The organism is Psychrobacter sp. CAL346-MNA-CIBAN-0220 (assembly GCF_040309805.1).
Taxonomy (GTDB): domain Bacteria; phylum Pseudomonadota; class Gammaproteobacteria; order Pseudomonadales; family Moraxellaceae; genus Psychrobacter.
In genome coordinates this window covers 55,788-113,458 of sequence record NZ_JBEOPF010000006.1, presented here as the reverse complement: position 1 = coordinate 113,458, position 57,671 = coordinate 55,788, and the positions used below count along the sequence as shown (strand labels likewise).

Annotated in this window: 53 protein-coding genes, 2 tRNA genes and 1 pseudogene (2 of these 56 cut by a window edge); 40 read left to right on the top strand and 16 right to left on the bottom strand. The window is 42.7% G+C overall.

Translation table 11 applies throughout. From position 1 onward, the window contains the following. A protein-coding gene (gene dapC, locus AAEY88_RS11690) for a succinyldiaminopimelate transaminase (protein ID WP_350562574.1) crosses the window boundary here: on the bottom strand, nucleotides 1-324 show its 5' end (the start). Its footprint begins 903 nt before the window's first position; only the first 324 of its 1,227 coding nucleotides appear in the window; the start codon lies at nucleotides 322-324; its stop codon lies beyond the left edge, outside the window. A 359-nt stretch (nucleotides 325-683) separates the two neighbouring features. On the opposite strand from dapC, the gene AAEY88_RS11685 reads away from it, so the two are divergent. Continuing rightward, nucleotides 684-1,310, top strand: coding sequence for a hypothetical protein (locus AAEY88_RS11685; RefSeq protein WP_350562572.1), 627 nt, complete (start codon nucleotides 684-686; stop codon nucleotides 1,308-1,310). Nucleotides 1,311-1,334: 24 nt separating this feature from the next. Here AAEY88_RS11685 and glnD read toward each other — a convergent pair whose 3' ends face one another. Beyond that, entirely contained in the window at nucleotides 1,335-4,082 is a 2,748-nt protein-coding gene (gene glnD, locus AAEY88_RS11680) for a [protein-PII] uridylyltransferase (RefSeq protein ID WP_350562570.1), read from the bottom strand. Between the two features lie 68 nt (nucleotides 4,083-4,150). Continuing rightward, complete coding sequence (map, locus tag AAEY88_RS11675) at nucleotides 4,151-4,942, bottom strand: type I methionyl aminopeptidase (protein ID WP_407074458.1); 792 nt, start codon at nucleotides 4,940-4,942, stop codon at nucleotides 4,151-4,153. 639 nt (nucleotides 4,943-5,581) lie between these two features. Between map and AAEY88_RS11670 the strand changes: the two genes are divergently transcribed. From AAEY88_RS11670 to AAEY88_RS11640, 7 genes are all read left to right on the top strand, one after another. Next, nucleotides 5,582-6,070 (top strand): META domain-containing protein, encoded by a 489-nt coding sequence (locus AAEY88_RS11670; protein WP_350562566.1) that lies wholly within the window; start codon nucleotides 5,582-5,584, stop codon nucleotides 6,068-6,070. Between the two features lie 253 nt (nucleotides 6,071-6,323). Further along, nucleotides 6,324-7,295 (top strand): Xaa-Pro aminopeptidase, encoded by a 972-nt coding sequence (locus tag AAEY88_RS11665; RefSeq protein WP_350562564.1) that lies wholly within the window; start codon nucleotides 6,324-6,326, stop codon nucleotides 7,293-7,295. A 77-nt stretch (nucleotides 7,296-7,372) separates the two neighbouring features. Then, nucleotides 7,373-7,534: a DUF2256 domain-containing protein gene (locus AAEY88_RS11660; RefSeq protein ID WP_350562562.1), complete on the top strand. Its 162-nt coding sequence runs from the start codon at nucleotides 7,373-7,375 to the stop codon at nucleotides 7,532-7,534. A 64-nt stretch (nucleotides 7,535-7,598) separates the two neighbouring features. Further along, nucleotides 7,599-7,742 (top strand): DUF2256 domain-containing protein, encoded by a 144-nt coding sequence (locus tag AAEY88_RS11655; RefSeq protein ID WP_350562560.1) that lies wholly within the window; start codon nucleotides 7,599-7,601, stop codon nucleotides 7,740-7,742. Between the two features lie 128 nt (nucleotides 7,743-7,870). Continuing rightward, on the top strand, nucleotides 7,871-8,521 hold the full coding sequence (locus AAEY88_RS11650; protein ID WP_350562559.1) for a class I SAM-dependent methyltransferase: 651 nt from the start codon (nucleotides 7,871-7,873) through the stop codon (nucleotides 8,519-8,521). 274 nt (nucleotides 8,522-8,795) lie between these two features. Continuing rightward, a complete protein-coding gene (locus tag AAEY88_RS11645) occupies nucleotides 8,796-9,221 on the top strand; it encodes an Abi family protein (protein WP_350562557.1) in 426 nt (141 codons plus the stop codon). Beyond that, the gene (locus AAEY88_RS11640; protein WP_350562555.1) at nucleotides 9,172-9,591 is read left to right on the top strand and encodes an Abi family protein; all 420 of its coding nucleotides are present in this window, start codon (nucleotides 9,172-9,174) and stop codon (nucleotides 9,589-9,591) included. Before AAEY88_RS11645 ends, AAEY88_RS11640 begins: the two co-directional genes overlap by 50 nt. A gap of 330 nt (nucleotides 9,592-9,921) precedes the next feature. Here AAEY88_RS11640 and AAEY88_RS11635 read toward each other — a convergent pair. The 3 genes and pseudogenes from AAEY88_RS11635 to metH form a co-directional block, all read right to left on the bottom strand. Beyond that, nucleotides 9,922-10,017: pseudogene (locus tag AAEY88_RS11635) on the bottom strand (vitamin B12 dependent-methionine synthase activation domain-containing protein); the annotation flags it as partial. Nucleotides 10,018-10,019: 2 nt separating this feature from the next. Continuing rightward, the gene (locus AAEY88_RS11630) at nucleotides 10,020-10,949 is read right to left on the bottom strand and encodes a bile acid:sodium symporter family protein (protein WP_350562553.1); all 930 of its coding nucleotides are present in this window, start codon (nucleotides 10,947-10,949) and stop codon (nucleotides 10,020-10,022) included. A gap of 141 nt (nucleotides 10,950-11,090) precedes the next feature. Then, complete coding sequence (metH, locus tag AAEY88_RS11625; RefSeq protein WP_407074456.1) at nucleotides 11,091-14,915, bottom strand: methionine synthase; 3,825 nt, start codon at nucleotides 14,913-14,915, stop codon at nucleotides 11,091-11,093. A gap of 532 nt (nucleotides 14,916-15,447) precedes the next feature. On the opposite strand from metH, the gene AAEY88_RS11620 reads away from it, so the two are divergent. Further along, a complete protein-coding gene (locus tag AAEY88_RS11620) occupies nucleotides 15,448-16,002 on the top strand; it encodes a fasciclin domain-containing protein (RefSeq protein ID WP_350562551.1) in 555 nt (184 codons plus the stop codon). 659 nt (nucleotides 16,003-16,661) lie between these two features. Then, complete coding sequence (locus tag AAEY88_RS11615) at nucleotides 16,662-17,276, top strand: fasciclin domain-containing protein (protein WP_350562549.1); 615 nt, start codon at nucleotides 16,662-16,664, stop codon at nucleotides 17,274-17,276. Between the two features lie 404 nt (nucleotides 17,277-17,680). Here AAEY88_RS11615 and AAEY88_RS11610 read toward each other — a convergent pair whose 3' ends face one another. Then, on the bottom strand, nucleotides 17,681-19,243 hold the full coding sequence (locus tag AAEY88_RS11610) for an alanine/glycine:cation symporter family protein (protein ID WP_350562547.1): 1,563 nt from the start codon (nucleotides 19,241-19,243) through the stop codon (nucleotides 17,681-17,683). 714 nt (nucleotides 19,244-19,957) lie between these two features. Between AAEY88_RS11610 and AAEY88_RS11605 the strand changes: the two genes are divergently transcribed. The 3 genes from AAEY88_RS11605 (at nucleotide 19,958) to AAEY88_RS11595 (ending at nucleotide 22,475) form a co-directional block, all read left to right on the top strand. Beyond that, a complete protein-coding gene (locus tag AAEY88_RS11605) occupies nucleotides 19,958-20,590 on the top strand; it encodes a LemA family protein (RefSeq protein ID WP_350562545.1) in 633 nt (210 codons plus the stop codon). An 82-nt stretch (nucleotides 20,591-20,672) separates the two neighbouring features. Next, nucleotides 20,673-21,821 (top strand): TPM domain-containing protein, encoded by a 1,149-nt coding sequence (locus AAEY88_RS11600; RefSeq protein ID WP_350562543.1) that lies wholly within the window; start codon nucleotides 20,673-20,675, stop codon nucleotides 21,819-21,821. A 123-nt stretch (nucleotides 21,822-21,944) separates the two neighbouring features. After that, nucleotides 21,945-22,475 carry a TPM domain-containing protein gene (locus AAEY88_RS11595; protein ID WP_350562541.1) on the top strand — a complete coding sequence of 177 codons (531 nt, stop codon included), beginning with the start codon at nucleotides 21,945-21,947 and terminating at the stop codon, nucleotides 22,473-22,475. A gap of 59 nt (nucleotides 22,476-22,534) precedes the next feature. Here the strand turns inward: AAEY88_RS11595 and AAEY88_RS11590 are convergent, their stop codons facing one another. Further along, complete coding sequence (locus AAEY88_RS11590; RefSeq protein ID WP_350562539.1) at nucleotides 22,535-23,359, bottom strand: NAD-dependent deacylase; 825 nt, start codon at nucleotides 23,357-23,359, stop codon at nucleotides 22,535-22,537. Nucleotides 23,360-23,394: 35 nt separating this feature from the next. Here AAEY88_RS11590 and AAEY88_RS11585 point away from each other — a divergent pair, with 35 nt between their 5' ends. Continuing rightward, nucleotides 23,395-23,754 (top strand): hypothetical protein, encoded by a 360-nt coding sequence (locus AAEY88_RS11585; RefSeq protein WP_350562537.1) that lies wholly within the window; start codon nucleotides 23,395-23,397, stop codon nucleotides 23,752-23,754. 725 nt (nucleotides 23,755-24,479) lie between these two features. Here the strand turns inward: AAEY88_RS11585 and AAEY88_RS11580 are convergent. Continuing rightward, a tRNA-Arg gene (locus AAEY88_RS11580) sits at nucleotides 24,480-24,556 on the bottom strand. 381 nt (nucleotides 24,557-24,937) lie between these two features. Between AAEY88_RS11580 and AAEY88_RS11575 the strand changes: the two genes are divergently transcribed. The 4 genes from AAEY88_RS11575 (at nucleotide 24,938) to queF (ending at nucleotide 28,810) form a co-directional block, all read left to right on the top strand. Then, nucleotides 24,938-25,567, top strand: a complete 630-nt coding sequence (locus AAEY88_RS11575) for a c-type cytochrome (protein WP_350562535.1) — start codon at nucleotides 24,938-24,940, stop codon at nucleotides 25,565-25,567. 351 nt (nucleotides 25,568-25,918) lie between these two features. Continuing rightward, the gene (locus AAEY88_RS11570; protein ID WP_350562533.1) at nucleotides 25,919-26,881 is read left to right on the top strand and encodes an ABC transporter ATP-binding protein; all 963 of its coding nucleotides are present in this window, start codon (nucleotides 25,919-25,921) and stop codon (nucleotides 26,879-26,881) included. 32 nt (nucleotides 26,882-26,913) lie between these two features. Beyond that, a complete protein-coding gene (locus AAEY88_RS11565; protein ID WP_350562626.1) occupies nucleotides 26,914-27,687 on the top strand; it encodes an ABC transporter permease in 774 nt (257 codons plus the stop codon). Nucleotides 27,688-27,952: 265 nt separating this feature from the next. Next, on the top strand, nucleotides 27,953-28,810 hold the full coding sequence (gene queF / locus AAEY88_RS11560; RefSeq protein WP_350562531.1) for an NADPH-dependent 7-cyano-7-deazaguanine reductase QueF: 858 nt from the start codon (nucleotides 27,953-27,955) through the stop codon (nucleotides 28,808-28,810). Nucleotides 28,811-28,932: 122 nt separating this feature from the next. On the opposite strand, the gene AAEY88_RS11555 is transcribed toward queF, so the two are convergent. Beyond that, nucleotides 28,933-30,651, bottom strand: coding sequence for a proline--tRNA ligase (locus AAEY88_RS11555; RefSeq protein ID WP_350562529.1), 1,719 nt, complete (start codon nucleotides 30,649-30,651; stop codon nucleotides 28,933-28,935). Between the two features lie 518 nt (nucleotides 30,652-31,169). Here AAEY88_RS11555 and AAEY88_RS11550 point away from each other — a divergent pair. Together AAEY88_RS11550 and AAEY88_RS11545 are read left to right on the top strand one after the other, a co-directional pair. Continuing rightward, on the top strand, nucleotides 31,170-31,940 hold the full coding sequence (locus AAEY88_RS11550; RefSeq protein ID WP_350562527.1) for a DUF4230 domain-containing protein: 771 nt from the start codon (nucleotides 31,170-31,172) through the stop codon (nucleotides 31,938-31,940). A gap of 168 nt (nucleotides 31,941-32,108) precedes the next feature. After that, nucleotides 32,109-32,321 carry a hypothetical protein gene (locus AAEY88_RS11545; RefSeq protein ID WP_350562525.1) on the top strand — a complete coding sequence of 71 codons (213 nt, stop codon included), beginning with the start codon at nucleotides 32,109-32,111 and terminating at the stop codon, nucleotides 32,319-32,321. A 10-nt stretch (nucleotides 32,322-32,331) separates the two neighbouring features. On the opposite strand, the gene AAEY88_RS11540 is transcribed toward AAEY88_RS11545, so the two are convergent. Beyond that, the gene (locus tag AAEY88_RS11540; RefSeq protein ID WP_350562523.1) at nucleotides 32,332-34,008 is read right to left on the bottom strand and encodes an FAD-binding domain-containing protein; all 1,677 of its coding nucleotides are present in this window, start codon (nucleotides 34,006-34,008) and stop codon (nucleotides 32,332-32,334) included. A gap of 261 nt (nucleotides 34,009-34,269) precedes the next feature. Between AAEY88_RS11540 and AAEY88_RS11535 the strand changes: the two genes are divergently transcribed. From AAEY88_RS11535 to AAEY88_RS11505, 7 genes are all read left to right on the top strand, one after another. Further along, a complete protein-coding gene (locus AAEY88_RS11535; RefSeq protein WP_350562521.1) occupies nucleotides 34,270-34,974 on the top strand; it encodes a phosphoribosylanthranilate isomerase in 705 nt (234 codons plus the stop codon). Between the two features lie 242 nt (nucleotides 34,975-35,216). Then, nucleotides 35,217-36,419, top strand: coding sequence for a tryptophan synthase subunit beta (trpB, locus tag AAEY88_RS11530; RefSeq protein WP_350562624.1), 1,203 nt, complete (start codon nucleotides 35,217-35,219; stop codon nucleotides 36,417-36,419). 363 nt (nucleotides 36,420-36,782) lie between these two features. Then, nucleotides 36,783-37,607 carry a tryptophan synthase subunit alpha gene (trpA, locus tag AAEY88_RS11525; RefSeq protein WP_350562519.1) on the top strand — a complete coding sequence of 275 codons (825 nt, stop codon included), beginning with the start codon at nucleotides 36,783-36,785 and terminating at the stop codon, nucleotides 37,605-37,607. A 339-nt stretch (nucleotides 37,608-37,946) separates the two neighbouring features. After that, nucleotides 37,947-38,900, top strand: a complete 954-nt coding sequence (gene accD, locus AAEY88_RS11520) for an acetyl-CoA carboxylase, carboxyltransferase subunit beta (protein ID WP_350562622.1) — start codon at nucleotides 37,947-37,949, stop codon at nucleotides 38,898-38,900. Between the two features lie 191 nt (nucleotides 38,901-39,091). Next, complete coding sequence (locus tag AAEY88_RS11515; RefSeq protein ID WP_350562517.1) at nucleotides 39,092-40,465, top strand: folylpolyglutamate synthase/dihydrofolate synthase family protein; 1,374 nt, start codon at nucleotides 39,092-39,094, stop codon at nucleotides 40,463-40,465. Nucleotides 40,466-40,701: 236 nt separating this feature from the next. Next, complete coding sequence (locus tag AAEY88_RS11510) at nucleotides 40,702-41,970, top strand: LysM peptidoglycan-binding domain-containing protein (protein ID WP_350562515.1); 1,269 nt, start codon at nucleotides 40,702-40,704, stop codon at nucleotides 41,968-41,970. Between the two features lie 298 nt (nucleotides 41,971-42,268). Further along, nucleotides 42,269-42,823, top strand: coding sequence for a DUF2726 domain-containing protein (locus AAEY88_RS11505; protein ID WP_350562513.1), 555 nt, complete (start codon nucleotides 42,269-42,271; stop codon nucleotides 42,821-42,823). A 14-nt stretch (nucleotides 42,824-42,837) separates the two neighbouring features. Here AAEY88_RS11505 and AAEY88_RS11500 read toward each other — a convergent pair whose 3' ends face one another. Further along, complete coding sequence (locus AAEY88_RS11500; protein ID WP_350562511.1) at nucleotides 42,838-44,001, bottom strand: DUF1853 family protein; 1,164 nt, start codon at nucleotides 43,999-44,001, stop codon at nucleotides 42,838-42,840. A gap of 182 nt (nucleotides 44,002-44,183) precedes the next feature. Between AAEY88_RS11500 and AAEY88_RS11495 the strand changes: the two genes are divergently transcribed. After that, nucleotides 44,184-44,486: a monooxygenase gene (locus tag AAEY88_RS11495; RefSeq protein WP_350562509.1), complete on the top strand. Its 303-nt coding sequence runs from the start codon at nucleotides 44,184-44,186 to the stop codon at nucleotides 44,484-44,486. Between the two features lie 195 nt (nucleotides 44,487-44,681). Here AAEY88_RS11495 and AAEY88_RS11490 read toward each other — a convergent pair. The 4 genes from AAEY88_RS11490 to gatC form a co-directional block, all read right to left on the bottom strand. After that, nucleotides 44,682-44,758, bottom strand: a tRNA-Pro gene (locus AAEY88_RS11490). A gap of 111 nt (nucleotides 44,759-44,869) precedes the next feature. Next, complete coding sequence (gatB, locus tag AAEY88_RS11485; RefSeq protein WP_350562620.1) at nucleotides 44,870-46,336, bottom strand: Asp-tRNA(Asn)/Glu-tRNA(Gln) amidotransferase subunit GatB; 1,467 nt, start codon at nucleotides 46,334-46,336, stop codon at nucleotides 44,870-44,872. An 80-nt stretch (nucleotides 46,337-46,416) separates the two neighbouring features. Then, nucleotides 46,417-47,913, bottom strand: coding sequence for an Asp-tRNA(Asn)/Glu-tRNA(Gln) amidotransferase subunit GatA (gene gatA, locus AAEY88_RS11480; RefSeq protein ID WP_350562507.1), 1,497 nt, complete (start codon nucleotides 47,911-47,913; stop codon nucleotides 46,417-46,419). 91 nt (nucleotides 47,914-48,004) lie between these two features. Then, a complete protein-coding gene (gene gatC / locus AAEY88_RS11475) occupies nucleotides 48,005-48,319 on the bottom strand; it encodes an Asp-tRNA(Asn)/Glu-tRNA(Gln) amidotransferase subunit GatC (protein ID WP_350562505.1) in 315 nt (104 codons plus the stop codon). Nucleotides 48,320-48,859: 540 nt separating this feature from the next. Here gatC and AAEY88_RS11470 point away from each other — a divergent pair. The 12 genes from AAEY88_RS11470 to rplV form a co-directional block, all read left to right on the top strand. After that, nucleotides 48,860-49,912, top strand: coding sequence for a rod shape-determining protein (locus AAEY88_RS11470; RefSeq protein ID WP_407074457.1), 1,053 nt, complete (start codon nucleotides 48,860-48,862; stop codon nucleotides 49,910-49,912). A gap of 65 nt (nucleotides 49,913-49,977) precedes the next feature. Further along, entirely contained in the window at nucleotides 49,978-50,826 is an 849-nt protein-coding gene (gene mreC / locus AAEY88_RS11465) for a rod shape-determining protein MreC (protein WP_350562501.1), read from the top strand. Between the two features lie 167 nt (nucleotides 50,827-50,993). Next, the gene (gene mreD / locus AAEY88_RS11460; RefSeq protein ID WP_350562499.1) at nucleotides 50,994-51,491 is read left to right on the top strand and encodes a rod shape-determining protein MreD; all 498 of its coding nucleotides are present in this window, start codon (nucleotides 50,994-50,996) and stop codon (nucleotides 51,489-51,491) included. Nucleotides 51,492-51,506: 15 nt separating this feature from the next. Next, entirely contained in the window at nucleotides 51,507-52,190 is a 684-nt protein-coding gene (locus tag AAEY88_RS11455) for a Maf family protein (protein ID WP_350562497.1), read from the top strand. A gap of 176 nt (nucleotides 52,191-52,366) precedes the next feature. After that, entirely contained in the window at nucleotides 52,367-53,980 is a 1,614-nt protein-coding gene (locus AAEY88_RS11450) for an Rne/Rng family ribonuclease (protein ID WP_350562495.1), read from the top strand. Nucleotides 53,981-54,381: 401 nt separating this feature from the next. Beyond that, the gene (gene rpsJ, locus AAEY88_RS11445) at nucleotides 54,382-54,693 is read left to right on the top strand and encodes a 30S ribosomal protein S10 (RefSeq protein WP_010196670.1); all 312 of its coding nucleotides are present in this window, start codon (nucleotides 54,382-54,384) and stop codon (nucleotides 54,691-54,693) included. A 49-nt stretch (nucleotides 54,694-54,742) separates the two neighbouring features. Continuing rightward, entirely contained in the window at nucleotides 54,743-55,381 is a 639-nt protein-coding gene (gene rplC / locus AAEY88_RS11440) for a 50S ribosomal protein L3 (RefSeq protein ID WP_350562493.1), read from the top strand. Between the two features lie 14 nt (nucleotides 55,382-55,395). Next, nucleotides 55,396-55,998 (top strand): 50S ribosomal protein L4, encoded by a 603-nt coding sequence (rplD, locus tag AAEY88_RS11435; RefSeq protein WP_350562491.1) that lies wholly within the window; start codon nucleotides 55,396-55,398, stop codon nucleotides 55,996-55,998. Continuing rightward, complete coding sequence (gene rplW / locus AAEY88_RS11430) at nucleotides 55,995-56,345, top strand: 50S ribosomal protein L23 (RefSeq protein WP_350562489.1); 351 nt, start codon at nucleotides 55,995-55,997, stop codon at nucleotides 56,343-56,345. Before rplD ends, rplW begins: the two co-directional genes overlap by 4 nt. Nucleotides 56,346-56,356: 11 nt before the next feature. Beyond that, complete coding sequence (rplB, locus tag AAEY88_RS11425) at nucleotides 56,357-57,184, top strand: 50S ribosomal protein L2 (protein ID WP_350562487.1); 828 nt, start codon at nucleotides 56,357-56,359, stop codon at nucleotides 57,182-57,184. Nucleotides 57,185-57,196: 12 nt separating this feature from the next. After that, nucleotides 57,197-57,472, top strand: a complete 276-nt coding sequence (gene rpsS, locus AAEY88_RS11420; RefSeq protein ID WP_021813372.1) for a 30S ribosomal protein S19 — start codon at nucleotides 57,197-57,199, stop codon at nucleotides 57,470-57,472. A gap of 10 nt (nucleotides 57,473-57,482) precedes the next feature. After that, nucleotides 57,483-57,671, top strand: partial view of a 50S ribosomal protein L22 gene (rplV, locus tag AAEY88_RS11415; protein WP_201556517.1) — the 5' portion only. 141 nt of this gene lie beyond the right edge of the window; the window shows 189 of its 330 coding nt (coding positions 1-189); the start codon lies at nucleotides 57,483-57,485; the stop codon falls past the right edge of the window.

Sequence of the window (57,671 nt, the reverse complement as noted above, 5' to 3'; positions counted from 1 at the left end):
TTGCACAAAGCTAAAAATCGCCTCACGCGTGCCCATCACTGGCAATACTTCAGTATTGGCGTCGACATGGTGCAAGAAAAACCGCTTCTCAAGCCAATGCGCAATAGTTTGCCGTAGATCAAAGGAGCCGTTAGTAGTGGGATAGCGACATAATTTATCTAAGTTCTCTCTCAGTACGTCCAAAACGAATGCTGGCGGGGTATGTTTTGGTTCACCAATACCAAGCTTAATTTCAGAATAAGTAGATGCTGGCGTACTGGTGGCAAGTAAGGATGCCATCTTAGCGAAAGGGTAAGGATGCAGCTGGTTCAAGTTGTTATTCATAAGTAGGGTAACTATAATAAGTAACTGTTAGGAGAAATGAGTAAATATAATAAACAGAAGATAGTAATATTATAACGAAAAATTACATTTAAGTAGTGTAGCGCTGCTCTTATTTCTTTTTTTTCTTATGTTCAAGGCAATATCCTCATTATAACCTGAACGTCTATAGGTTAAAAAATACTGATAAACAGATTCTTAACTCTAGGTTGATGTTAGGAAAAGGTGACAAAGCAATCTAGCTGGATTCTGATAAGCTTTACACTCACTTCTTAATGGTAGGATCATCTAATTCATAGCTTGTAACTAATAATAGTAAACGCAATAACCGTCGCGGGTTGTTGTAAGGATAATCGATTAATATGCCTAATTTTTCTAACGATAATGTTCACTATTCTGGATTTTGTGAACCGCTTAAACGGTGTGAGCAGCAGTGGTGGCAAGCGCGCCAGCGACTCATAACTCTCAGGGAACGCCAAATGTTTTGGTTTGGAGATAACAGTCTAATTATGTGGCTGATGTGGCAACTGGTCAGCTATGTGGTAGCGGCGATCGCAATGATGTTGCTGAGTAAGCTGCTCACTATGCAGCTACTGTTATGGCAATATATGATCGTATTTGGGATACAGACGCTGTTCTTCTTCATCATGTTAGCCTCCAAAGGTAGGCTTGCCAATTATATCCAAAGTAATATTAATAAAGAGGAAATGGCAGGTGAGCAAGCTCTTAATGAGATGACTATTTTAGCAACGGATAGTATTTTTCCTGATATTCATGCCAGTGCGCCCATTTCTTTGCGGCATATTTACGAGCGCTATGAGACCGAGCTTCGTCTGGCCAGTCTGCAATGCTTATTGCAAAAAGAGATCAACGCCGGACGCCTGATTTTAGGACAACATCAGCTGGAGGCGCAGGTTCTACCGCCAGAGCTTGCCGATGATGAGCTGACCGCGCATGCCAGCGAGATGATATATAAAAGCGTGATCTAAAACCTTTATTTTAAACAGATCTACTTAAGTATGACCAGCCTCAGTATGAATCTTATCAGAAGTTATGCTGAGACTGGCAGTGAGCGCCGCCTTTAGTGTCTCAAGCTTATCGGCTGAAAGCGGTTGATCTTTTTGATCACTAATATAGAACATATCTTCTGCACGCTCGCCTAAAGTGGTGATGCGTGCCGCATGAACCTCAATCTCTTGCTGCAAAAATACCTGTCCTACTCGCGCTAATAATCCTGGCTGATCAAGCGTTTGCAAACTCATAATATGTTGATCTGAGGCATCATTAAACTCAAAACTAATAGTAGTGGTGACTTCGAAATGCTTTAGCTGGCGCGGGATACGTTTTTGTGTCAATTTGGGAACAGTAGGGTTTTTAAAGGCGTCAATCAGGCGTTGTTTAAGCTCTTGCTGACTGTCTTCATCAACCAGTAAGGTACCACTACGATCCAGCAGGACATAAGAATCCAAGGCAAAGTCGCGGGTGGCCGTTATAATACGAGCATCCAAAACATCTAAATTCATTTGATCAAATACGGCCATAGTTACGGCAAATAAATTGGTCTGATCTTGGGTATAAACAAAAACTTGTACGGCATCAAGCGCCAGTTCTCGGTGCTCACGCAGCACCACTAAAGGCGGACTATCAGCATTAGAGGCATGTCCAATCGGTGGGTGGTTTAGAATAGACTCGGTATGCCATAAGATATCCTCTGCAATTTCACGCAAAAAATACTCATCGCCCAAATCATCCCACAACCTCAATACCTCATCACGATTCATATGTTGATTGTCAACATTATCCAGCATTGTAAGCGCTTGCTTACGAGTGGCACTGATCATATCTTGACGGTTGGTTGGCGCATCGATATCAGCTCGTAATATGCGTCGCGTTTGTGAGTACAACTGCTTCATAAGGGATGCCCGCCAGCTGTTCCAAAGCTGTGGATTGGTCGCATTCATATCGGCGACTGTTAACACGTATAAGTGATTAAGATGGGTGACATTGCCCGTTAAATCAGCAAAATGGGTCACTACCTCAGGGTCAGCAATGTCCTTTTTTTGCGCAGTCATCGACATCAGTAAATGATAGCGCGTCAACCAACCAACCAAACGTGCGTCCGCTTTACTCATACCATGGGTTAAACAAAACTCAATCGCTTCAGTCTCACCAATCTCACTATGATTACCACCGCGACCCTTAGCAATATCGTGGAACATCGCTGCCAATACGATGATTTCTTTACGCTCAATACGTTGAAAAATAGAACTGACCAGCGGAAAGTCTTGATAAAAACGCTCATCGGTAAAGCGGTGCAAAATTCGAATCAGAAATAAGATATGCGCATCAACGGTATAGCGATGGAATAAGTCGTACTGCATCATACCGGTAACTTGCGCAAAAGCTGGAATATAATTACCCAACACCCCGTAGCGGTTCATCGCACGCAGGCGGTGAAACAGATAATTTTGTTCTTTTAAATTATCTAAGAAGAGTGCTTGGTGCTCAGGATTATCACGATAAGCTTGGTCGATACCACGAGCCGCAATCTTGAGTGCGCGTAGGGTACGAGTGCGCACTTTTTTGATACCGTACTGACCCATCAATAAAAACATCTCTAAAATTGCTTCAGGATGCTGAGCAAACATTCGATGATGGGCCATGGCGATCTGGTCGCCGATTTGATTAAATCGGGCGTTAATAGGGCGTTTTATTGGCCGTTCATTATCGGGTAACTGGGGCTCTATGATGGTCTCAAAATAGTGATTAATTAACATCTCAGATAGCGTTGATATTTGCATCGCACAACGATAATAATCACGCATAAAGCGCTCGACTGCGGCATTAGGTTGATCATCGGGCTGCGACTCGTAGCCCATCCGCTGGGCAATATCGCGTTGGTAATCAAATAACAGCCTGTTTTCATTGCGTCCGGTTAGCTCATGCAGATAATGACGTATTTGCCATAAATAACTCTCTGCAAAGCTTAACTCATCAAACTCTTTTTCAGTCAAAAAGTCTTGTTGTACTAAGTCATAGAGTTTACCCACACGGAAGTAGCGCTTAGTGACCCAGCCAATAATATGGATATCACGCAGACCGCCAGGAGCAGTCTTGATATTAGGCTCAAGATTATACTCTGTAGCATTATGCTGCAGATAACGTGACTTCGCTTCAGCAATTTTTACCTCATAAAAATCCCGCTGTGACCATAGCTGATTAACAATATCATTGGGCACACTTTGTAGTTCCTCATTACCAGTCAATAGCCTGGCCTCAAGCAAAGTACTGGCAACGGTATGATCAGGCGCCGCATCCAAGCAGTCTCTGACACTGCGTACTGCTAGTGCTGGCTCGAGACCAATATCCCATAGCAGCGCTACCAAACTATCAATCCTTTTAATAATATCTGCCGCAATATTATCGGAGGACAGCAATAAAATATCGATATCTGAATGTAATGAGAGCTCACCACGGCCGTAACCACCAGTCGCGAATAATGCCAAATCAGTTTGATCCAGCTCGAACCAATCAAACAAGGCGATGAGTAAGCTATCAATCGCGCAGGCACGCGATGCCACTAATTGACGAATATTGACGCCACGCTCAAGCGCACGGCTAATATCGTCATTAATTTGGGTCAGCCACTCTGGAATACCCAGTAGTGATTTTTCGGTGATAGACGCTTCTTTCTGTACGTTTTCTGCAGGCAGGGACGGCAGTGGTGTAAGATAAATAGAGGCGACATCGCAGCTAAACATGAGCGTTATCCAATTGATAGTTTAAAATGAGAACAATAAAAAGACCGCCTAAGCGATCTTTCGTTTTATTACTGGGTTAAAAAACTTAAATCTTCTTCAGGGCGGGTAGTAAACACCTCACAGCCGTTGTCAGTTACGACCATTGTGTGCTCCCATTGCGCGGACAGCTTACGGTCTTTAGTGATAGCCGTCCATTCATCCGGCAAGATTTTAGTCTGCCACGTGCCTTGGTTAATCATGGGCTCAATAGTAAAGGTCATACCCGTTTTCAGCTCAAAACCTGTCCCTTTTTTGCCATAATGCATAACTTGGGGCTCATGGTGAAATTCGTCACTGATGCCGTGACCACAGAATTCGCGCACAATACTAAAGCGCTCAGGCTCCACTACTTCTTGAATGGCCGCGCCGATATCACCTAAACGTACACCGTCTTTGACCACCTTCATACCCGCATAAAGAGCATCCTGTGCTACTTTACAGATACGATGCGCCATAATGGAACCATTACCGACAATCCACATTTTAGAGGTATCGCCATAATAGCCATCTTTGATCACCGTCACGTCAATATTGATAATATCGCCGTCTTTAAGTAATTTGTTCTCAGTTGGGATACCGTGACAGACCACGTGATTGACTGAGGTGCAGATTGATTTCGGGAAGCCATTATAATTAAGCGGGGCAGGAATAGCGTGTTGCACATCGACAATAAAATCGTGGGCAATTTGGTTTAGCGCTTCGGTGCTGACACCAACTTTGACATGCTCATCAAGCATGACTAGCAAATCGCTGGCAAGTTTACCGGCTATACGCATTTTTTCTATGGCTTCTGGGGATTGGATAAGGGATTTTTTAGTCATCATGGTTGTACTTATAGTTATGTTATTAATGTGGGTAAATTATACCATAAATGGATCAGTGACGGTTTTGACTACTTTTACTCTTGTCAAGGAATTGTAATTAATTATCAATAGCATTTTGCAAATAGTTCTTTGACACTACCATTTAAACCTTACGATTATTTATCGATAACAGACCCTCTATAGCAAGTATGCGTGGTTAAGCTGACATGATTAGATGAAATAAAACAATAATAAAGCATAACTAAATAACAGGTAAGTGTACAACTAGCAAGGGTCAGTAGCAAAACGCCTATAGGCTGGAACAAACCTTCACCTAAGCCTATACATAACACTGCATGACAGTCGGATACTTGAACGGCATAATAATCACCCTTAATAGATGAGTTATTAAGCCATCAAACAGAACAACAGATATAAATAAAAATAACAAGTCGTTTTACTGCTAGATAAAAAGTTACTAACCAATATAAATCCTAATAACTACAGATAGCGCAGCAACAATATAGGTATATAATGCGCTAAATAAATAAGGACACACTTATTTATTTTATCAGGACAATAATCGCGAAAAACTTTGAGGGAAACCTCTTAAGAGTATATATATAATAAATTAATTTAACCTTTGTAGGAGTTTATATGAAAAACATGACTAAAGTAATGATGGCAGGCGTCTTAGCAGTAGGTACATTAGCCGCTGGTTGCCAAACCACGCCAAGCGTTACTGCGCCAGTAACTCAGCCCATAACCACAAATGCGTTGCAAGCCTATAACTGGCAGCTTATCGATGCTAAACGCACTAATGGCGCTAAAGTTACTCAGCTATTCTTTGATCCAGCAAAGCCTTTAATCCTAAGCTTTATGAATGTGAATGGTAATGATCGCGTTACCTTTATGAATACTTGTAACAATATGGGCGCTGAATACAGTGTTGTAAATGGCAATGTTCAGCTTAACAACGTTCTTAGCACTATGATGGCATGCCCTGAACCACAAGCCAGCTTCGATACAGCGACCATGGCAACAGTACAAGGTAAATACAGCTTGAGCAAAAATGCTAATAATGTGCCTGTTTTAACCATTACCAATGCCAGCCAAGTAGCACACTTCAAAGCGGTATCTAAGTAATTCGTTTACTTAAAATGTTTTAAAGCTATCGATAATAGAATTCTACTGTTTATTAAAAAATAATAGATAGCTATAATCAGTAAAAAAAGCCTCACTATGCTGTAGTGGGGCTTTTTTTTCACTATTTTTTGGAAGTCTTTATCTAAGATTTAGTGATATATTCTGTCACACTGCTTATAACACGCAATACCTGTCCTTTATAATTAATCATTTTTATAGTCGTCTTTTGCATCAATTAACTGAGTTCTATTTTATGCTTACCTCTACTATCAACCAGCTTTCTGTCAGCAAAGGCGTTACTATTATTATGCTTGGTGCGGCTATTAATATTTTGAGCGCCTGTAGTACTTTGCCAATGGCTAGCAATACCATTGGCAATTCACTCACAGCGCAGATGCCAACCAGTGACCGTCTTGGGCGCATTGCCTATGTGGAGGAGCAGGGCTTTGGTGCTACAAAGATATCTTCGCTATACAGTATCCGTCCTGATGGTAACGATAGGCAATTAATCGAGCAGCTAAATGGCTATATCTATTCGCCGGCATGGTCAGCGGATGGGCAGTTATTGGCTTACAGTAAGCAAGCACTGCGCGAGCAACCGAAGATTTATATTTATAATCGCCGTAAACAAACCCGTAAGCTGGTAGTAAATGCTAACGGTAGTAATTTATCAGCTTCATTTTCACCCGATGGTCAAAAATTACTGTATAGCTCAACAGTTGGCGGTAATGCCGATATTTATGAGCTGCATTTAAGCAAGGGCACGACCACTCAAATTACTATGCTACCGAGTACCGAAGTGCAGCCAAGCTACGCGCCTGATGGTAAAAGCTTCGTTTATGTCAGTGACAAAACCCAAGCTGGCCGTCCGCGTATCTACCGCTATAATTTTGCGACCAGTAGCATTTCTCAAATAGCTACCGCAGGATACGCCGCCAGTCCGCAGCTGAGCCTTGATAGTCAGCGTATGGCCTATCTAAATGGTCGCCAAGCGGCGGTTATGACATTAGCCACTGGACAAGTAATCAACCTAGCAGAAACGGGTCTTGATGAGCCAGCACGTTTATCACCAAGTGGCAGTTATGCTGTCTATCCAACGCGAAATATGCAGGGCAGTACTCAAAGTGGTGGTAGTCTAGTCATACGGTCACTGTCTGGTGGCATAAGTTATACTATCAGTAGTAAGGCGGGTGAAGTAGTGCGGTCACCAATATGGGGACGTTAACTTTTAAGTTTTGAAATTCGTATTAAGTAACTTATGTATTAAAAAACTTATGTATTAAACAATTTAATGAGAAAAGTATGGCGCACAAAAAAAAGAATGTCCGGAAAAAAGAATGTCCTGTTTGCCAACGAGAGTTTAGCTGGAGTAAAAAGTTGGATAAAAATTGGGATAGTATGGTCTATTGTTCAGACAAGTGTCGTCGGGTTAAGAAGTATGAGGGTTTAGACCATCAGAAATAATATTTAGAAAGAAGGCTAGAGACGTCCAAGTCTGGCTTAGTGAGTTAACCGCGCAAGGAAGACGATGGCACATAAAAAAGTAAACCTACCGCAAAAAATCTGCCCCGTCTGCCAGCGGCCATTTAGCTGGCGTAAGAAGTGGGAAAAAGATTGGGAGCAGGTGATTTATTGTTCTGAGCGATGTCGGCGGGTGAAAAAAGGCGACTAAAATACAAAGACGCTACTCTTCCTCAGGTTTAGAGATTAGATATACAGCTACATGACAAATGCCATCATTAACAAAGACTCAATATCACAAAAAGAATCAGTATCACAAATAATGTTACAGGGACAATAATGACCTCAAAACTGACAAGTATCAAAAGAGTCTATGATAATAAAGTTTTACCTGTGTTAATAGATAAGGCCTGTACATTAGAAAGTGTTAGCAAACAAAGAGAGCTTGTAGTACCAAAGGCCAGTGGCGTAGTTCTAGAAATTGGTGTTGGCAGTGGGCTTAATGCTGAATTTTATAACAAACAGAGCGTCAAACGAGTAATAGGGGTTGACCCGCACATCCATCCATTGGCACAAGAAAGGTTTGATACAGCAGGTATTGAATTGGTTTCTAAGCCGTTGTCTGCTGAGACGCTACCCCTTGAAGATAATAGCGTTGATAGTGTGGTGATGACTTTTACCTTATGTTCTATACCCAATCCTATCCAAGCGTTAAGTGAGATTAAAAGAGTGCTGAAACCTTGTGGTAAGTTGTATTATGCGGAGCACGGCTTAGCGCCGAAGCCCAAATTGGTGGGTAAAATACAACAAATCATCACCCCTGTATGGAAGACGGTATCAGGAGGTTGTCATCTTGATAGGGATATTGAAAAGCTTATAGCACAAGCTGGTTTTGAGGTGTTGGGTAAACAAGGATTTACTCAAGGGGTCAATATCGTTGGTTATCACTATTGGGGGGAGGCGACTGTTGCTATTAATAAGTCGATATAAGCTCGACTCTCTATTTAAATTCAAGCTATTTAAATTTAATTTTGGCAGAGGTGGTAGGTTGTCTAAACTATCAGGATAGATATTCTGGCGCATAAAAAAAGAATGTCATGTCTGCCACTGAGAGTTTAGCTGGCGCAAAACGTGGGAGAAGGATTGGTAGCTGATTGTTTATGGTTCTGAGAAGTGTTGGCGGAGGAAGGGTGAGGGTTGAGTAAAAATAATTACTCAATAACTTTATAAAGCTTAGTTTATTTTATTCACTACAGGTCTTGATATGGCATCTCATATAAACACAAAACGTACCCTCAAAAACTGGCAAAACTTTGATCAGCAGCTGAACATCTTACAGGATAGCGGGCTTATTATTGAAAATTTTGAACGATCAATACATTACCTATCTTGTATTGGCTATTACCGTCTAAGTGGCTATTGGTATCCATTCCGCAAGTCAATTAGTCACAAAGAACGAGATGATTTATTTATAGCAAGAACGTGTTTCAATAATGTTTTAGATATTTATCAATTTGATAAAAAGCTGAGATTGATTTGTCTAGATGCATTAGAGCGCATTGAGATGGCTATCAGAACTGAGGTTTCTCATCCTTTGGGACGCTCTGATCCACAAGCTCATTTGTATAAAAGGTTTTTAGATGGCGATTTTACAAAATACTATAAACGTTTCAGTAAATCAAAAGCATGATATTTGGTTAGAGCATTGTAATCAACAAATAAAGCGTTCAAAGGCACAGAAACAGCCAGCAATTCAACATCATTTACAGCATTATGATGGCATACCGATATGGGTAGCGGTGGAGGTGCTGGATTTTGGTTCTATATCTAAGCTTTATTCAGGACTTACATATAAGCATCGTCAGCAGATTGCAGACAAATATAAAATTAGTGAAAATGTATTTTCAAGCTGGATACATGCTCTAAACATTGTTCGAAACGTTTGTGCTCATTATTCTAGATTATCGAATACTAATATTTCTAAGCCCGCAAAAAAATCGAGTGGAATCTGTAGTTGGCATTATTTAGATAGAAAAAAATATTTTTCTATCTACGCTTAATAAAATATTTATTAAAGACTATCAGTCCACGTGCAGAATGGGATAAGCGAATTGAGTTACTGCTCCAAGAATTTCCTTTAGTAACTAATGGCGCTATTTCAATTAAAGACATGGGTTTTGAGAGTTGGTCAGACTGGAATTTCTAAAATATCAAATAAAAGAAGACCGCCACATTTCTTATTGAGACATGCTCAAAAAGTAGAGGTGGCGGTACTGTTACGACTAACATAGCCAAAGTTATAATCGTAAACAAGATTATTTTGACAAATAAGCCACGATGTCATGTTTTTAAAAATTTGGATTCAACCACTTCTCAGCAATTTTCATATCCTAGCCTTTACGCTCAGCATAACTCTCTACCTGATCCATACTAATCTTACCCACGTTGAAGTAGACACTTTCAGGATGCGAGTAATATAAATTATTGCTTACTTAGCATCTCTTTTGGCAAAAATATTCGCCACTAATGCACCACTAAAGTTATGCCACACGCTAAAGATTGCACTTGGAAGGGCTGCAACAGGGTTGAAGTAAGTAGCGGCGAGCGCAGCCCCAAGGCCAGAGTTCTGCATGCCCACTTCAATCATGATGGCACGCCGTTGTATTTCAGTAAAACCTAAGAATAGGGCGAGCAGATATCCTAAGCTATAACCGATTAAGTTATGTAAAGCGACAACGACAAAGACCAGAGCACCACTATCTAGGATAGTGGCTTTAGAGACAGCAACTACCGCGGCTATAATAATTGAAATACCCAATACTGAAATCATGGGCAGCACACTGATAGCAGATTCAATTTTATTGCCAAGAAATTTATGCACTACGATACCCAATAAAATAGGTAAGATAACTATCTTAGTAATGGTAATCATCATACTGAGCAGATCGATATCAATCAATTGACCGGCAAAGATTTCTAATAGAATTGGAGTCAAGAATGGCGCAAGCAAAGTAGATATAGAGGTGATAGCCACACTTAAAGCCACATCGCCTTTAGCTAAGAAGGTAATAACGTTACTAGAAGTACCGCCAGGGCAACAACCAACCAAAATAACCCCGACGGCTATTAACGGATCAAGCTGAAATATCACCGTCAATAAGTAGGCTATCAACGGCATAAGGGTAAATTGTGCCAACAAACCTATCAACACAGGTTTTGGTCGTTTTACAATTTCTAAAAAGTCTGTGGTCTTAAGCGTCATACCCATACCAAACATAATAATGCCTAATATCGGAACGATAAGAAATGCCAAAGATGCAAAGAATTCAGGAAAGAGAAACCCTACAACGGCACTAAGTAATGCCCAAATGGCAAAGGTTTTTCCAACCCAGCTAGAAAGTGCCGCAATTTGATTCACAATGCTTCTCGAAAAATAATAAAGTAGTCAATAAGTTAACATGTATCTTCATTGCAAATTATAAAAATATTCTCTTGTCTGCTGAACAATAAGTTCTCATATTGCTACAAACTAACTGAACCTAGTAGCTTAAAAAATATCCTACAAATTCGGATTCAACCACTTCTCAGCAGTTTTCATATCCCAACCTTTACGCTCAGCGTAGCTCTCTAACTGATCAGTGCTAATTTTACCCACATTAAAGTAGACACTTTCAGGATGCGAGTAATAGAATCCGCTAACTGATGAGGCAGGCCACATCGCATAGCTTTCGGTCAATGTGGTACCAATAGCGTCAACCGTGCCCAGCCATTCAAACAATTTACCTTTTTCAGTATGTTCAGGGCAGGCAGGATAGCCAGGAGCAGGGCGGATACCGACATATTTTTCTTTGAGCATTTCATCTTGGCTCAGGGTTTCTTCCGGCTGATAACCCCAATACTGTTTACGAATCAACTCATGTAGATGTTCAGCAAAGGCTTCAGCCAAGCGGTCAGACAAGGCTTGCACCATGATAGCGTTATAGTCATCGCCATTGGTCTTATATTCTTCAGCGAGCGCTTCTGTACCCACCATTGAGACCGTAAAGCCACCAAGATAATCCGTATGCGCGTCCGATGGCGAGATGAAATCTGCCAAGCTAAAGTTAGGCTTGCCGCTGGCCTTGTCGCTTTGTTGGCGCAAATGCTCGAATTGATAAGTTGGCGTACCGCCTTGTTGGGGGTCGTTATCATAGACAGTAACCGTATCAGCACCGGTGCGCCGCGCAGGCATGAGTTTAAACACCCCCTTAGCAATGATTAACTTCTCATCAATCATTTTTTTGAGCATATCTTCTGCATTACCAAATAAGTCGCGCGCGGCTTCACCGACTACCTCATCTTGCAGAATTTTGGGATATTTACCCGCCAGCCCCCAAGAAATAAAGAACGGCGTCCAGTCAATATAAGGCAGTAAATTGGTTATGGGATAATCGTCAAGTATGACTTGGCCTTGCTGGTTAGGAGTAGGCGGCACATAGTTGTCCCAATCATCCTTAAAGCCAATTTTGATTGATTCCGCATACGATATTTTGGCGGCTTTAGGTTGGCGTTTGGCTAAGCGCTCACGTACTTTAATATATTCTGCGCGGGTTTCATCAATCAAGGCTTGGCGGTTTTCTTTGGACAGCAGCTTAGTGACCACGCCGACTGCGCGTGAGGCATCAGACACATAGATGACACCGTTGTTTTGATATTGGGGTTCAACTTTGACTGCAGTATGCGCTTTGGATGTGGTCGCGCCGCCAATCATCAAGGGCAAGGTTATGCCGCGCTCTTGCATTTGTTTGGCGACATAGACCATCTCATCGAGGCTAGGAGTAATCAAGCCTGATAGCCCGATAATATCGACTTTTTCAGCAAGCGCGGTATCGAGGATTTTTTCACAAGGTACCATTACGCCCATATCGACGATGTCATAGCCATTACAGCCGAGCACCACGCCGACGATGTTTTTACCGATATCATGCACGTCGCCTTTGACCGTCGCCATCAGAATTCTACCTTTGGTTTCTCCTGCGACTTTTCCGGCTTCGATGTAGGGGTTGAGCCATGCGACCGACTGTTTCATGACCCGTGCGGACTTCACCACTTGCGGTAAGAACATCTTACCCGCACCAAATAAATCACCAACGATGTTCATGCCATCCATTAGTGGCCCTTCGATAACTTCGAGCGGAAGTGGATATTTTAGGCGCGCCTCTTCGGTATCTGCTTCGATAAAGGTGGTAATACCTTTCACTAAGGCATGAGCAATACGCTCTTCAACCGTGCCTTCACGCCACGTTAAATCAACGGTGCTGTCTTTTTTCTTACCACCAAAGCTATAATTTTCAGCGACGGTCATCAACCGTTCAGTAGCATCTTGTCCCGTCTCGCCTTGGTTGTGGTTGAACATCACATCTTCGATGGCATCGCGTGCTTCTTTAGGGATGTCATCATATAGCTCAAGCATCGCAGGGTTAACGATACCCATGGTTAGGCCGTTTTGTATCGCGTGATAGAGAAACACTGAGTTAATGGCTTCACGGATAGGATTACCACGGAAGCTGAACGAGACGTTAGAGACGCCACCCGATACCATCGCATTGGGCAAGTTATCAGTAATCCAGCGTGTGGCATTGATAAAATCCGCGCCATAGTTGTTATGGTCGGTGATGCCAGTGGCAACCGCAAAAATGTTGGGGTCAAAGATGATATCTTCTGACGGAAAGCCGACTTCATTGACCAATACCTCATAGCTGCGTTGACAGATGCCAGTTTTTCGCTCGTAGGTATCGGCCTGCCCATCTTCATCAAAGGCCATCACGATGACCGCTGCCCCGTAACGCATACAGAGACGAGCGCGTTCGACGAACTCATCATGACCTTCTTTTAAGGAGATGGAGTTAACGATTGACTTGCCTTGGATACGCTTCAGACCTTCTTCGATAATATCCCATTTAGAGGAATCAATCATCAAGGGCACCCGGCTAATATCGGGCTCACCTGAAACCAAATTAACGAAATGAATCATCGCCTGTTTAGAGTCGAGCATGCCCTCGTCCATATTGATATCGACAACTTGCGCACCGCCCTCGACTTGATCACGAGCGACATCAAGCGCTTCGGTATAGGCTTCGGTTTTAATCAAACGCAAGAATTTCTTGGAACCAGTAACGTTGGTACGCTCACCGACGTTAACGAACAAGCTTGCAGGGGTGATGTTAAACGGCTCAAGTCCTGATAAGCGGCAGGCAGGCGGAATCTCAGGAATCACACGCGGCGGGAATTTAGCCACCATATTGGCAATTTGGCGGATATGCTCAGGTGTGGTACCACAGCAGCCGCCAACGATATTCAAAATACCCGCTTTGGCAAAACCTTCGAGTAGAGCAGTGGTTTCTTTAGGAGTTTCGTCGTACTCACCAAACTCATTGGGCAAGCCCGCATTTGGATGTGCAGAGACATACATGTTAGCAATATTGGATAGCGTTTGAATATGTGGTCTGAGTGCATCAGCGCCTAGCGCACAGTTAAAGCCAACAGAGAGTGGTTTGGCATGACGGACTGAGTTATAAAACGCCTCAGCCGTTTGCCCTGAAAGCGTGCGACCCGACGCATCGGTAATCGTACCGGATATCATAATCGGCAGCTCAAAACCGATGTCATCAAATACACCGGTTACCGCAAAGATTGCTGCTTTGGCGTTCAAGGTATCAAAAATAGTTTCGATTAGGATAATATCAACGCCGCCTTCCATCAGCGCCAGCGTTGACTCGCGATAATTCAGTACCAATTCATCAAAGGTGATGTTACGAAAAGCGGGGTCATTGACATCCGGTGATAGCGAACAAGTACGTGATGTTGGGCCTAACACTCCAGCAACAAAGCGTGGCTTTTCTGGCGTCTTAGCGGTGAATTCATCAGCCGCTTCACGGGCAATCCTTGCCGCAGACTTATTCAGTTCAGGCACCAGATATTGCATATCATAGTCTGACATTGACAGGCGTGTGCCATTAAAACTGTTGGTCTCAATAATGTCCGCACCAGCCTCGAGGTGGGCAAGATGAATCTCTTTCACCATATGTGGTTGCGAAAGCACCAATAAATCATTATTACCTCGAACATCTTGGCTGATATTGGCAAAACGCTCGCCACGGTAATCTGCTTCCTCAAGTTTATAGTTTTGAATATGAGTTCCCATCGCGCCATCTAGCATTAAGATTCGTGATGCCATTTGTTCAGTGATGCGCTCACGGGCAGTGAGCTGCTGCGCCTTATGAGGGAAAATCGCTGGCGGCGTCAATATAAAATCATTGGGATTGGCGTTTGGATTGCCATTGTCTACAGCTAGCGTAGTAGAAGATACGGTTGTATCAGCCTGAGAAGCGTTTATCGAGGTCATAGGAACACTACTTATATGTCAATATTATTGAGATAGGATAGGAAGGGAAAAGGTTGAAAATATTAAAAAGAAAAAGGGTTAAATTCTTAGTATTTTAGCATGAAAATCGCAGCGCTCGCGGGCATGTCCTTATTCATCATTAGCAATACAAAACTTCTGCCGCACTGGTCCACCTAATGAATAGCCATATTATTAACAGGTGACTCAAAATTTTTTGTATACGTGAATAGATATCATTCAATCTAATAAGGGGACAAAACTTTAATTTTAAACATTAAAGTTCAAGTTTTTGTTTAAAAAATAGGCAGAAATTACATGTACATCACAAAAAATAGCGTAATTGCAAATTGTTAATTTCATTTTATATGTTAATTTGAGTTTAGAAGAATGGGTCGTTCGTAAGATTGACTTATAAATCTGTAGTCGTAGAGTTTTGGCTAATAGTCAGCATTATGCCTACCGGGCTTCGAAGGACAATACGTAAATCGGTAAGAAAATAATTAGGATATATTTCATTATTAAGGAAAGCATTATGAAAATTACCAAAATTGCAGCTATCGGCGCCCTTGCTATTTCAATCGCCGGACTGAGTGCCTGTAATAATATGATGCCACAAAAAGACGCGGCAATGAAAGCACCAATGCACAGTCAATCCATGGCCAAAATGAATGTAGTACAGCTTGCCCAAAGTAATCCTGACTTCTCAGTATTGGTAGAAGCGGTACAAGCTGCTGGTCTTGCTGGTGCGCTATCTAACCCTAGTGCTCATTACACTGTTTTTGCGCCAACCAACGCCGCCTTTATGCAAGTTTTGCAAGAAACCGGCATGACTAAAGCGCAATTGTTCGCTAATAAACCACTATTGACTAAAATATTGGGTTACCATGTGATTAGTGGTGATATGGCAATGTATGCTAAAGACGTTAAGCCAGGCAACGTTATGACGCTGAGCAAAGATACGCTTGTAGTCACTCCTCAAGGTAAACTGATGGATGAAAGTGGTCGTACTGCCAACATCTTAAAAACTGATATGGCTGCTACTAATGGCGTGGTACACGTAATTGATAGAGTGTTGTTACCTAAATAGGTGTTAATTGACAGCTGAAAAGATATGCTCATATGTCTTGATTCAGCAAAGCTAATTGCTAGGCTGCCAATATTAGATATCATCAATATTGGCATTATTAATATTATGTTTATCATCAACATTTAACGGACAATCGACTACCAAAAAATACCTTCGTTTATTTTCAAAGAATTTTATTGATCAAAGGTAAACGATTTTTTGAGACTTGATTGAGCTTTTTTCTTTAGAATCTTAATGCGTTAATCAAAACTTTCCAAAGAGAGTAATATTAACTTCGATGATAAAAATAGATCGCTGATGCTATATATCATTGCTCAAACAGGGTTAATCTGATATAACAGCGGTCAACACACAAGCAAACAACAGTGTGGTACATTTATTTAATAAAGTATTACTATCTAAGTAAGCTTTAGTTAGAAACTAGTAAGTTATCTTCGGATTTCTTGATATAATGAAACCGAGATTAGAGTTGGGTAATATCTATGATGGGCTATCTGCTAAGTTACCGATACTGAAAACTATCTTTATAGATATTATCAGTATTAGGCTAATTATCAGCTTTTAGCAATGAACCAATTACTGACAACTACTTTCACTTATCGCTAAGAATTTTTACTTATCAATCCACTTATTCAACTACCACCAACAAGGATATACCTATGCTAAAAAATGCTTTATTACCTTTAGTAATCGCCATGGCCGCATTATCACTAGCAGCCTGTAGTGACAAAGAAGCAGCTGCTCCAGCTGAAACTGATACTACAGCTGCGGTTGAAACTGAGGCTATGCCTGAAGTTACACCTGAAGCAGAAGTTGCAGCTGCAGTAGATCCTATGGCTGATACTACTGCGACGCAAAGTATTGCTGAAATTGCTGCTGGCAATGAAAATCTAACGATCTTAACAGCTGCACTAAAAGCCGCTGGGCTTGATACCATGATGATGGATGCAGGAACATACACTGTATTTGCTCCAACTGATGATGCATTTGCTGCTGTATTGACCAAACTAAATGTAACTAAAGAAGAGCTATTAGCCAATACAGATTTGCTAAAAAGCGTTCTTCCGTATCATGTAGTTCCTATGGTCGTTAAAGCTGCTGATATTCCTTATGACAAACCTATCGAGACTGTTAACGGTCAGATGATCACTATTAGTGATGCTAACGTTATCACTGATGCTAGCGGTAACACTGCTAATATCACTGGTACAGATATGATGGCGACTAACGGTGTGGTTCACGTTATTGATGCAGTATTATTACCAAAATCATAATATCTAATCAATATTAGTCTATATTAATTGTAAAAAGCTCAGCCACTAGTGCTGGGCTTTTTTGTGGGCTAAGTAGACGTGTTTTTAACTCTGTACAGGTAAGTCTATATGAGTTCACTACAGCATTGTCTTCACTTGAGTTACCTACTGTGATGAGCCAGCTACCATTTTTTCTTAGGGTCGCTATAGCATTAACAATATCTAAACTATTATATTCAACTCTATTCAAAGTTTCTTGATCAAAAGTATTCCAGTTAGAGGGTTTAATGAATATCCATTTTAAGTATCAAGATTATAAGGTAATGGGTGTCCCACAAAAAAGCCCGTGACCATAGCCACGGGCTTTTTGTAATTGGACTTATTTACTCAAGTGCTATTATTAGTTTAGCTCACTTTAAAGTCTATTATTTAAGGTCTTCATCTAATAAATCTTTATTTAGTGGATCTTTAGCTAATCTTCGCTGCTCTTCTAGATGACGCTCTTCCCAATATGGCGCGTTTTTGATACCGAATTTTGCTGGATCAAAACTATAACGTTTCACGCCAGCTTTGCGTTGTGCTTCGTAGTCTTTGAGCATGGTTAGCGTTGGACGGGCCACAATGAAGATGACCAAGATACCAACAATATTGAGCCAAGCCATGAGGCCAACACCAATATCACCAATAGCCCAAACATAGCCTGCTGAGTTAAGACCACCATAGGCAACCATAACCATAATTAAGACTTTAGCTAAGAAAAGACCTGTTTTATGAGCACCGCGACCTATAAAGCGTGTTAAGTAAGTAACGTTAACTTCAGCAATATAGTAGTAAGCCAAAATCGTAGTAAAGGCAAAGAAGAATACAGCGATTGCGATAAAGACATTACCAAAAGTACCGTATACTGATTCCATTGCCATTTGTGTAAAGGCTGGTGCATTGATTTCAGTAGTGGCGGCTACATTTTGGACAATGAACTGACCGTCTGGTAACGTACCTTGAATGTTATACATGCCAGTAGATAAAATCATAAATGCAGTAGCAGAACAAACCAGTAACGTATCAACGTAGACTGAGAATGCTTGCACTAGACCTTGCTGTGATGGATGCTCAACTTCAGCAGCAGCAGCAGCGTGAGGGCCAGTACCTTGTCCGGCTTCGTTAGAGTAAATACCACGTTTCACACCCCAACCAATTGCCGCACCAAAACCTGCTTGTGCAGTAAAGGCATCACCAACGATCATACCAAATACATCTGGGATCAAACTGAAGTTGCTGAACATGATGATTAAGGCTAAGGCAATATAACCGACTGCCATAAATGGTACTGCGTATTCGGTAAAAGTTGCAATACGTTTAATACCACCGAAGATGATGATACCTAAGACTACTAAAATGATGCCTAAGCCGACTAGACGCATAGAGCCGACTTCTAATCCTGCAACATTCATTATGGTTCCTTCACCCATGACTTGGGCAAAGGCACTAATAACGCCATTCGCCTGTACACCAGGTAAGAACATACCACATGATAAAATAGAAGCGATTGCGAAAAGTATACCGTACCATTTCTGACCGAGCGCTCGCTCAAAGTAATAAGCAGGGCCACCACGATATTCGCCAGTAATAACATCTTTTTCTTTATAAATCTGTGCCAATGTTGATTCAACATAAGCGGTAGAAGCACCTAAGAATGCCACAACCCACATCCAAAATACCGCACCTGGACCACCGAAGCCGATAGCCGCAGCTACCCCAGCGATGTTACCCATACCCACACGCCCGGCAAGCGATACCGCAAGTGCCTGAAATGATGAAATACCATCTGTACTGGACTTACCTGTGAAGAGTAATTTTATCATTTCGCCGAATAGACGCACTTGCACGAAACGCGTCATGATGGAATAAAACAAACCTGCGCCTAAGCATAAGTAAATTAGGGCTGGGCTCCAAATAATTCCGTTTACTAAACTGACTAAACCTTCCATATGTATTCCTCAAACAATCTCAAAGCGGTGATATTTAGCGTTAATAGTTCTAGTGAAAATAACTGTATCAAAACGAACAGTAACGCCATCTTAACCACTGAGGATGGATTGTAGTTGTCTGTATTTATCCGCTTGGCTTATCATTAACGCCTGAGCTGTTAACATGAGCGTAGCTGCGGTCGCAATTCCTTTTGCTATCCTGATTGTCGCCTTATGATTATGACATGACACCGTAAGAATAGGTAAATAACAAATAGACCAGCGGATAAAACAGGCGGTTATGTTATTTAATTTTCGATATTTAATAAATCGTGTACCAATTGTACACGAACCATACAATTACGTAACTGCAATTTGCCATAGTTTTGCATGAATTACTAGAATTTTATTTGTCCGCTAGTGGTTATATTTGTATTAATGAATATTGTTTAAGACACATAGAAAGTGTCAGAGTACCTTATAGCCGCCTTTTGCAGCAAATTTTGCTGATTGCTAATAAAGCAATATTTTGAATAGGCTGATCAACTGCATAAAAAATAAACAGAGATAAGAGTATTTTTAAAGCTTTGCGGTTGCTTTTTGGTAACGATGAATTGTAAAAACCCAATTATATCGCCATCATTAGCAATATATCTTTGAGCTATCACCTCGACTAAACGATCAACTATCGTATGTTGAGTTATATATAGTTATCTATTATTAGGAAGCACACATATGACGCATAAATCTATCTTAAAACCCATGTTACTATCAGCGATATTAGCAACATCAACAGTTGGTTTGACAGGGTGTGGCTACAACAATCTACAGTCACAAGATGAGCAAGTTACTGCTTCATGGTCAGAGGTGGTTAACCAATATCAGCGCCGTACGGATTTAGTGCCTAACTTGGTAAAAGTCGTGCAACAGTACGCTGATCAAGAGCAAGAGGTTTTTACCCAAGTTGCAGCCGCGCGTGCACGTGCAGGTAGTATCACCATAACACCGGAAGTGCTTAATGATCCGCAAGCCATGGAGCGTTATGCTGAAGCACAAGCACAGATGGGCGGCGCCTTATCACGGTTGATGGCAGTGTCTGAGCGTTATCCTGAGCTAAAGTCTGATGCCTTATTCCAAGACTTACAGGCGCAGTTAGAAGGGACAGAAAACCGCATCACGGTCGCGCGTAATCGCTATATTCAAGAAGTACAAAGCTATAATACGACTGTACGCCAGTTCCCAACTAATATCACGGCCAAGGTATTTGGTATGCAAGTCAAACCGAATTTTACCGTGGCTAACGAAGACGCTATTTCTACTGCCCCAAGCGTTGATTTCGGGGATGACAATGCAGCGCCTGCCCAATAAAGTTTAAGGTAGAAAGTAAAAAAGTCTAACGATAATAAAAAGACAATTCAGCACGAGTGTCACTCGAGGTGGTATAGATCAAATGAATAACTCCAGAGCAATCGTATCCGCATTATTATTCACGCTAAGCACTGCCAGTGCGACGTCGCTGTATGCTGCGCCGAACGAAGTTGCTGCCGCTGAAAACACATCGAGTATGCAAAACCGTAGCGTTGAGGACTTAGTCGCTCTTGCAAAAGCTGGCCAAGCCAATGAGGCTATTAATGAGACAGTGCTGGGCAATGATGCCTTAAACCCTAATGCTGCTGATAGCGATACGCCCAATGATGGTGTAACTGAGTCTCAGGCAAAGACCACCACCTTGCCATCGGTGCAGTCAAGTACTGCTAGTATTGATGCAGATAAGCTGATATTGAATGAACCGGTCGTTGATCAAGCAAATATCTTAACGCCACAGCAAAAACAGCGCTTAACCGAACAGCTAAATGGCATTTATCGACAGGGTTTGGCGCAGGCAGCGGTAGTGATTGTTCCCACTACCAATGGCTTACCGATATTTGATTACGCTCTGCAAGTGGCGGATAAATGGCAGCTGGGTAATAAAGACATTGATGATGGTTTACTGATTGTGTTGGCCGTCAATGATCGTGATATCTATATTCTAACCGGTTACGGACTCGAAGGCGTGATGCCAGATTCGGCGGTCAACCGCATTATACGTGAGGACATCACCCCTTATTTTAAAAAAAATGACTATGCCACTGGCCTATCTGCAGGTATTAGTAGTTTAGAGGCACGCCTGAATGCTGATCCTGAAGTGCTGGCACGTGCAGACGAACAAGCTGCCGCGCGTAGTACTCAGAAAGCCTCGGATGAAAGCCCTTCATCGATAGCGTTATTCATTATTGCTATGATTTTTGGTAGCTTTATCACCCGTATTTTTGGGCGCGTATTCGGCTCAGTTTTGACCGCTGGTGGCTTTTTTGCAGGTTCCTTAGCATTGGGGGGCGGCTTTTTTATGACCATCATCATGGCTATATTCTTATGGATGTTCCTGATTTCGCGCGGTTCAGGCGGCGGACGTGGTGGACGCGGCGGCGGTGGTGGCATGGTATTCCTACCGGGCTTAGGTGGCGGTAGTAGCGGTGGCGGCGGTGGTGGTTTTGGCGGCGGCGGCTTCGGTGGTGGCGGTGGTGGTTTCGGCGGCGGCGGCGCTGGTGGTTCATGGTAGATTAGCTGCAAAATGACTTTTAAGACCAAATTTGATAATACCGTTTTTATAAATTTAATAAAACAGAAAGTTTAGCGCTCATCAGCCAATTATTGGCAACAGCGCACTTGAGGACATAATATAATGGCACAAAACAACTTACCTTCATCACAGGCAAGTTTTGCCCGCTGGTGGCGTCAAGTCTTGTTTGTCCCTATGCTGTATAGCAAATGGCTGACAGCAGAGACCAAAGCACGTTTGACAAAGAAGGTTACCGAGGCAGAGCGCGGTCATCGTGGTGAGGTGTTTTTAGTCATAGAAAACCATTTGCCTATCCAAGAGGCCTATCATATTAATTGCCGCGCACGTGCTATTGATTTATTCAGTGAGTATCGGGTGTGGGATACTGAAGAAAATACGGGCGTGTTAGTGTATGTCAATATCTGTGAGAAAAGTTTAGATATTATTGCCGATCGCGGTATCAGTACGCATGTTAGTCCAACCGTATGGCGGGCGATGTGTGACAAAGCAGTGGCAGGTATTGCTAACCGAAAGACAGAAGAGAGTTTGACTGACTTATTAGATGAGATAGGGCAGTTACTAAGTCAATATTATTATCTTGAAGATAATCCAGCAGGGAATGAGCTGTCTGATACAGTAGTATTTCTAAAATAGCTGGTATGAAATAAGTTTTTTCAAAAATGCCTTTCAAATCGTTTTATAACAGGAAATAGCTAACGTTGTAATAGACCATCAATTTGTTTGAGCAATAGTGGCATTACTATCCCTGCTTTTTCGGCTAATGTGATATCAACGACCGTATTAGGTGTAGGGTTGGGATTTATCTCAATAATCTTTGCGCCATTTTGCCTAGCCAGCTGGGCAAGACCGGCAGCCGGATAAACCAGACTTGAGGTGCCAATACTAATGAACACTTCACAATTGGCTGCTGCACTTTCTGCCGTTTGCCATGCCTGTACGGGTAATACTTCACCGAACCAGACAATATCTGGCCGCATGTATCCTCCGCAATGGGTGCACTTTATTAGCTTATCATCGTCGCTAGCTATAGAGTTTAAACGTTGCGACTGACCAGTAGATTGAGTGTCTAAAGGGCTATTATAAAGTACGTCACATTGACTACAACGATTGCGCCACAGATGACCATGTAGATGGGTTGCCGTACTCCCAGCTTGCTCGTGCAGGTCATCAACGTTTTGAGTAATCAACGTTAAGTGTTGTTTATATACTTCAGTATCTTGTTGCCATTGTGCAAGTGCATAATGTGCCGAATTAGGCATTTTATTATGTACCAACTGCCTGCGCCACTGATACCATGACCATACCAGCTGCGGATCACGTGCAAAAGCGGTACAAGTCGCTAAATCTTCAGCGCGGTATTGCTCCCACAGACCCGTTTGCTTGTCACGAAAAGTAGGGATGCCACTTTCTGCTGAAATTCCTGCTCCAGTTAAAACACAAATACGTGATGATGCGGCTAATAATTTTGCAGCATGATGCACTTCAACTACTAACTTTGGTGACAGTTCTGCTAACATGACTTGATCCCTGCTGATAATGGATGCATACCTCTATGATAGACGGAATTTGGTGGCTTGTTATATTGCTAGCAGTCGTCGCTGTGCTGTGGTTATTGGCACATCTTCGCGGTACTAAAGCAGACAATAATGCTAAGACTTCGGGAAAACAAAAACCCCCTAACGACGCTTTAAAAAAGACAGCAACTTTAGTTAAAAAACATTTTCCGGACTACCGCGTAATTTGTAGAGCCAACCATTTGCTCATTACTAAACTGGGCAAAAAAGTAGCAATGATTACTATAGATAAGAAAATTGCTGCCGGTCAGCGTCACTTAGGAGAGTTACCTATTATTAATTATCATCGCACACCCAGTCGCGCCCAGTTGTGGGAGGATTTGCAAGCTGCAGAATAGAGCTGAAAAGTGCCTCAACAATTAATTATATAATGAGGCCTAGAACGGATCTAATATAGGAAAGATACGAAGTTATATCGTGGTTTTGGCATAGAGTTAAATGTCATTGAACTCTATAAGAAAGAGTATAAGATACAATTATCTAGATTTAGCAATGAGCATTCATATAATTATAAGATTAAATCATTACTTAAAATACCAAAAAACCAGAGTAAAAGATTTATAACGATAAGAGGTACGCTGATCGATAGATGTGTTTCAAATGAGGTATTAGTGGCTGTAAAAAATGTGTTCAAAATAACTAGGCCAAGCTTAGTAGCTGCTTAGACCTATAGAAACTCTCATTTAGAATTATTTTTATTTTCGCGTTAGTATAAGCCAAATGATTACTGCACACCAAAACACTGCTGCAACTGACAATGCAGCTATATAAAAAACATTCATTATTCCTCTCAATTGCGAATCGCTCAACGTAAACGTTAAAGGTCCGCTACACTGTTAGCTCTTCACAAAAATTCACAAATGGGGTATAGGATAGCAGAATTACCTATTCAATTTTAGATATTTGCTTTATCTTTTGTATTAGGATTTAAATATCGACTTTTTTGTTTTATATGGCACGAGTAGCAAAAGACATGATAGTTCTGCTATCACCTTTATACTATAATTTATTGTGTAGAATAAAAGGTAGGAGGTATTGCTAGATAAGGGGGTATTTCGATGATTGGTGCGCTCGGCGGGAATCGAACCCACGACCCTCGGCTTCGGAGACCGATACTCTATCCAACTGAGCTACGAGCGCATGATGTGACGGCTTAAAACGATACTGATAAGCCCTACTTTATTTTAATGTATCAATGATCGTACTTTAAAGAGCATCGAGAAATAAAGACCGCCTAGTCTAACAAATAAAAGCCCAAAAGCCAATATACAACGCCTGCTATTAGCATTTTTTAAGAAAAAACAAGATAGTCCGTAAACAGGCATGGCAATCTAACCGTCTTTTCCCTTATAATGTTAGGGAGAATTTACATTGATAATCACCGATTACAAGTGTGCCCGCGAGCCTGATGCCTGTTTGCTATTGATGACAATGTTATCAAAGGAGGACATACAGAGTGTTCACGTTGAGCCCGCCGCTTGTATATGTAATAAGAGAACGTGACGAATGAGAAAAGTAGTTATGTTATCGGCAGCTGCCATTCTAGGAATCGCTAGTATCGCGGTGAGCCAAGCTGAAGATATCGCAGATACCCCTGTAACCATCTCTGACGTAGCAGAAGCTCAGGACGTTGTTGCTAACGCGCCTGAAGTGCTTGGCGACGATGTACAGGCTGCTGCTGACACCACCACAGCTCCAGACGATGCAGCGCCCGTTGAAGAAGCAGTGCAAGCTGCCGTTGCTCCCGCTGACGAAGAGCCCATCCCCAAAGATACGCCACAAGTTCAAAAGCTGGTTGCACTATATCCGAACCTGATCGCGCGTATTCAGCCAGTTGGCCGCGTATGCTTTGAGGAAGGTGAGATTTGTGATGTTACAGCGCGCTCGTCTGGCCCGTCAGCTGGTGACGGACCTCGTGAGGGTGTCGCAGTATATAATGCGGTATGTCATACTTGTCACGCATCAGGCTTACTTGGCTCCCCAATGCTGGGTGATGCGGGTGCTTGGGGTCCACGTATTGCAAAAGGTGCAGATACCTTATATACGCATGCTATTAATGGCTTTAATGCCATGCCAGCCAAAGGCGGCGCTGATATTCCTGACGAAGAGGTACAAAATGCAGTGGATTATATGATAGGCGAAGCCAGCTAATTTATAATAATTTGCTAGAAATCATACGTTATTAGTAAACTCGTAGGTTTTGAGCGGGTATTTTAGTACTTTGGCTGTTCTGGTACGTGAATTATCAAAACACAGTGAAAGTCGTTTTTTATAACGACTCTATCTGATGTTTACCCTAGCGTACCAGCGTTTAAAGCATCTATTTCATTAAATGAGATAGATGCTTTTTTGTTTTTATTTATTGTAGTTTTCCTAATAGATAGGTTACTAATATGATGCTAACAACGCTACACAGTTGAAATTTGCCATCAGCAACCTCACTTTAAGGCATTAGGTTATCTATTATATAAACCAATTTATCAAACCAATATAGAGGTATTCATGTCTGAAGTACCAGCGCTTGCTATCAAAAATTTATCCAAAACTTATGGCAACGGCTTTTCGGCGTTAAAAGAAGTCAGCTTAACGGTGCCACAAGGTGGATTTTTTGCACTACTCGGGCCAAACGGTGCTGGTAAGTCAACGATGATTGGTATTATCAGCTCGCTGTTTAAACCGACCAATGGCAGTGTGCATATTTTTGGCGCTGACCTATTAGCCAATCCTTCAGTTGCCAAGCAGTATTTAGGCGTGGTGCCACAAGAGTTTAATTTTAACCAGTTTGAAAAAGTAGAAGATATTTTAATTACTCAAGCTGGCTACTTCGGTATATCTGCTAAAGAGTCAAAACCACGTGCTGAGCGCTTGCTTAAGGCATTAGGTCTGTGGGATAAGCGCAATAATATGTCACGGGAGCTGTCAGGTGGTATGAAGCGCCGCTTGATGATTGCACGCGCGCTGATTCATAAGCCTAAGCTTTTAATCCTTGATGAGCCCACTGCTGGGGTTGATATTGAATTGCGCCGCTCGATGTGGGAATTCATGCAGCAAATTAATATTGAAGAAAACACTACTATTATCCTCACCACTCACTATTTAGAGGAGGCTGAGCAGCTGTGTAAACGCATTGCAATTTTAGATCATGGCGAAATTCGCATCAATACTGAAATGAAAGACTTACTGGCGCAGTTGTCGGTTGAGACCTTTGTGTTAGATTTGACTCAACCGCTCACCCATCCTTTAGTCATTGATAAGGTAACAGAGATTGTCCAGCCTGATGAGCTGACTGTGGAAGTGACCCTGAGTAAAGGTGAGACTCTCAATTGTGTCTTTGAGCAGCTCACTGAGCTTAATATCGAGGTGGCCAGCATGCGTAACAAGTCTAACCGCCTAGAAGAGTTATTTATGCGATTAGTAGACAAAAATGTTCAGAGTGAGGACAGTATGAAAGAGGCAGGATTATGAAACAGGAAATCATTATAGATCCTAATGAGACGATGTCTTCAAGTAAAAAGTGGATTGCTTTTCGTACTATATTAGTCAAAGAGATCCGTCGAATACTGCGTATTTGGCCGCAGACCCTGTTGCCACCGGTTATTACGATGGCTTTATACTTTGTCATTTTTGGTAAAATGATTGGCTCACGGGTGGGGGAGATGGGCGGCGTACCGTACATGCAGTTTATCGTCCCGGGTCTCATCATGATGGCAGTGATTACCAATAGTTATTCTAATGTGGTATCAAGCTTTTTTAGTGCTAAATTTACCGCCAGTATCGAAGAGCTGTTAGTGTCTCCAGTTTCCAAACACGCCATATTAATGGGTTACATCGGTGGTGGTATTTTTCGCGGTCTGATTATTGCTATTATTGTCTCTATCGTCGCGCTATTCTTTACTCATCTGGGTATCGAGCATTTATTTGTCACTATATTTACGGTGCTTGGAACCTCTATTTTATTTTCATTAGGTGGTTTTATTAATGCGGCCTATGCCCGCTCATTCGATGACATCACTATTATTCCAAGCTTCGTACTGACCCCACTGACCTTCTTGGGCGGGGTGTTTTATTCGATGGAGAACTTATCCACATTTTGGTACAACATCTCACTACTGAATCCTATCGTTTATATGGTCAATGCTTTTCGTTACGGTATCCTTGGTTATTCTGATGTTAATGTTTGGTATTCAATGGCAGCGATCTTTATATTTTGCGTGGTGTTTTATGTCATCTCCTATCGTCTGTTGAGTGATGGCTCACGTATTCGCTTGTAGATAAATATTGACCTAACTAAAAAGTTATAGAGAGCAGCGTTGATAATAAATAACAACTAAATAAATAACAGTAACTAATAATATTAATAAAAATTAGGCATGGTGAATACTAAATAAAATAGATACGGGTCATAAACTCACAAGATTGGCAAAATTTTCTCGCTTGTTGGGCTGCTGCGCCACTCCAGAGGCTTCGAAACTTTCCCACAGCCATGTTTACTGTATCGGTTTTAGAGTAGGCCAACTATATTATGAGGAAGTACAAATGAGCATTCATGGTATTTTAGGTGAGCAAACCACCGATTATCCTACTGAATATAGCCCGCAAACGTTATATCCTATCGCCCGTAGTATGGGACGTGACGTTATTGGTTGGCAGACAGATAAGTTGACAGTTGGGGTAGATTGGTGGCATGCGTTTGAAATCTCATGGCTCAATCCGCAAGGTATCTCACAGGTGGCACTGGCGCGTTTTAGTATTCCGGCAAGCTCGCCTTATATTGTTGAGTCTAAATCGTTGAAATTGTATTTAAACAGTATTAACTTTACCGAGTTTTCGAGCTGGGAAGAAGTACGAACGCTGATTGCTAAAGATTTATCAAGTTGCGTACAAGCCGACGTAACATTTGAGTTAATTGGTTTAGACGATACCGAATCAGGATTACTGATTACGCAACCGGAGGGCATTTGTATTGATAATGCCTTAGCCAATAGTACGGACAAAGTGGCGTTAACGGTCCATCCAGACGCCTCATTGCTTGCAGCATCTATGATAGAAACAGAGCAAAATGAAGGTCAGTCTTATACCTTTTATTCTAATCTACTGCGTAGCAATTGTCCGGTGACCAATCAGCCGGATTGGGGCACTTTAGCGGTCACTATGAGCAGCAAGCAATTGGTTAATTACGCCAATATGCTGCGTTATATTTTAAGCTTTCGTCAGCATAATGGTTTTCATGAGCAATGCGTGGAGCAAATATTTGCCGATTTGAGCCGATATTATCAGCCTAGCGCGCTGATGGTACGCGCATGGTATACGCGTCGTGGTGGTATTGATATCAATCCTTGCCGCGTCAGTGAGCTTTCTTTGTTGCCAGCACCAAGCCGCTTGATTCGCCAGTAGCCATTAACGTCTATAAAATACATTAGTGTTAACGCAGCAAGTTTGCAGATACAGAAAAGCGCCTATTAATAGGCGCTTTTTTATTGGATAAGGAGTGTTTATTAAATGACGTACTGATTAAGCTATTTACCGCTCACTTTTGCCAAAACTTCTTCACGATTTAACATTAGCTTTTCATTATCACGGCGATTGATGTACTCATATTTGTCTTCGGCAAGGTTACGATCAGAGACCACGATACGATGTGGGATACCAATTAATTCAAGATCTGCAAACTTAACCCCAGGGCGCTCGTTACGATCATCTAGTAAGACGTTGATACCCAGTGCTTTTAGTTCATCATATAGCGCTGACGCCGTTTGCATGACGGTCTCTTCTTTCGATTTCATCGGTACGATAGCCACTTCAAATGGCGCGAGAGAATCGGTAACGTCTGGCGTTAGCGGCCACATGATGCCAGCTTCATCATAATTTTGTTCGATAGCGGCGGCAATAATACGACTAACGCCAATACCGTAACAGCCCATCAACAAGGTAACGGGCTTACCGTCTTCGCCTGAAACCTTGCAGTTCAGCGCTTGCGAGTATTTATCACCCAGCTGGAAGATATGACCGACTTCGATACCACGTTTGATTTGTAGCGTGCCTTTACCATCAGGAGACGGATCACCTTCTTGAACATTACGAACGTCGACGATGCGTGTGATGCGAGTATCACGTACCCAGTTTATACCCGTAGTGTGCTTATTAATTTCATTGGCACCAGAGACAAAATCAGACAATGTCGCTGCCGCACGATCAACAAAAACCGGCATATTTAAGTCAACGCCAATGTAGCCTTTATGTAGACCAGCCGCTTTTAACTCTTCATCAGATGCCATGGTAAGCGGGACGTTGGCTTCTTCTATTTTCTCCGCTTTAATAGTGTTTAGTTTATGATCACCACGCAGGACAATAGCGATAAGCTGCGGGTCGCCAGTAACCGTATGACCATGTACGATAAGCGTTTTAACGGTGGTTGAGAGCGGAATACCTAAGTGTTCAGCGACTATTTTACAGGTAGTCATGTTTTCTGTTAAGACATCTTTACGTGGCATTTTTGGTAGTCGACGTTCAGCGGTACTGACCGATTCGGCAAGCTCAACGTTTGCGGCATAATCAGAAGAATCTGAGAAGGCAATATCATCTTCGCCACTATCGGCTAAAACATGAAACTCATGCGAAGCAAAGCCCCCAATAGACCCTGTATCAGCTTGTACTGCCCGAAAATCAAGACCCAAACGGGTAAAGATACGCGTGTAAGCATCAAACATATCATCATATGTTTTTGCTAATGACGCTTGATTAACATGAAACGAGTAGGCGTCTTTCATGGTGAATTCACGGGCACGCATCACGCCAAAACGCGGGCGAATCTCATCACGGAACTTACCTTGAATTTGAAAGAAGGTAATCGGCAATTGCTTATAACTGCGTAACTCACCTTGCGCTAAATTGGTAATGACCTCTTCGTGAGTTGGACCCAATACAAAGTCGCGATTATGACGGTCTTTAAAGCGTAATAGCTCAGGACCATAGTCATCAAATCGGCCTGTGGTCTGCCAAAGCTCAGCTGGCTGAGTCATGGGCATCAGCACTTCTTGAGCACCAATATTCTGCATCTCTTCGCGAACGATACGTTCGACCTTTTGTAAGACGCGCAGCCCCATGGGCAACCAAATATATAATCCAGAAGCGATTTTACGAATAAGACCGGCTCGCACCATTAATTGGCTTGAGGCGATATCGGCATCACTTGGGGTCTCTTTTAACGTGGCAAACAAAAACTGACTGGCTTTCATAAATAAAGCATAACCTTATCAACGATAAAATAAAAAATAAATAGTAGAAGGTTAAGCGTTTTTGATGGTTTGATGGCCATCTTAAGCTTACCTTTATAGCTACTGCTTATAGCCACAACAACAATGGAATGAACCGTAATAAAGGTATTAATACTTAACCTGTTTAACAGTTGCAAGCCTAACAAATAAATTTTTGTCGATATTTTATCGATACAATCGGACTATGTTAGGTAAACTTCGTCTAAGACGCAATGACTTTTTGTCTTTTCCGCTGTAATGGTATATAAATCAGCAAATTGTGTTAAAAATAACAGGCTATAACACAGTTTTTACAGTTATCTACTGTAGATAACTCACATGCTTTTATAAACTGTTCTACAAGCAATTATGTAGAAGACTGGTAGTCATTACTTGGCTTCATATTGAAAATCAACATTTAGGCAGCGGTATTTATTTATCAGTCATAATGGTTTTGTAATTATTATGGGTAATAACAATAAAATAATGAGGTAGCGCATATGACCACTCCTGACCAGCGGCCTCCTGCTGATTCTAGCGGTATCATTAGCAAAAGTCCTAAATCAAAACAGCCGTTTGCTATGACACCGTGGATATTATTAATAATAAGCTTTGCCGCATTAGCCTTTGCTGTGTATACCATTCAAAACCGTGTAGAAGAACAGCCTATTGAAACCATCACTCGTGACGGTGTGGTGACCCAGATTCAACAGCTTAACCGCTTACAAACCGTAGTTTTTAGCGTGGATACTGTAATTACCAGCCAACGTCCGGGCAGTTGGATGAAGCTGTGGCAAGACCAACAAAAGGGTTTGTTTATTGCTCGCGGACGTGTGCAGGCGGGTATTGACTTAAGCGCACTGACACCTGAGATGGTGCAGGTAGTACAGCCCGCTGATCCGCTTAATACTAATGCGTCTGAAAGTGCTGCGCAATCTGTTAATGCGGATACATCGATTTCTATCATGCCGCAGATTAATATTACCCTACCGCCATCAGAGATATTTTCGGTTTATTTAGATGATATTGAAATCTATGATTGGCAAACGGGAGCTTTTGGCATGATGCAGGTCGATCCCAAAATTCTAGCCCAAGCGCAAAGTATGGCCAAAAAAGAAGTATTAGAGCGTGCCTGTCGTGGCGATGTGATGAATATGGCGCTACAAAATGCCCAGACTCAATTGCAGCAGTTGTTTTCTCTAACAGGCGCAGTGGTTACGGTCACTACTCAAGGTGCAGGAGCTTGTCAGATGCCAGTCAATAAGGCATAGGTAAGTTTACTAAGACCATAGACTGGATAATCATATGGTAGCCTAGCAGTATATATTTGAAACCACTTAAATTAACGTCATCTTTATTGTATAGTAGAACTTATCCATTATTCATCATAATCTTATGAATTTTATCGGTGAGATAACACTATATAAGAGGTGGAATATATGACAACTCCCAATAATAAACCGTCTTCTGACTCTGAGCGTCAGCTTAATAAGCGTCCCAAACCGAAAGAGTCTCTTTCGTTTGCCACATGGGTACTGTTAATTATAAGCTTTACCTTATTAGCCTATGCTATCTACACGATTCAAACTCGTGTACTAGAAGCACCAGCTGAAACTAGCAAGCTTGGAAGTAATGTGACTCAAATGCAGTAGGTAAAATACATCACTGTTTTTTAAACTCAGCAATGACTCGTTGCCGTGCTGCTTTGTGCTCTACTATCGGTGTGGGATAATCGGTTTTAACAAATTTGCCGCCTTTGCCTAATACTGCACGAATTTTGTCCTCTGAGTGTAAGATGCTGGTGGGAATGTCTTTAAGCTCAGGTAGCCAGGTCTTAATAAATGTCGCATCAGGGTCGTGAGTTTTGGCTTGGCTAAATGGGTTCATAATCCGAAAATAAGGCGCGGAATCTGTACCTGTCGATGCACTCCATTGCCAGCCGCCATTATTAGAGGCAAAGTCGCCATCTATTAGCTGCTGCATAAAGTAACGCTCACCCCAACGCCAATCAATTAGCAAATCCTTGGTCAGAAACATAGCAGTGACCATACGTAAGCGATTATGCATAAAGCCGGTGGCATTGAGACAGCGCATCGCTGCATCTACTAAAGGCACCCCGGTCATACCAAAACACCATGCCGCAAAGTCGTCATTGTCATACGACCAATTGATACTGGCATCTACCTCATCTTTATAGGCCTGATGGCGAATCAGCTTTGGCTTGTCCGCAAGCACATGACGATAAAAGTCTCGCCATGCCAGCTCACTAATCCAGCGATTAATGTCTTTATTGTCACCTTGCTCGCTATGATTGCTGCCTTCATCTGCCTGTGTACTTGGCGCATTATTAAGTGCTCTAAGCGCTTGCAAATAACAATATCTGGCACTAATGGTACCGATAGTCAGATAAGCAGAAAGTTGGCTGGTTGCATGCAGGCTCGGCACATCGCGGCTTACATCATAGTTAGCAATATCTTTAGCAATAAACTGATCTAAACGATGACCGGCGGCGATTTCACCAGCGGGATAGGCAGCACGAGCATGGGTAAGTTGTGTTTCACTATCAAGGTGAGTTAGTGGCTGAGGTATTTGGATATTTTGTAATAACTTTTGATAATTTTCGACTAATTTTTTGCTTAATATTTCTATATTTTCAGCAGTATTAGCACTGGCTTTTGAGGACTTCAAATCAACTGGTTTATTGTTTGTGTTAACAGTATTCACGGTGTTAAACGCTTGTGCCTCGTGAGTTTCAACTAAACTAACATCCAAAGTATGCCGCCATTTTTTATAAAATGGGGTAAACACCTGGTACATGCTATCGTCGTTAGTGGTAATACTTTGCGGCGGTAAGATACATTGATCATGCCAACGAATAAATTCAATATTATTTACCGCGAGCTGCTCGGTTAATTGTATATCTCGGGCAATCTCATTACCTTCATATTCATGGTTGGCCATGACGCAGCTAATCTGTTGTTTTTCGCAGAGCTCGCTAATAGCATCAACACAGTCAGAAAATTGTGAGCAGACATAAATTGTTAAGGTAATATTTAATTGCTTAAGTAGGTCTTGACTAAGCTTGGGTAGAGTACGCGCGATATGGTCTACTTGCGTCAATGAATCATCATGAGTGTGCCACTGCTCAAGAGTGAAAAAGAACACAGCTGATACCTGTATATCCTCAGAACATGCCTTACCTGATTGCTCTGATTGCGCGCGCGCGCACAGTGCCGCCAATGCAGTATTGTCATGAAGGCGCAGATCACGGCGAAACCACATTAGGTAATGGGGCTGGCGAGGAGCAGCCTCGTCAGTTGATGGCGCGGTCATAGGCATTAGCGTATCCTTTTTTTAATCATAAACAAAACTATGAATAAAAGTATGCTAGGATAAGTTTTTGGATGCAATTCATTTGGCATTCTATTAACAAATTCTATTCATAAATTGTCCTCACATCTGATCAGTCAATGCCATCGTTATGAGCGCCTTTATTGTTTATAACAATAAAGGCGCTCATAACGCTTTTAATGTTTGATAGGCACTTACTACTTTATAGGCGCTTACTGTTTACTCGGAACATACGATTGGGATTATAAAATGCACGTGAAGTTTTGTGGTTTCACCCAACTTGCTGATATTCATACTGCTGCCCAATTGGGTGTTGATGCGGTAGGCTTGGTATTTTATCCGCCAAGTCCACGTGCAGTGACCCAAACGCAAGCGCAAATACTCAGTGCGGCGTTGCCCGCGTTTGTCAGTGTGGTCGCTTTGGTGGTTAATATGCCTCGCGAACCGCTGATTGAACTTGCTGATAATGTGGCTTTTGATATCATCCAATTTCATGGTGACGAAAGTCCTGAGCAGTGTCAGCAATTGGCTGCTGCCGTTAATAAGCGCTGGATAAAAGCCTTACGCGTTAATGCTGAGCAAGAAACGCCTAGCAGCGTACACACGCAAATAGAGCAATTTGCCGTGGCGGGCGCCAGCAGTATTTTACTTGATGCCTATCATCAACATAAATATGGCGGTACCGGTGCGCGCTTCGATTGGAGTCTAATTCCAACCAATAGCGCATTGCCAATTATTTTAGCTGGCGGCCTTGATGCGCAAAACATTGCTGCAACGCGCGATTTGCCCATTTACGGCGTCGATGTCAGCGGTGGTATTGAGCATGATAAAGGCAAAAAAGACAGCGCGAAAATGCGCGCCTTTATGAAAGCGGTCAAACGTGACCGATGGCAAAACGATACGCTAAGCGAACCCCTCAGTCATTCAGAAACAGCAGGTAAAGCTCTACGCTAAAACAGGCTGATAAGTATTGAGTATACCCCTTACAAATACTTAGTATTACCAATACCTAATATTATTAATGCTTAGCAATAGTTTATCTGCTTGTTTCAAACGTTATCTTTTCTTCGTCATCATTCTAAAAAGATATCTTAAAAATACCCCTTACCCTAGTAGGAATTATCATGAGTCATGTTGCTAATAAAGCTCCATCTGCCACAGTACAATCTATCAATACTTTAACCAATCCAACCGACGTGCAAGACTTTAATCAGTATCCTGATGCGCGTGGACATTTTGGTATTCATGGTGGCCGCTTTGTCTCCGAAACCTTAATGGCCGCCCTTGAGGAGCTGGAAACACTCTACACCAAGGTTAAAGCTGATCCGGGATTTTGGGCAGAGTACCATGATGACTTGGTCAATTATGTCGGGCGCCCAACCCCGCTATATCACGCCAAGCGCTTGAGTGATGAGATTGGTGGCGCACAGATTTACTTTAAACGTGAAGATCTTAATCATACCGGTGCGCATAAGGTTAATAATGCCATTGGGCAGGCACTCCTTGCTAAAATGTGTGGCAAAAAGCGTATCATTGCGGAGACTGGAGCCGGTCAACATGGTGTTGCTACGGCGACTATCGCTGCGCGTTTAGGCCTTGAGTGCATCGTTTATATGGGTGCCGATGATGTTGAGCGCCAAAAAATGAACGTCTATCGTATGCGCTTGTTGGGGGCGACTGTTGTTCCAGTAACTTCTGGCTCACGAACCCTTAAAGACGCGATGAACGAGGCAATGCGTGACTGGGTCACTAATGTCGACAGCACTTACTATATTATTGGAACTGTTGCAGGACCTCATCCTTATCCGCTACTTGTGCGTGATTTTCAGGCGATTATTGGTAAAGAAACCCGCATTCAGCATTTAGAAAAAACCGGTAAATTACCTGATGCGTTGGTCGCTTGTGTCGGCGGTGGCTCGAACGCTATTGGACTGTTCTTTGACTTCCTAAATGATACTGACGTTAAAATGTATGGGGTTGAAGCCACTGGTGACGGTATCGAAACCGGTCGTCACTCAGCACCACTTGCAGCAGGTCGCGTCGGTGTATTACATGGTAACCGTACTTATCTAATGGCAGATGATGACGGTCAAATCCAAGAAACCCATTCTATTTCAGCGGGACTCGATTACCCAGGCGTTGGCCCTGAGCATAGCTTCTTAAAAGACATGAAGCGTGTTGAATATGTTGGCTGTACGGACAAAGAAGCGCTAGAAGGCTTTCATGAAGTCACTCGTAAAGAAGGCATCATTCCAGCGCTTGAGACCGCACATGCCGTCTCCTATGCACTCAAACTTGCTAAGACCATGACGCCAGATCAGACTATCGTTGTCAATATGTCCGGTCGTGGTGATAAAGATTTGCATTCAGTCATGAAGGCGGAAGGGATTGAGATGTAGTAGCGCTTAGAGTTAAAGTTAACAGCAGGTTTTCCTAAGGCCCTTTACTAGAATTAGTAGAGGGTATTAAGAAGGTTTTTTTGATGATACGACAGCTTTTATATAGTCAATCACTCAGCATTTTTTAGGCGCTATCTTTTGAAGAGTTAGAAGTAGAACATTATGGCAAAAGCCACTTTATCTATGGCAAAAAAGTAGATTAAATGCCGCTTATCATCACCCAATTAGACGATGAATTGATGACTCAAATTGATACTATTATAAAAGCCGCTAATGCTGATTTCGATAAGTCCGTTAAATAGATGTGTGCATTACGTGATTCAATAACTAAAAACTAAATTTAAAATAATTCTAGAGACCACTATGACCCGAATTGAAACCACTTTTGAAACCTTAAAAGCGCAAAGCAAAAAAGCCCTAATACCTTATATTATGGCGGGCGATCCTAATCCTCATACTACCGTAGACTTGCTACATGATTTGGTTAAGCATGGCGCGGATATGATTGAGATTGGCTTACCGTTCTCAGACCCAATGGCTGATGGTCCAACCGTCGCATTAGCAGCTGAGCGTGCTTTGGCGGCGGGTACCAGCACCCGTGATGCGCTAAAGATGGTCGCTGAATTTCGTAAGCAAGACACCCAGACCCCAATTATTTTGATGGGTTACCTTAATCCAGTGGAAATCATTGGTTATGATAACTTTGTCGCTTTATGTGAGCAGTCAGGAGTCGATGGGGTGTTGATGGTTGATCTACCGCCAGCAGAAGCGGGTAGCTTTACCCAGCATCTGACTGAGCATGCGATGAATGAGATTTTCTTGTTATCGCCAACTACTTTGCCTGAGCGTCGTCAGCAAGTATTGACCCATTGCGGCGGTTATATTTATTATGTGTCGTTGAAAGGCGTGACTGGCTCAGCAACTCTCGATACCGATGATGTGGCGACTCAGGTACAAGCGATTAAGGCGGAGACTAATCTGCCGGTTTGCGTTGGGTTTGGTATTCGTGATGCTGCCTCCGCCAAAGCGATTGGCGCTCATGCGGACGGTATTATTGTCGGTAGTGCGTTGGTGCAGAATTTTGCCGAATTAGATGCGGCTGATGTAAATGCTGTCGCTAATGCTCAGCAACAAATTATGGTAAAAATGGACGAGTTGCGCGAAGCTTTAGATAGCTTAAGTGCGTAATTTAATACATGAGCAGCAAAGAAAGTCGCCTCAAAGTTAATATATATGGTAAATGGCAAATTAATAAAGGCAAACCAGTGGCTCTGAGAGTCTGGGCGCAGCGAAGCCAATGGTTCTTCATTAAGTTGCGTTGATAAATAACCATTATGGCGACAACATAACGACAACGTTGAATGACTTTGCTAATTTTAGTTTACGTGTGTAAACTAATATAATGTATAAATTGTTACAATTACGCGCAAGCGTGCCTCATAACTGCTCATGTTATGACTGTATTCCACTCCCAATCTAACACTCAGCGACAAGTATATGAGCAAACTTGCCGATAAGACCACGACGATGGCGAACAATATGACTGATACCCTACAAACACCTAATACTTCGAATAATAACGCTGCCAATCCTACTGCAAATACCAATCTAGCAGGTCATTCATGGTTTGGCCGCCCTGTACCTGGTGTTAAGCAGCAACTAACCGCACCATTGACTGCAGTAGAGACCGAACCATCAACGGAATGTACTAGCTGCCATTCGATGATTACCAATACGGCGCTTATTTTTAACTGTTATGTCTGCCCACATTGTGATCACCACTTACCAATGACGGCGCGTGAGCGCTTACAATGGTTTTTAGACCAAGTAGATGGCGAGCTTGGTCAAGAGTTTGTTGCTAAAGACCCACTAGGATTTGTCGATAGCAAGCCTTATCCTCAGCGCATGAAAGAGGCGCAGACTAAAACTGGTGAAACCGAAGCGCTGATCGTCATGTATGGTAAGCTGCGTAACCTTGAAGTGGTTGCTTGTGCCTTTGACTTTCGCTTTATGGGTGGATCGATGGGCTCAGTGGTTGGCGATCGCTTTGTACAAGCCGCTGAAAAAGCGCTAGAAGACAAAATTCCATTGGTTTGTTTTGCGGCATCTGGTGGTGCGCGAATGCAAGAAGGTATCCTGTCATTAATGCAAATGGCACGTACTGCTGCCGCTGTAGAACGCTTACGATTAGCTGGCGTCCCTTATATCGTGGTGTTGACCAATCCAGTTTATGGGGGTGTTACCGCCTCACTTGCTATGCTAGGTGATATTCATTTAGCAGAACCTAAAGCGATGATCGGCTTTGCTGGTAAGCGCGTCATCGAACAAACGGTTCGCGAAACGTTGGAAGAGCCTTTCCAGCGTGCTGAATTCTTATTAGAGCATGGTGTCGTTGATGAAGTGGTGCATCGTCATCAGCTGATTGATACTATTTATCGTCTGCTGGCCAAGCTATGTGGTCAACCAAATGTTGATGCTTAACTTTAATTTAATTATTATTTGATCCAAACTATAAGCTTACCTAATAGCATTTACCGTACATCTACGGTAAATGCTATTTTTGGTTTTTAGGTTAAGATTTTAGGTAACGCTTTTTGACTTCGGTTTTACGCGAGCTTGTTATACACTGGCTTACGTTTTAATTTCGCGTCTTTTTAACATAGGTTTCGTCCATGTCTGCCTCTTTATCTTCTAACACTATTGATCCTGATAGCCCTAATAGTCATGCCAGCCTAACCGAATGGCTGGATTATATGCAGCAAATACATGTGTCAGCGATAGATATGGGACTATCGCGAGTGTTGCCAGTGGCTGAGTATTTAGGAGTAGTGCAATCGGCGAAAGAAGATGCTTATGTATTCACCGTTGCAGGTACTAATGGCAAAGGCTCGACCACCGCTGTTATCAGTGCAATGTGTCAAGCAGCAGGTTATAAGACTGCCCTATATCAGTCACCGCATTTGAGCTGTTTTAATGAGCGTGTGCGTATTAATGGTGAGATGGTCAGTGACCAGACTTTGATTGATGCTTTTAATAAAGTAGAAGCTGCACGATTACAATGTGATTTAACGTTATCATTTTTTGAGATGACCACATTGGCAGCGTTATTGATATTTTCTGAAGCTGATTGTGATGTGTGGGTATTAGAAGTAGGGCTGGGTGGTCGCTTAGATGTAGTCAATATCATTGACCCTGATATGGCCGTGATTACTAATATTGGTATCGATCATGTCGATTGGTTAGGGGACAACGTTGAAGACATTGGCGCTGAAAAGGCTGGCATCTTACGTGATGGCATTACCCTAATCTATGGTGCTACTGAGATGCCCGATAGTGTGCAACAGCTTATCCATACGCATGACGCCACCTGCTATCAAGTCGGGCAAGATTTTAGTTATCGTACTGATAATTCGCAGAACTGGCAGTATAGCAATGCCGCTGTCACTCTACAGCTGCCGCGTCCAGCGTTGTCATTGATAAATACTGCTAATGCTTTGTCAGCGGTACTGGCAGGTCCGCTTAATGTTGATATGGCCGCTATTGAGCACGCATTAAAAACAGTAAAATTAGCAGGGCGTTTTGATTATCGTAATCTTGAAGATCGTTATTGGCTATTTGATGTGGCACATAATGAGCACGGGGTTGAATTTTTATTGGCACAGCTGTTACCCCTTTGGCAGCAGCATCTTGACACTCAATCGAGCAAACAAATCAACAGTCAAACTGACATAGAACCTGCGACTATCAAGATATTATTCTCAATGCTTGGCGATAAAGATATTGATATGGTCGTGCGGCGGTTAACCGATGCTAACTTACCGATTACCGACTGGTTTATCGCAGAAATTGATTATCCACGTGCTGCGAATGTTGTACAGTTACAAAGCGTGTTAGCCACTTATGTTGAGCATGCTAAGATACATGCATCTGCTGATTTAGCACAAGCGACGCGGGCAGCGATTAGCGCCAGTCAGCCGCAAGATTTGATTGTAGTCTGTGGCTCTTTCCATACTATTGGTGAAGCACTGGCTACTCTAAAGGTATAATAGAACTTATCTTTAAATAGCTAATTCTTATAGATAATTTTAGCAACAGTGCGATAGCAGACAGCACGAAAAATATGTTTTATAATCAAAGCGCTTTGATAGAAACGATATAGCTTTTAAAGACATAACTTCAAAAAAATATAACTTTTGAAAACTGATGGCGATAATTAACGGCTGGGAATAGTTACAGCGACGTCGACCAATCAGCCTTATTACCAACTAAGAGACGTGAACGGATGAATTTTTCTAGACAGGCTTTATTGGGCATTGGGATGATTTTGGGTGGCAGTGTGATGCTATACGCCATGGTACAGCAAATCGGTACTAGTGATACTCCAGAACCAAAACCAGCCATCGTAGATAAGAAAAGTACTGAGCAGCCAGTCTCTCAGCCGTTGACCACAGATATTGATACTGAAAAACGACTCTTAGCGCAAAAGCAAAAAGAGCGTGCTACTCGGGTCGCAGAGCAAGAAAAGCGCGCCCAGCAGTTTTTGTTGGAACAAGAGAATGCCGAGGCGCAAGCATTAGCCAAAGCGCGCGCGGAAAACGAACTATATATGTCAAATATTGCCTCAACTGGTGGTGATAGCGACAGTCCGGAAGCAGCGCAAAATGCCGTTGCTACTCCAAAAGCTCAGCCATCTGCTGATACCTCTAAGAGTAAGTCGACCTCGACAACCACCACTAGCTCAAACAATAACGACACGCAAAAAGTAGCGGCAAAGGAAGCTGAAGCTAAAAAACAAGCTGAAGCTAAAAAATTAGAAGACAATAAAAAACAAGCCAAAGCTAAAAAACAAGCGGAAGATGTTGCTAAGAAAAAAGCAGATGCCAAGCAAAAAGCTGAAGAAAAACAAGCAGCTGAGAAAAAAGAGCAAATCAAAAAAGAGCAAATTGAAAAAAAGAAGGCTGAAAAAAAAGCAGCTAATGAAGCAGCTAAAAATGAACCCCCTAAATCGGCTAAAGATTATACGATTAAGAGCGGTGATGGCTTATTGAAATTAGCACGGCAATATAATGTCTCTGTTGAAGCGTTAGCGCAAGCCAATAACATTGCGCCCTCAGCAACCCTGCAGATTGGTCAGGCGCTGACTATTCCCTCACGTAAACAAATTGAGCGTCTCGAGCATGAGGCAGTCGCAGCTGATAAAGTACGCGACGAGAAGCGTAAAAAAGAGGAAGCCCTGGCAAAAAAGTCCGTTGATGCGAAGCATGATGCTCAGCAAAAACTTCGTGCGGCTCGTAAAGAAGTCAAAGAAACCGACGCCAAAGGCAGCTTTGGGGTCCAAGTTGCGCTAGCCACCAATCAAGCCTCGGCTGATGAGGTCGCTAAAAAGTTTAGATCTGCTGGTTATAAAGTTAAGACCAGCACTACCAGTCGCGGCGTACGCGTCGTTGTTGGGCCTGAGCGCGGTAAGGTTGCCGCCTTGGCGTTAAAGGATAAAGTGAATAGTGATCCTGATGTTAATACCACCAGTGCTTGGGTGTTATATTGGCGCTAAACAATGGTGGCAAATGGTCAATCAAATTAACACTCTATTTTATTTAGACTTATAAACTATAAAACACGACATTTAATGTCGTGTTTTATAGTTTATAAGTTTCCGTTTATGACTAACTTAGTTAGAATAAGCGCCATTTTTTCTGCTTATCTTTTTGTAATACACTTCTGGCCACAAGAGTTGCCGTATTATTATTTGCTATATAGTTATTTGAATTATAGTTGTCATAGATGTTGTTATAAACAGAGTCCTTCGAAATGCTCAGTCACTCTAACTTGAATAAGGGAAAGGTAAAGCTATGTCATTTGGCGTTGTGTTTTTAGTATTAGCTGTTGGATTCTTAGGGCTAATTACGCTGCCAAAATTACGATCACTGCTACTATCAAAGCAGCGGTCGATCGCTAAAAATATAGAACCTGACCCACAACCCGTACGCGGTGATGAATTGGATATTTGGCCATTTGCACCGATGCCTATTATGACCGATACTGAAGTGGTATTCTTTAATAAGCTCAAAAATGCTCTACCTGAATATCATATCTTTGTCCAAGTGCAGCTGTCACGTATCATCACGAGCAATAGCGAGCAAGCTTCTGAGCGTAGCTTTTGGTTTAATCGTATTTGCCGCCAAAGCGTTGATTATGTGATTGTGGATGATGATGCGCAGACCACACTGGCTGCCATTGAGCTTGATGACTGGACCCATAATAGTAAATCGCGGCAAAAGGCTGATGATAAAAAAGATAAAGCCTTAGCAAGCGCGGGTATACCTATTGTGCGTTTTCATGCTGAGCGCATGCCCAGTGCCGATATGCTTAGATATGAGTTGATACAGGTTATTGAAATCTATTAGCTCCAATATTTGACTTAATCAGATAAGCCATCTTGGTCAGTATTGACATCGGTTTGTAAAATTACTACTGGTACATAATGCTCTTTATAAGAAGCGTCTTGATAATAATAGTCTTGTGCCTGGGAGCTATCATTAGATAAATGATTATCAAGCCAATGACCCATTGGCACTTTCATAAAATATAACCCTTGTTGCAGAGATGCTAAATTAGGCGATATTTTATCGTTACTGTTAACGCTATTGTTTTCTGGGTATTCGCAGTCATAAAAATTGCGCTGAGTAAACCACTCAATATAATGTGCCCGGCGGATATCAGTAATACCAGCAAGTGGCCCTGTGGTATTATCAAAATTATTGACGTGATTCTGATTTTGAGTAAGTTCAGGGCTAGAGTGGTCATCAATATTGTTTTGATTATTGGAAGCCGCCAGCCAATAATGCATGGGGAAACTCGGTGCCAGCCAGTCAGGATAAATAAAGTTAACGGTAGTCACTGGCAAGAAAAAATGCCCTTTGATCACCGCATAACGCTTATCAATTTTGACTTGCCCGTGATTCTCAGTGTCTACCCACACAGTACAAAATTGCTTGGTTTGCATGTGGGTCATCTTACGCTGTAAATTATCATTAGAATTGATCCCAACCCAATTCACAGGCGCAAAGGGTGCTGAACCCATAAAAAACTTAATCGCCAGTTCCCAATGTTCCGTTAACTTCTCCCGATGATTATATAAAATTAAATCCAGCTCACCGGTGGTTTGCTTACCGCAAAATAATTGTACATTATTTGCGAGCATCTCATAAGGATGCAGTCCATGCGCATAGCCGTCTGTCAACCAAAATGATAACAGTCCCTCAAAGTGAAAGCCTAAACGATTGGGACTTGGTCGCTTAAGTAAATAGCGCGTGAGTTCTTGATAAGCGCTAGTGGTATCAAGTTCATTTAAACGTTCGCGATAGGCAGCAAATTGCGCTTGCCAAAAGTCAGTATTATGCACTGCAATCGTTGGTGTATCTTGATGTGGTACAAAGTCTAGCCACTTTGTCAAGACGTCGGGGCAGGACAATACATACGCCAAATCGCGAACATAAGGGCGCTGGTATTCTTCCCATGGGGCGTTATATTTGACAGTAGAGTTTCTAAGAGTAGAAGATGAATGAGAGGTAGGCTCGGTCATAGGTTGAACCTTAACGAATATATAAATACCCTAACGGCTTAATAAGTAAAAGTCTATAAGCAGTTATAGTGTTTACAAACGAATCATGAATGATCTGTTAGCACAAGAAATTTTAGACTCAGTTGACAAAATTTGTTTTTTGCCTATAATTTTTTAAATGATATAATTTTTATGGATATAATATGAAATACCTTTTACAAATTGACTTTCCACATAGCGGACCTTTCGGCAGTAAGTTCTTTAACGAGATGAAAGAACTTGCTGAAGATATCGCTACAGAAAAGGGTTTGGTCTACAAACTATGGACGGAAAATGAAGAAACTAAGGAAGCAGGTGGCATTTATGTATTTGATAACTTAAATGATGCCAATAAGTATTTATCAAAACACACTAAAAGACTAGAGTCTTTTGGGTTTACAAATATAAAAGCAAAAACATTTAAAATTAATGAAGAACTCAGCGCAATTTGCAAAGCGAGTTTTTAGTTGCAAGCTTAGGACAAGCTGAAATATAGGTATAGATGTTCTATGTTTCTTCTCTGTCTCCAGAAATTTTTACGACCGCGCGGCTATATTGTATAATATTACCTATAGCTGCATAGATTAATATCGAAAGCATTGAACATAAAAAAAGGTCAGTCATTGATAACAATGACTGACCTTTTTCTGTACTAACATGTTTGGTCGGAACGGCAGGATTTGAACCTGCGACCACTACACCCCCAGTGTAGTGCGCTACCAGACTGCGCTACGCCCCGAATGACTGACTATTTTACGCAAAATCGCACATATTGCAAGGGTTAATTATTTCTCGAATCTGCAAATAGATTTTACTGACCATAATCAGTCCCGCTTATTACCAATTAACCTTAACCCAAGAGCTCTTTTAGGATTTGGTTAACTTGCTGCGGATTGGCGCTACCGCGACTGGCTTTCATCACTTGACCAACCAAACCGTTAAAGGCTTTTTCCTTACCGCCGCGATATTCTTCAACCATAGCTGCATTGTTAGCGATAACCTCTTCAACGATAGCTTTAATAGCGCCCGTATCGGTTTCTTGCTTAAGGCCTTGGGCTTCAATGATTTGATCAGCAGCATCATCAGTATCACCACCAGCGCGTTCATATAGTGCACTAAAGACTTTTTTAGCAAGCTTCCCTGATAGGGTATCGTCAAAGAGTCGTTTAAGCATGCCAGCCAATTGCTTGGCACTGATTGGTGAATCGGTAATTTCTTTATCGTCTTTATTCAGTGCGCCCAGTAGATCACCCATTACCCAGTTAGCTGAGATTTTAGCGTGCTGCTGACCAACTTCGTTGACCACCGCTTCAAAATAATCAGCAAGCTGACGGCTACCGGTTAAGATACGGGCATCGTATTCTGATAGTTCAAGCTCATTCTCTAACCGTGCGCGGCGGGCAACCGGTAGCTCAGGCATGGCGGCTCTAATCGTATCAACCGTATGCTGCTCAATGCGCACAGGCAGCAAGTCAGGGTCAGGGAAATAACGATAGTCGTTAGCGTCTTCTTTGGTACGCATAACGCGAGTTTCGTCCTGCTCAGGATCATAAAGCATCGTCGCTTGCACGACTTGACCACCTTCTTCGATAATATCAATTTGACGCTCAATTTCACGATTGATAGCACGTTCAATATTGCGAAATGAGTTCAGGTTTTTCAGCTCAGTACGCGTACCAAGCGGCGCACCAGGTTTACGTATCGAGACGTTACAGTCGCAGCGGAATGAGCCTTCCGCCATGATAGCGTCTGAAATACCCAGCCAAGTAACCAATTGATGAATGGCTTTGATATAAGCCAAAGCTTCATATGCTGAGCGCATATCAGGCTCTGAGACAATCTCAATCAACGGTGTACCCGCACGGTTAAGATCAACGCCCGTCATACCATTAACCGCATCATGTACAGATTTACCCGCATCTTCTTCTAAGTGAGCGCGAGTAATGCCCATGCGTTTAGGGTATTCATTTTTCTCTCCTTCATTGACCACGACATCAATATGACCACGACCAACGATAGGATTGGCCATTTGGGTGATTTGATAGCCTTTTGGCAAATCAGGGTAAAAGTAGTTTTTACGGTCAAAAGTATTAAAGAGTCCCAGCTCAGCATTAACGCCTATGCCAAATTTTAGCGCACGTTCTACTACGCCAATATTGAGGACAGGCAAAACGCCTGGCAATCCTAAATCGACGATGCTGGCCTGAGTATTCGGCTCATGACCAAAGTCAGTCGGTGCGCTAGAAAATATCTTGCTGTCGGTATTAAGTTGACAGTGAACCTCGATACCAATGACGACTTCATAACCATCAACCATCAAATCAGTACGGACGCTCTCGGCCGCAGTTGTGGTTACAGCGTTATTGTCAGTATCAGTTATAGCAGTTACTGCGTTCATTATACCGTCTCCTTGGCGATGGCAGAGTGTTGTAAATGATGATCGGTATGCTGTTGGAACAAATGCGCGGTAGTAAGCAACTGGCTTTCTTGCCAATGCTGGCCGATAAGTTGCAGACCAACAGGTAAACCCTCAGAGGTAAAGCCTACTGGCTGACTAAGGGCAGGCAAACCTGCAAGATTGACACCAATGGTATAAACATCGCCCAAATACATCGTAGCAGAGTCTAAATTTTCGCTAAGCTTATAGGCGGGTGTTGGCGCGGTTGGACTGGCAATCAGATCACAATCCGCAAAGGCATTATCAAAGTCTTTAATAATCAAGCGGCGTATCTTTTGTGCTTTGGTGTAATAAGCATCAAAGTAACCCGCAGAGAGGGCATAAGTGCCCATTAATATACGGCGCTGTACTTCAGGGCCAAAGCCTTCCGAGCGTGAGCGCGTGTATAAGTCGATTAAGTCTGTTGGATTTTCACAGCGATAACCAAAACGCACCCCATCAAAGCGCGATAAGTTTGAAGACGCCTCAGCAGGTGCCAGCATGTAATAAGTCGCAAGGGTAATCTCAGGATCAGTAATATTGACTTCTACGATCGTCGCACCAAGTTCCTCATATTGCTGTAAGGCCGCACGTACCACTTTATCGACTTCCGGATGAAGACCTTTACCGAAGTATTCTTTGGCAACCCCAATACGCAGACCAGCGAAAGGCTTATCGCCTGCTTGCGCCTCGGCTTCGTTGATGTCTTGAACATAGTTAGGAATATCATATTTGATACAAGTGGCATCACGTGGATCATGACCGGCCATCGGCTGTAATAGATAAGCACAATCTTTGGCGCTGCGTCCCATACTACCCGCTTGATCAAGGCTTGACGCATAAGCAATCATGCCAAAACGTGACACTCGGCCATAAGTGGGCTTAATACCGGTCAAGCCACAAAATGATGCTGGCTGACGAATAGAGCCACCGGTATCACTGCCAGTCGCTACTGGAATAAAACCTGCTGCCACTGCCGATGCGCTACCACCTGATGAGCCACCAGGAACGCGTTCAAGGTCCCATGGATTATGTACCGCACCATAATACGAGCTGCCATTATCCGAACCCATGGCAAACTCATCCATATTGAGTTTGCCCAGGCTAATCATACCCGCTTTATCGATATTGGTGACGATAGTGGCATTATAGGGTGAGACGAAGTTATGCAGCATTTTGGAGCCGCAGGTGGTCAGTACCCCTTGGGTACAAAAGATATCTTTATGCGCCATTGGCACACCAAGCAGCGGTCGCATATCACCTTGCGCGCGCATCTCATCCGCCGCTTGTGCTTGGGCACGTGCGGTCTCAGAAGTGTGAGTAATAAAGCTATTAATCTTGCTATCTAAAGCATCAATCCGCTTGATAAAATGTTCGGTCAGCTCAAGGCTACTGAATTTTTTGTCTTGTAAGCCCGTGACCAGCTGCTGGGTACTTAAATAATGAAGTTCAGACATAAGGGGTCGTCCGTCAAAATGTTAATTGCGTAAAGCAAGAAAAAGCCTACAGTGACTTTCACGCTATTGGGTAAAATTCGCTTGGTAAAAGTTATTCAATCACTTGTGGCACTAGATATAAACCTTGCTCAACGGCTGGCGCAACCGACTGATTACGCTCACGATTGATATCGTGTTTGGCAACGTCAGCGCGCAGATCTTGGCAGGCTTCATGAATATTAGCTAATGGGGTCAGATCAGTGGTATCGACGCCAGCTAAGGTATGCATTAAGGTTAATACCTTGCTGATGTCATTAGCATAACTATCAGCCGTATCTTCATCAACACCTAGCCGGGCCAGGTTGGCAACTTCTAGGATTTCTTGGCGGCTGACGTTACTGTCAGTCGCGGGCGTTTGCTGTGACATAATTTCTCCAGTGCAGGACAGTTTTTGTTAGAGTGGGCGCATATGAGTAATCAATGGTTTATTATAAAGCATCTGTCCCAAGTTTACAGAGCATCGGGGGCGAATACTGCACAATCATAAATAAGTAGAACATGCTGGTTTAGTTATGTATTTACTATCAACTACTTACCTATTATGTTGTTAAATGCGTTACAGTAACGCCACGCACCTGAGCAAGAGCATCGCCTTAATGTGAAATTTTATGGTACGTAAATAAAAATGGCAATGTGCACTATTTTAATCGCTATACTAAATGCTAGTAACCTAAGATGTGACTTCTTGCTAACGACTACAGAGCGCTAGGTTTTAAATAGCTATGTTATTTTTGAGCTAAGTCGGTATAATTTAGCTCAATTTTGCCACCTCATTATTATGGGTTAGATTCGGATTATCATGCTGGCAAGTTTGGGCCATTATAGCGTTAAATGCCGACCTACTCATCGCTGACGAGTCAAATCTCAGTTCAGTTACCTCATTCGCCTTATTTGTAAGACGCTGGATATATTAGTCATGAACCCGTTTGGATTTTTATCAAATAATATCGCAATAGACCTTGGCACTTCAAACACCTTAATCTTTATTCCTAATAAAGGCGTGGTGCTTAATGAGCCTACCGTGGTCGCTCTACGTAGTAATCGTACGCAAAACCCTACAGTTGCTGCGGTTGGCGTTGAGGCCAAAAAAATGCTGGGTCGTACCCCTGCCAATATCACCGCTATTCGTCCGTTAAAAGACGGTGTAATTGCTGATTTTGAAGTAACGCAACAAATGCTCAAGCATTTTATTGCCAAAGCAAAAGCCAAACGTTTTATGGTGCGGCCGAACGTAGTAGTTTGTGTTCCTTGTAAGTCAACCCTAGTTGAGCGTAAAGCCATTCGGGTGGCGATTTCATCGGTGGGCGCTAACAGGGTATTTTTATTAGAAGAGCCGATGGCAGCAGCGCTTGGTGCAGGCTTACCAGTCCATGAAGCCAGTGGTTCTATGGTCGTTGATATCGGTGGCGGTACTACTGAGATTGCAGTTATTGCCTTGTCAGGCTGTGTTTATGCTGATTCGATTCGTATCGGCGGCGATACATTAGATGAGGCTATCATTACCCATATACGCCGTACTCATGGTTGTGTGATCGGTGAGACTACGGCTGAGCGCATTAAGCAAGAAGTGGGCTCAGCACTGGCTAGCTCAACGCCTACTGAAGGCAACCTACTAGAGGTAGAAGTCCGTGGTCGTAGTATGGCAGAAGGGGTTCCAAAAACCTTTAGTGTCAACTCAGAAGAGATTCAACAAGCATTAAGCGACCCATTAGCGGGTATCGTTAACGCGGTAAAAGCTGCTCTTGAGCAGATAGCACCTGAGTTGTCATCAGATATTGCTGAGCGTGGTATTGTTTTGACTGGTGGCGGTGCGCTGTTACATGATTTAGATAAGCTCATCTCAAAAGAGATAGGTCTACCGGTCACTGTAGCAGAAGATCCACTTACTTGCGTCAGTCGTGGTAGTGGGATAGCGCTAGACTTTATCAATAATAAACGTCTAAATATGATTTTTGTATAAGCGTTTACTACCAATGTCCGATGCTTTTAACCCCAGCCTTGGGTTCCGATCAGATTAGATACCTTATGACCCCAAGTATTTTTACCCGTCAGCCATTATCACTTCGTAAAACTACTATCGTCTTAATAGTGGCATTAATACTGATATGGGTTGATAGCAAAAATCCAGAATGGTTTGAGCCCATACGTCAGACTAGCCACGCTGCAATGCAGCCTATTTATCAGTTTTCTTTACTGCCAAGCTATACTGAGCGTTGGATCAGTAGCAGTACGCGGTCCAAAGAAGCGCTGCGCCGCGAAAATATACAACTAAAGTCACAGCTGATTCATGCGCAAGCGAAGCTGCAGCAGCAAGATTATATCTTGGCCCAAAACGCGCGTCTGCAAGGTATTTTATCAACCACCAAACCAGAACAGTTTGATCTGACTTTAGCACAAGTTATTGGTACCGATACCAACTTACTTAAGCAGATTGTCGTTATTAACAAAGGCGAGCAAGGCGGGGTTCAAGTTGGGCAGACTGTCATCGATGAAGATGGTATTTTAGGTCAAATTATCAATGTTTACCCCAATACCAGCCGCTTATTATTGATTACTGATGAACAGCAATCAGTGGCAGTGACGGTTAAACGTACGGGACAACGCGCTATTGTTACCGGCGCGGGCATTCCTACTTCTCTACGTCTTAATTATGTATTTAAGACCTCAGATGTACGCGTTGGTGATGAGCTAATTTCCTCGGGTTTAGGGGGACGTATTCCGGCAGGCTATCAGGTTGGACGTATTGCTCGTATTAAGGACCCACAAGCAGCGGATAACTTCAGAAGTATCGAGGTGACGCCAGCAGCCAATTTTATTGACAACGCTTACGTCCTTATTCTCCAAGATAAGACAGTACGTGCTGATCTTAAATAGCTATCATTAGCGCTAACGAACACAAATAACTCTGATATCGTTATCGTATCACCGGGTCAGAACTTATCAGATAATACGGTCACTGCGACCTTTTTGGCAGCTTATCTTGTCTATCTCTATATAAAGTTTAATTAGTGACTGCTAAATAATTGTTAAGGCACCCATTTATGGCACATTTCAACTCTGAGCCAACAATTAGCCTGTTGCTGAGCACGATTATCGTAAGCTTTGTGGTTGCCTCATCGCTGAACGTCTATCCATTAAGTCCGGATATGGCGATCCTGCGGCCCATGGTGCTAATGATGGTGCTGATATTTTGGTTGTTATTTCAGCCACGTTATGTCGGGGTCTTTAGCGCTTTTACTGTTGGTATTATCGCTGACTTACTGATGGATACGCGCCTTGGCCAGCAAGCTTTCGCTGCCGTAGTGGTCGCGTTAGTGCTTAGCATCAGTCGCATTTATATTAAGCCGTTAAATATTGCTAGTGCCTGGTTATTAGCAACACTAGGACTGGTGGTCTTTCAGTTAAGTTTATGGATGTTACAGCTGATGACGCAAAGTATATTCGTGGCACAATCTAGTTTACCCTTATTAATGAGCATCCTAAGTTGGCCGCTAGTACTATTAGTTCTACGTAGATTTATTCAATCTCACATTCAGTAAAAGAAGAGAATAGTTATGGATATCATATTGGCTTCTGGTTCACCGCGTCGCCGTGAGCTGCTCGCCAACGCCACGCTTGATTTTAGCATTATGAGCGTCGATATTGATGAAACGCCAGACGATGATGAGCACCCAAAAGATTATATCCAGCGTATGGTTGCTAGCAAAGCCGCCGCCGCCATTGCTCAGTTAAATTTGGATTATAAAAACGATAAGGCTCAGCTGCCCAAACTTTCTATATCACTTAACACACCATTTATGATTTTGACCGCTGATACCATCGGCGTATTACCGGATGGTAAGACCGTTTTAGTCAAACCGACAGACCGTGAGCATGCGTATAGTATGTGGCAGCAGATGTCTGATAATACCCATCAAATATGGACCGCCGTACAAGCGACGCAAGTCATGCTATCGTCTGCGGATAAATCTGATAAGGGTCTACAATCAGTATGGCAGCAGCAAATTATTGAACGTACTGAAGTAAGCTTTGTACCTTTAACCTTAGACATGATGGTAGCTTATTGGAATAGTGGTGAGCCTGCTGATAAAGCGGGCGGTTATGCGATCCAAGGCTTAGCTGCGGCATGGGTAACGCATATTCAGGGTAGCTATACTAATGTGGTTGGTCTACCGTTGGCGCAAACACTGGCTCTGATTACCGAGGCAACCAACCATCACAGAGATGATGATTGGTAAATGAAGGTGACAGTAAAAACTTGCCGTATGAAAGGGTCATAATATAAGTTACCCCATAAACAGACACATAATGACACGGCCGGTTCATGGGCAAGGGCTAGGTAGATTTGCTACACTGCAAGTCCACAAAGTACTCAATTCATAAGAAAAATCTGAGCGATAAGAGAAGAAACACTATGTCTGAAGAGCTGCTGATTAATGTCAGTCCAATGGAATCCCGTGTAGCAGTTTTAGATAATGGTGTGTTGGGCGAGATTTATATTGAGCGCCATCATAAGCTGGGTTTAGTGGGTAATATCTACTTGGGTATTGTGGTGCGCGTATTACCAGGCATGCAGGCTGCCTTTGTCGATATTGGTCAGTCACGAACGGCGTTTTTGCATGTCAATGATATGCAGCGTGAACCACGTCCGCCAGTGATAAGCAATAATGGTAGTAATAAATCTGCTGGTAAGCCTGATAAAGAGATGAATGATGATAACGGTGCCAATACCGCCATTACTAGCGCAGCTGCTGCTGATTTAGCAATGTCCCCGCAAGTTACTGAAATAGTGCCTGTAGCTACTAAGACCTTAATCCAACATCGCTTGCATGAGAGTCAACGTATTTTAGTACAAGTGACCAAGGATCAATTGGGTAGTAAAGGCGCACGCTTGACCACCAATATTTCACTGCCATCACGTTATTTGGTTTATTTGCCATCGAGCGATCATATCGGTATTTCTCAACGTATTGATAGCGAGGAAGAGCGCACACGTCTAAAGACAGAGCTCAATAGCCTAATGCAAACCGTCAATCTCCAAGGTGGTCTGATTGCCCGTACTGCCGCTGAGCGCGTGCCAATCGATAAGCTTGAAGAGGATATTTATTATCTCTTACAGCTTTGGCGTACTATTTGTGCACGAAGACAAGAAATCAAACATCATCAAAGCTCTGAGCTTATTTACCAAGAGCTGTCATTACCACTACGCTCCATTCGTGACTTGGTACATGCGAACACCGAAAAAGTCATTGTCGATAATTTACAGATCTATGAGCAAATACAGATTTTTGCTAAAGAATTTGTGCCATTTATTTATGATCGCATCGTGCATTATACTGCTGATCAGGCATTATTTGATGTACACCGGGTTGAAGAAGACTTACGTGATGCGCTTAAACGCCGGGTGGATCTAAAATCTGGCGGCTACCTCATTATTGACCAAACTGAAGCCATGACTACCATTGATGTCAATACCGGTTCTTTTGTCGGTGCGCGTTCATTGGAAGATACGGTTTACAAAACCAATTTAGAGGCGACGCATGCTATTGCTCGCCAATTGCGTTTACGTAACTTAGGTGGCATCATCATTCTTGATTTTATTGATATGCTCGAACAACAGCATAAGGATGACGTGCTTGCAAGTTTACAAGAACAGCTGACGCAGGATTATGCCAAGACTAATATCACTCAAGTTAGTGAGCTGGGCTTGGTTGAGATGACTCGTAAACGTACTCGCGAGTCGCTAGGCCAACAGCTATGTGAGCCGTGCTCAACCTGTCAAGGGCGCGGCTTTGTCAAAACTGCTGAAACTGTCAGTTTTGAGATATTCCGTGAGATTATGCGTTGTGCTCGTACTTATAATTCACCGAAGAAGTTCACGGTCGTCGCTCATGCTGCCGTTATTGATTTATTATTAACTTCAGAAGCGGATACGGTAGCAGATTTGGAGTACTTGCTGGGGCGCGTGATTACTTTTGAAGTTGAAAACTTATATACCCAAGAGCAATACGATATTGTTCTAGACTGATTGCTGATTAATTAAAGCCAAGTTCTCTATTTATGAATACTAGCCTTAAGTGTGGTTAATTGAAGACTTAATGTATAACAGGCTCATAAGCGTCTCCAATATTGGCCTTGCAATCACTAAAATACTCTGTATAATATGAACCACTGAATTATATGAGCGCGGCTAAGTAAACAGCCTGCGCTATGACAGCTAGAGCATCGTTTCTAGCACTATTTCATATGCCTTTGCTACTTTCCAATTAATAGGAGAGTCGGCTGGGCTTTAAACTATTTTGCTTTTAGCACGCTACTGGTTCTGATAAAGAATATGAAGCCGCTCAAAGTAAATCTTTAACCAAACGGCTTTTGGTCATCCACTTGCAGTGCAAGAGTGACCAAAGCACATATTAGGAGCTTGCTGGCATGGCTAACCAGAGAATCCGTATCCGACTCAAATCTTTTGATCATCGATTGATTGATCAGTCGGCACAAGAGATTGTCGATACTGCAAAGCGCACTGGTGCGCAAGTTTGTGGTCCTGTACCGTTGCCGACTCGCATTGAGCGCTTCAACGTCCTAACCTCGCCACACGTCAATAAAGACGCTCGTGATCAGTACGAAATCCGTACTCACAAGCGCATGGTTGATATTGTTCAGCCTACTGACAAAACTGTGGATGCGTTAATGAAGTTAGACTTAGCGGCGGGCGTTGACGTTCAAATTGCTTTGGGCTAATGCACATTAAACGCCCAATCCATTAATAGAAGATATAAAGAGGTTAAAAATGGCGATTGGTTTAGTCGGTAAAAAATGCGGCATGACCCGTGTCTTCACTGAAGCAGGCGCATCTATCCCTGTAACAGTGATTGAGGTCGATACAAACCGCATTACTCAAGTAAAAAATACTGATATAGATGGCTATCAAGCTATTCAAATTACCACAGGTACCCGTCGTGACAGCCGCGTAACAGCCGCACAAAAAGGTCACTTCGCAAAAGCTGGCGTTAAAGCCGGTCGTGGTGTTTGGGAATTTCGTGCCAATGAAAGCGACCTTGAAGGGCGTGAAATTGGTGGTGAGATCCTAGCTGACCTATTTGAAGAAGGTCAGATGGTTGATGTCACAGGACAGAGTAAAGGTAAAGGCTTTCAAGGCGGCGTAAAGCGTCATAACTTTAGCATGCAAGATGCCACCCATGGTAACTCAGTGTCTCACCGTGCCATTGGTTCAACTGGTCAAAACCAGTCACCAGGTAAAGTGTTCAAAGGCAAAAAGATGCCAGGTCAGATGGGTAACAAGCGTGTCACCGTTCAAGGCCTAGAAGTGGTTTCGGTTGATGCCGAAAAAGGGTTACTTGTCATCAAGGGTGCTATCCCAGGTGCCACCGGTGGCGATGTTATCGTACGTCCGTCAGTCAAAGCCTAAGCAAGGGGATTAACGTGGATTTAAAAACAGTTACAGGTGCGGCGGTTGAGCTTTCTGATACGGCTTTCGGTCGTGAATTCAACGAAGCATTAGTGCATCAAGTCGTCACTGCATATCTTGCTGGTGCTCGTCAAGGTACACGTGCACAGAAAACTCGTGCCGAAGTTTCTGGTGGTGGCATTAAGCCATGGCGCCAAAAAGGTACTGGTCGCGCTCGTGCAGGTTCTATTCGTAGTCCAATCTGGCGTGGTGGTGGTCGTGCATTCGCGGCAAAACCACAAGACTGGTCACAGAAAGTTAACCGCAAAATGTATCGCGGCGCTATGCAGTGTATTCTAGCCGAATTAGTACGTCAAGAACGTCTAATCTTGGTCGAAGAATTGAGTATTTCTGCACCTAAGACCAAAGAGCTGATCGCAAAGTTAAGTGAATTGAATGCACCTCGTGCACTAATCGTCACTAAAGAAGTTGATGAAAATTTATACTTAGCCGCCCGCAATATTCCACATGTCAATGTACTTGGTACAAATGAAGTGGATCCAGTGAGTTTGATCGCTTATGACAAAGTGATCATGTCAGTCGAAGCTGCGAAACAATTTGAGGAAGCACTAGCATGAATAACGCAAGACTTTATCAGGTCTTAAGAGGACCTGTATTCTCAGAAAAATCTCAGATGCTCGGTGACTCATTTGGTGTGCAAGTATTCAAAATTGATACTAATGCGACTAAGCTTGAAGTCAAAAAAGCAGTTGAGCTGATGTTTGAAGGTGTTGAAGTTATGAAAGTAAACACTTTGAACGTTAAAGGTAAGACAAAGCGTTTTGGTAAGAGCATTGGCCGTCGTAATGATTATAAAAAAGCCTATGTCACCTTAAAAGCTGGTCACGATGTACAAATGGCTGATGCTGGTGAGGACGTAGCTGATACTGCTGCCTCTACTAGTGAAACAGCGAACAACGAATAAGGATAACACTCATGCCTATCGTAAAAGCAAAGCCAACATCACCAGGCCGTCGTTTTGTTGAAAAAGTAGTGCATCCACACCTTTATAAAGGTCGTCCGTTTGCAGCACTTGTCGAATCAAAAAGTAAGTCAGGTGGTCGTAACAACAATGGTCGTATCACTACTCGTCATGTTGGCGGCGGTCATAAGCAACACTATCGTATTATTGACTTCAAACGTACTAAAGACAATATTCCAGCAACGGTAGAGCGTATTGAATACGATCCTAACCGTACTGCACATATTGCCTTACTTAAGTATGCTGATGGCGAACGTCGTTACATTATTGCTCCTAAAAAGCTAGCTGCTGGTGATACAGTACATTCAGGTGAAGCATCTCCAATTCGCCCAGGTAACTGTCTACCACTTAAAAATATCCCATTGGGTACTGTGATCCATAATATCGAGCTTAAAATCGGTAAAGGCGCACAGATGGCTCGTTCAGCGGGTGCAGCCGTTCAGTTATTAGGTCGTGACGGTATTTACGCAATTATTCGTATGCGTTCAGGTGAAACTCGCCGCGTACACGTTAATTGTCGCGCTGTTATTGGTGAAGTTTCTAATACTGAAAATAACTTGAAATCACTTGGTAAAGCGGGTGCTTCACGTTGGCGTGGTATTCGTCCTACTGTTCGCGGTGTGGCGATGAACCCAGTTGATCACCCACATGGTGGTGGTGAAGGTCGTAACAAAGGTCGCCATCCAACTAGCCCTTGGGGTCAGAAGTCTAAAGGACTCAAGACGCGTCACAATAAGCGTACTGACAGTATGATCATCCGTCGCGCCAAGAAGAAGAAATAAAGGAAGAATTTCATGCCTCGTTCATTGAAAAAAGGTCCATTCATTGATGCGCATTTGTTTGCTAAAGTTGAGAATGCATTAGACACCAACTCACGCAAACCCATTAAAACTTGGTCGCGCCGCTCGATGATTCTGCCCCAAATGGTTGGCTTAACTTTATCTGTTCACAACGGCCGTACACACGTACCGGTTATCGTGAGCGAACAGATGGTTGGTCATAAACTAGGTGAATTTGCTCCGACTCGTACGTATCGTGGTCATGGCATTGACAGAAAAGCTAAGAAATAAGGTGCTCACCATGGAAGTAACTGCAAAATTACGCGGTGCCGCCATTTCGGCACAAAAAGTTAGACTCGTTGCTGATGAAGTTCGTGGCAAATCTATTGAACGTGCTTTGGATATCCTAACGTATAGCAATAAAAAAGGCGCTGTATTTGTTAAGAAATGCCTTAACTCAGCCATCGCCAATGCCGAACATAATCACGGC

Bases quoted from the DNA above. Each gene is read 5' to 3' on its own strand.
- AAEY88_RS11455 (WP_350562497.1), top strand. From the start codon at position 51,507: ATGGATATCATATTGGCTTCTGGTTCACCGCGTCGCCGTGAGCTGCTC.
- AAEY88_RS11615 (WP_350562549.1), top strand. From the start codon at position 16,662: ATGCTAAAAAATGCTTTATTACCTTTAGTAATCGCCATGGCCGCATTA.
- queF (WP_350562531.1), top strand. From the start codon at position 27,953: ATGAGCATTCATGGTATTTTAGGTGAGCAAACCACCGATTATCCTACT.
- AAEY88_RS11515 (WP_350562517.1), top strand. From the start codon at position 39,092: ATGTCTGCCTCTTTATCTTCTAACACTATTGATCCTGATAGCCCTAAT.
- trpA (WP_350562519.1), top strand. From the start codon at position 36,783: ATGACCCGAATTGAAACCACTTTTGAAACCTTAAAAGCGCAAAGCAAA.
- rpsS (WP_021813372.1), top strand. From the start codon at position 57,197: ATGCCTCGTTCATTGAAAAAAGGTCCATTCATTGATGCGCATTTGTTT.
- mreD (WP_350562499.1), top strand. From the start codon at position 50,994: ATGGCACATTTCAACTCTGAGCCAACAATTAGCCTGTTGCTGAGCACG.
- AAEY88_RS11545 (WP_350562525.1), top strand. From the start codon at position 32,109: ATGACAACTCCCAATAATAAACCGTCTTCTGACTCTGAGCGTCAGCTT.
- AAEY88_RS11565 (WP_350562626.1), top strand. From the start codon at position 26,914: ATGTCTTCAAGTAAAAAGTGGATTGCTTTTCGTACTATATTAGTCAAA.
- gatC (WP_350562505.1), bottom strand. From the start codon at position 48,319: ATGTCACAGCAAACGCCCGCGACTGACAGTAACGTCAGCCGCCAAGAA.
- AAEY88_RS11535 (WP_350562521.1), top strand. From the start codon at position 34,270: ATGCACGTGAAGTTTTGTGGTTTCACCCAACTTGCTGATATTCATACT.
- AAEY88_RS11500 (WP_350562511.1), bottom strand. From the start codon at position 44,001: ATGACCGAGCCTACCTCTCATTCATCTTCTACTCTTAGAAACTCTACT.
- rpsJ (WP_010196670.1), top strand. From the start codon at position 54,382: ATGGCTAACCAGAGAATCCGTATCCGACTCAAATCTTTTGATCATCGA.
- AAEY88_RS11685 (WP_350562572.1), top strand. From the start codon at position 684: ATGCCTAATTTTTCTAACGATAATGTTCACTATTCTGGATTTTGTGAA.
- rplC (WP_350562493.1), top strand. From the start codon at position 54,743: ATGGCGATTGGTTTAGTCGGTAAAAAATGCGGCATGACCCGTGTCTTC.
- AAEY88_RS11585 (WP_350562537.1), top strand. From the start codon at position 23,395: ATGATAGACGGAATTTGGTGGCTTGTTATATTGCTAGCAGTCGTCGCT.
- AAEY88_RS11590 (WP_350562539.1), bottom strand. From the start codon at position 23,359: ATGTTAGCAGAACTGTCACCAAAGTTAGTAGTTGAAGTGCATCATGCT.
- AAEY88_RS11650 (WP_350562559.1), top strand. From the start codon at position 7,871: ATGACCTCAAAACTGACAAGTATCAAAAGAGTCTATGATAATAAAGTT.
- rplW (WP_350562489.1), top strand. From the start codon at position 55,995: ATGAATAACGCAAGACTTTATCAGGTCTTAAGAGGACCTGTATTCTCA.
- gatA (WP_350562507.1), bottom strand. From the start codon at position 47,913: ATGTCTGAACTTCATTATTTAAGTACCCAGCAGCTGGTCACGGGCTTA.
- AAEY88_RS11495 (WP_350562509.1), top strand. From the start codon at position 44,184: ATGAAATACCTTTTACAAATTGACTTTCCACATAGCGGACCTTTCGGC.
- accD (WP_350562622.1), top strand. From the start codon at position 37,947: ATGGCGAACAATATGACTGATACCCTACAAACACCTAATACTTCGAAT.
- AAEY88_RS11505 (WP_350562513.1), top strand. From the start codon at position 42,269: ATGTCATTTGGCGTTGTGTTTTTAGTATTAGCTGTTGGATTCTTAGGG.
- AAEY88_RS11655 (WP_350562560.1), top strand. From the start codon at position 7,599: ATGGCACATAAAAAAGTAAACCTACCGCAAAAAATCTGCCCCGTCTGC.
- map (WP_407074458.1), bottom strand. From the start codon at position 4,942: ATGACTAAAAAATCCCTTATCCAATCCCCAGAAGCCATAGAAAAAATG.
- AAEY88_RS11570 (WP_350562533.1), top strand. From the start codon at position 25,919: ATGTCTGAAGTACCAGCGCTTGCTATCAAAAATTTATCCAAAACTTAT.
- mreC (WP_350562501.1), top strand. From the start codon at position 49,978: ATGACCCCAAGTATTTTTACCCGTCAGCCATTATCACTTCGTAAAACT.
- AAEY88_RS11595 (WP_350562541.1), top strand. From the start codon at position 21,945: ATGGCACAAAACAACTTACCTTCATCACAGGCAAGTTTTGCCCGCTGG.
- glnD (WP_350562570.1), bottom strand. From the start codon at position 4,082: ATGTTTAGCTGCGATGTCGCCTCTATTTATCTTACACCACTGCCGTCC.
- rplB (WP_350562487.1), top strand. From the start codon at position 56,357: ATGCCTATCGTAAAAGCAAAGCCAACATCACCAGGCCGTCGTTTTGTT.
- AAEY88_RS11510 (WP_350562515.1), top strand. From the start codon at position 40,702: ATGAATTTTTCTAGACAGGCTTTATTGGGCATTGGGATGATTTTGGGT.
- AAEY88_RS11550 (WP_350562527.1), top strand. From the start codon at position 31,170: ATGACCACTCCTGACCAGCGGCCTCCTGCTGATTCTAGCGGTATCATT.
- AAEY88_RS11555 (WP_350562529.1), bottom strand. From the start codon at position 30,651: ATGAAAGCCAGTCAGTTTTTGTTTGCCACGTTAAAAGAGACCCCAAGT.
- AAEY88_RS11605 (WP_350562545.1), top strand. From the start codon at position 19,958: ATGACGCATAAATCTATCTTAAAACCCATGTTACTATCAGCGATATTA.
- AAEY88_RS11620 (WP_350562551.1), top strand. From the start codon at position 15,448: ATGAAAATTACCAAAATTGCAGCTATCGGCGCCCTTGCTATTTCAATC.
- AAEY88_RS11450 (WP_350562495.1), top strand. From the start codon at position 52,367: ATGTCTGAAGAGCTGCTGATTAATGTCAGTCCAATGGAATCCCGTGTA.
- AAEY88_RS11540 (WP_350562523.1), bottom strand. From the start codon at position 34,008: ATGCCTATGACCGCGCCATCAACTGACGAGGCTGCTCCTCGCCAGCCC.
- AAEY88_RS11665 (WP_350562564.1), top strand. From the start codon at position 6,324: ATGCTTACCTCTACTATCAACCAGCTTTCTGTCAGCAAAGGCGTTACT.
- AAEY88_RS11600 (WP_350562543.1), top strand. From the start codon at position 20,673: ATGAATAACTCCAGAGCAATCGTATCCGCATTATTATTCACGCTAAGC.
- gatB (WP_350562620.1), bottom strand. From the start codon at position 46,336: ATGGTTGATGGTTATGAAGTCGTCATTGGTATCGAGGTTCACTGTCAA.
- AAEY88_RS11660 (WP_350562562.1), top strand. From the start codon at position 7,373: ATGGCGCACAAAAAAAAGAATGTCCGGAAAAAAGAATGTCCTGTTTGC.
- AAEY88_RS11645 (WP_350562557.1), top strand. From the start codon at position 8,796: ATGGCATCTCATATAAACACAAAACGTACCCTCAAAAACTGGCAAAAC.
- AAEY88_RS11575 (WP_350562535.1), top strand. From the start codon at position 24,938: ATGTTATCGGCAGCTGCCATTCTAGGAATCGCTAGTATCGCGGTGAGC.
- metH (WP_407074456.1), bottom strand. From the start codon at position 14,915: ATGACCTCGATAAACGCTTCTCAGGCTGATACAACCGTATCTTCTACT.
- AAEY88_RS11610 (WP_350562547.1), bottom strand. From the start codon at position 19,243: ATGGAAGGTTTAGTCAGTTTAGTAAACGGAATTATTTGGAGCCCAGCC.
- AAEY88_RS11640 (WP_350562555.1), top strand. From the start codon at position 9,172: ATGGCGATTTTACAAAATACTATAAACGTTTCAGTAAATCAAAAGCAT.
- AAEY88_RS11670 (WP_350562566.1), top strand. From the start codon at position 5,582: ATGAAAAACATGACTAAAGTAATGATGGCAGGCGTCTTAGCAGTAGGT.